At 64.4% G+C, this 55,902-nt stretch carries 54 protein-coding genes and 6 pseudogenes (2 of these 60 running past the window's edge); 28 read left to right on the top strand and 32 right to left on the bottom strand.

Annotation, left to right across the window (positions count from 1 at the left end):
• Window positions 1-48 carry the end of a hypothetical protein gene (locus EKK97_RS04795; protein WP_159549725.1) on the top strand. Its footprint begins 111 nt before the window's first position, so only the last 48 of its 159 coding nucleotides appear in the window; its start codon lies off the left edge, out of view; its stop codon occupies window positions 46-48.
• A 3-nt stretch (window positions 49-51) separates the two neighbouring features.
• Here the strand turns inward: EKK97_RS04795 and EKK97_RS04790 are convergent, their stop codons facing one another.
• The 8 genes and pseudogenes from EKK97_RS04790 to EKK97_RS04755 form a co-directional block, all read right to left on the bottom strand.
• Entirely contained in the window at window positions 52-4,410 is a 4,359-nt protein-coding gene (locus EKK97_RS04790) for a DEAD/DEAH box helicase (RefSeq protein WP_159549722.1), read from the bottom strand.
• Between the two features lie 110 nt (window positions 4,411-4,520).
• Window positions 4,521-5,489, bottom strand: coding sequence for a dihydroorotate dehydrogenase (locus tag EKK97_RS04785; RefSeq protein WP_234286658.1), 969 nt, complete (start codon window positions 5,487-5,489; stop codon window positions 4,521-4,523).
• Window positions 5,489-6,592 (bottom strand): 3-phosphoserine/phosphohydroxythreonine transaminase, encoded by a 1,104-nt coding sequence (serC, locus tag EKK97_RS04780; RefSeq protein ID WP_159549716.1) that lies wholly within the window; start codon window positions 6,590-6,592, stop codon window positions 5,489-5,491. The genes EKK97_RS04785 and serC overlap by 1 nt, the downstream gene beginning before the upstream one ends.
• A 20-nt stretch (window positions 6,593-6,612) precedes the next feature.
• Window positions 6,613-7,113 (bottom strand): urate hydroxylase PuuD, encoded by a 501-nt coding sequence (locus EKK97_RS04775; protein ID WP_159549713.1) that lies wholly within the window; start codon window positions 7,111-7,113, stop codon window positions 6,613-6,615.
• A 101-nt stretch (window positions 7,114-7,214) separates the two neighbouring features.
• Window positions 7,215-8,357, bottom strand: coding sequence for a pyrroloquinoline quinone biosynthesis protein PqqE (gene pqqE, locus EKK97_RS04770; RefSeq protein ID WP_159549710.1), 1,143 nt, complete (start codon window positions 8,355-8,357; stop codon window positions 7,215-7,217).
• Window positions 8,326-8,601, bottom strand: coding sequence for a pyrroloquinoline quinone biosynthesis peptide chaperone PqqD (gene pqqD, locus EKK97_RS04765; RefSeq protein WP_201297014.1), 276 nt, complete (start codon window positions 8,599-8,601; stop codon window positions 8,326-8,328). The genes pqqE and pqqD overlap by 32 nt, the downstream gene beginning before the upstream one ends.
• An 85-nt stretch (window positions 8,602-8,686) precedes the next feature.
• Window positions 8,687-8,761: a pyrroloquinoline quinone precursor peptide PqqA gene (pqqA, locus tag EKK97_RS26050; RefSeq protein ID WP_074519857.1), complete on the bottom strand. Its 75-nt coding sequence runs from the start codon at window positions 8,759-8,761 to the stop codon at window positions 8,687-8,689.
• 243 nt (window positions 8,762-9,004) lie between these two features.
• Window positions 9,005-9,912, bottom strand: a pseudogene (locus tag EKK97_RS04755) (LysR family transcriptional regulator).
• A 103-nt stretch (window positions 9,913-10,015) separates the two neighbouring features.
• Here EKK97_RS04755 and trpB point away from each other — a divergent pair.
• Both trpB and trpA read left to right on the top strand, forming a co-directional pair.
• A pseudogene (gene trpB / locus EKK97_RS04750) lies at window positions 10,016-11,220 on the top strand (tryptophan synthase subunit beta).
• 20 nt (window positions 11,221-11,240) lie between these two features.
• The gene (gene trpA / locus EKK97_RS04745) at window positions 11,241-12,059 is read left to right on the top strand and encodes a tryptophan synthase subunit alpha (RefSeq protein WP_159549707.1); all 819 of its coding nucleotides are present in this window, start codon (window positions 11,241-11,243) and stop codon (window positions 12,057-12,059) included.
• Between the two features lie 15 nt (window positions 12,060-12,074).
• Here trpA and EKK97_RS04740 read toward each other — a convergent pair whose 3' ends face one another.
• Window positions 12,075-12,713, bottom strand: a complete 639-nt coding sequence (locus EKK97_RS04740) for a LysE family translocator (RefSeq protein ID WP_159549704.1) — start codon at window positions 12,711-12,713, stop codon at window positions 12,075-12,077.
• Window positions 12,714-12,787: 74 nt separating this feature from the next.
• Entirely contained in the window at window positions 12,788-13,717 is a 930-nt protein-coding gene (locus EKK97_RS04735; protein WP_159549701.1) for a LysR substrate-binding domain-containing protein, read from the bottom strand.
• Window positions 13,718-13,882: 165 nt separating this feature from the next.
• Between EKK97_RS04735 and EKK97_RS04730 the strand changes: the two genes are divergently transcribed.
• Both EKK97_RS04730 and EKK97_RS04725 read left to right on the top strand, forming a co-directional pair.
• Window positions 13,883-14,578, top strand: a complete 696-nt coding sequence (locus tag EKK97_RS04730) for an FMN-dependent NADH-azoreductase (RefSeq protein ID WP_159549698.1) — start codon at window positions 13,883-13,885, stop codon at window positions 14,576-14,578.
• A 193-nt stretch (window positions 14,579-14,771) separates the two neighbouring features.
• A complete protein-coding gene (locus EKK97_RS04725; RefSeq protein WP_159549695.1) occupies window positions 14,772-15,320 on the top strand; it encodes a P-loop NTPase family protein in 549 nt (182 codons plus the stop codon).
• 130 nt (window positions 15,321-15,450) lie between these two features.
• Here EKK97_RS04725 and EKK97_RS04720 read toward each other — a convergent pair whose 3' ends face one another.
• Complete coding sequence (locus tag EKK97_RS04720) at window positions 15,451-16,191, bottom strand: SDR family NAD(P)-dependent oxidoreductase (RefSeq protein WP_159549692.1); 741 nt, start codon at window positions 16,189-16,191, stop codon at window positions 15,451-15,453.
• Between the two features lie 115 nt (window positions 16,192-16,306).
• Between EKK97_RS04720 and EKK97_RS04715 the strand changes: the two genes are divergently transcribed.
• Window positions 16,307-16,909, top strand: a complete 603-nt coding sequence (locus EKK97_RS04715) for a TetR/AcrR family transcriptional regulator (RefSeq protein WP_159549689.1) — start codon at window positions 16,307-16,309, stop codon at window positions 16,907-16,909.
• 4 nt (window positions 16,910-16,913) lie between these two features.
• Here the strand turns inward: EKK97_RS04715 and EKK97_RS04710 are convergent, their stop codons facing one another.
• On the bottom strand, window positions 16,914-18,485 hold the full coding sequence (locus EKK97_RS04710) for an MFS transporter (RefSeq protein WP_159549686.1): 1,572 nt from the start codon (window positions 18,483-18,485) through the stop codon (window positions 16,914-16,916).
• A 108-nt stretch (window positions 18,486-18,593) separates the two neighbouring features.
• Here EKK97_RS04710 and EKK97_RS04705 point away from each other — a divergent pair, with 108 nt between their 5' ends.
• Window positions 18,594-19,385 (top strand): helix-turn-helix transcriptional regulator, encoded by a 792-nt coding sequence (locus EKK97_RS04705; RefSeq protein ID WP_159549683.1) that lies wholly within the window; start codon window positions 18,594-18,596, stop codon window positions 19,383-19,385.
• Window positions 19,386-19,436: 51 nt separating this feature from the next.
• Here EKK97_RS04705 and EKK97_RS04700 read toward each other — a convergent pair whose 3' ends face one another.
• Window positions 19,437-20,366, bottom strand: coding sequence for a DMT family transporter (locus tag EKK97_RS04700; RefSeq protein WP_159549680.1), 930 nt, complete (start codon window positions 20,364-20,366; stop codon window positions 19,437-19,439).
• Between EKK97_RS04700 and EKK97_RS04695 the strand changes: the two are divergent.
• Window positions 20,365-21,207, top strand: a pseudogene (locus EKK97_RS04695) (hypothetical protein); the annotation flags it as partial. The gene EKK97_RS04700 and the pseudogene EKK97_RS04695 overlap by 2 nt on opposite strands.
• 56 nt (window positions 21,208-21,263) lie before the next feature.
• On the top strand, window positions 21,264-21,461 hold the full coding sequence (locus EKK97_RS26045) for a helix-turn-helix domain-containing protein (protein WP_422673261.1): 198 nt from the start codon (window positions 21,264-21,266) through the stop codon (window positions 21,459-21,461).
• Between the two features lie 96 nt (window positions 21,462-21,557).
• Here the strand turns inward: EKK97_RS26045 and EKK97_RS04690 are convergent, their stop codons facing one another.
• The gene (locus EKK97_RS04690) at window positions 21,558-21,953 is read right to left on the bottom strand and encodes a VOC family protein (RefSeq protein WP_159549677.1); all 396 of its coding nucleotides are present in this window, start codon (window positions 21,951-21,953) and stop codon (window positions 21,558-21,560) included.
• A 29-nt stretch (window positions 21,954-21,982) separates the two neighbouring features.
• A complete protein-coding gene (locus EKK97_RS04685; protein WP_234286608.1) occupies window positions 21,983-23,137 on the bottom strand; it encodes an MFS transporter in 1,155 nt (384 codons plus the stop codon).
• A 67-nt stretch (window positions 23,138-23,204) separates the two neighbouring features.
• On the opposite strand from EKK97_RS04685, the gene EKK97_RS04680 reads away from it, so the two are divergent.
• Window positions 23,205-23,753 carry an Lrp/AsnC family transcriptional regulator gene (locus EKK97_RS04680; protein WP_159549671.1) on the top strand — a complete coding sequence of 183 codons (549 nt, stop codon included), beginning with the start codon at window positions 23,205-23,207 and terminating at the stop codon, window positions 23,751-23,753.
• Window positions 23,754-23,867: 114 nt separating this feature from the next.
• Here the strand turns inward: EKK97_RS04680 and ada are convergent, their stop codons facing one another.
• Window positions 23,868-24,977, bottom strand: a complete 1,110-nt coding sequence (ada, locus tag EKK97_RS04675; protein WP_159549669.1) for a bifunctional DNA-binding transcriptional regulator/O6-methylguanine-DNA methyltransferase Ada — start codon at window positions 24,975-24,977, stop codon at window positions 23,868-23,870.
• Between the two features lie 252 nt (window positions 24,978-25,229).
• On the opposite strand from ada, the gene EKK97_RS04670 reads away from it, so the two are divergent.
• From EKK97_RS04670 to EKK97_RS04660, 3 genes are all read left to right on the top strand, one after another.
• Window positions 25,230-26,000, top strand: coding sequence for an SDR family oxidoreductase (locus tag EKK97_RS04670; RefSeq protein WP_159549667.1), 771 nt, complete (start codon window positions 25,230-25,232; stop codon window positions 25,998-26,000).
• Between the two features lie 174 nt (window positions 26,001-26,174).
• A complete protein-coding gene (locus EKK97_RS04665; protein ID WP_159549665.1) occupies window positions 26,175-26,591 on the top strand; it encodes a VOC family protein in 417 nt (138 codons plus the stop codon).
• A 53-nt stretch (window positions 26,592-26,644) separates the two neighbouring features.
• Entirely contained in the window at window positions 26,645-26,995 is a 351-nt protein-coding gene (locus tag EKK97_RS04660) for an antibiotic biosynthesis monooxygenase family protein (protein WP_159549663.1), read from the top strand.
• A gap of 21 nt (window positions 26,996-27,016) precedes the next feature.
• Here EKK97_RS04660 and EKK97_RS04655 read toward each other — a convergent pair whose 3' ends face one another.
• From EKK97_RS04655 to EKK97_RS04645, 3 genes are all read right to left on the bottom strand, one after another.
• Window positions 27,017-27,889: a DMT family transporter gene (locus tag EKK97_RS04655; protein WP_159549661.1), complete on the bottom strand. Its 873-nt coding sequence runs from the start codon at window positions 27,887-27,889 to the stop codon at window positions 27,017-27,019.
• A 562-nt stretch (window positions 27,890-28,451) separates the two neighbouring features.
• Window positions 28,452-28,910, bottom strand: a complete 459-nt coding sequence (locus tag EKK97_RS04650) for a cupin domain-containing protein (protein ID WP_159549659.1) — start codon at window positions 28,908-28,910, stop codon at window positions 28,452-28,454.
• A gap of 87 nt (window positions 28,911-28,997) precedes the next feature.
• On the bottom strand, window positions 28,998-29,741 hold the full coding sequence (locus EKK97_RS04645; RefSeq protein ID WP_159549657.1) for a glutathione S-transferase family protein: 744 nt from the start codon (window positions 29,739-29,741) through the stop codon (window positions 28,998-29,000).
• Between the two features lie 113 nt (window positions 29,742-29,854).
• Between EKK97_RS04645 and EKK97_RS04640 the strand changes: the two genes are divergently transcribed.
• Both EKK97_RS04640 and EKK97_RS04635 read left to right on the top strand, forming a co-directional pair.
• Window positions 29,855-30,838, top strand: coding sequence for a helix-turn-helix transcriptional regulator (locus tag EKK97_RS04640; RefSeq protein WP_159549655.1), 984 nt, complete (start codon window positions 29,855-29,857; stop codon window positions 30,836-30,838).
• A gap of 49 nt (window positions 30,839-30,887) precedes the next feature.
• Window positions 30,888-31,325: a VOC family protein gene (locus EKK97_RS04635; protein WP_159549652.1), complete on the top strand. Its 438-nt coding sequence runs from the start codon at window positions 30,888-30,890 to the stop codon at window positions 31,323-31,325.
• Window positions 31,326-31,613: 288 nt separating this feature from the next.
• Here EKK97_RS04635 and EKK97_RS04630 read toward each other — a convergent pair whose 3' ends face one another.
• From EKK97_RS04630 to EKK97_RS04615, 4 genes and pseudogenes are all read right to left on the bottom strand, one after another.
• Window positions 31,614-32,948 carry a hypothetical protein gene (locus EKK97_RS04630; RefSeq protein ID WP_159549649.1) on the bottom strand — a complete coding sequence of 445 codons (1,335 nt, stop codon included), beginning with the start codon at window positions 32,946-32,948 and terminating at the stop codon, window positions 31,614-31,616.
• Window positions 32,942-33,391 (bottom strand): toxin-antitoxin system YwqK family antitoxin, encoded by a 450-nt coding sequence (locus EKK97_RS04625; protein WP_159549647.1) that lies wholly within the window; start codon window positions 33,389-33,391, stop codon window positions 32,942-32,944. The genes EKK97_RS04630 and EKK97_RS04625 overlap by 7 nt, the downstream gene beginning before the upstream one ends.
• A gap of 1 nt (window position 33,392) precedes the next feature.
• Window positions 33,393-35,126 (bottom strand): hypothetical protein, encoded by a 1,734-nt coding sequence (locus tag EKK97_RS04620; RefSeq protein ID WP_159549644.1) that lies wholly within the window; start codon window positions 35,124-35,126, stop codon window positions 33,393-33,395.
• Window positions 35,127-35,303: 177 nt separating this feature from the next.
• A pseudogene (locus tag EKK97_RS04615) lies at window positions 35,304-35,579 on the bottom strand (IS30 family transposase); the annotation flags it as partial.
• 93 nt (window positions 35,580-35,672) lie between these two features.
• On the opposite strand from EKK97_RS04615, the gene EKK97_RS04610 reads away from it, so the two are divergent.
• The 3 genes from EKK97_RS04610 (at window position 35,673) to sigJ (ending at window position 37,153) form a co-directional block, all read left to right on the top strand.
• Entirely contained in the window at window positions 35,673-35,849 is a 177-nt protein-coding gene (locus EKK97_RS04610; protein WP_159549641.1) for a hypothetical protein, read from the top strand.
• A 99-nt stretch (window positions 35,850-35,948) separates the two neighbouring features.
• On the top strand, window positions 35,949-36,281 hold the full coding sequence (locus EKK97_RS04605) for a putative quinol monooxygenase (protein ID WP_159549638.1): 333 nt from the start codon (window positions 35,949-35,951) through the stop codon (window positions 36,279-36,281).
• A complete protein-coding gene (sigJ, locus tag EKK97_RS04600; protein ID WP_159549635.1) occupies window positions 36,281-37,153 on the top strand; it encodes an RNA polymerase sigma factor SigJ in 873 nt (290 codons plus the stop codon). Before EKK97_RS04605 ends, sigJ begins: the two co-directional genes overlap by 1 nt.
• Here sigJ and gcvA read toward each other — a convergent pair.
• Window positions 37,148-38,068, bottom strand: coding sequence for a transcriptional regulator GcvA (gene gcvA, locus EKK97_RS04595; protein WP_159549632.1), 921 nt, complete (start codon window positions 38,066-38,068; stop codon window positions 37,148-37,150). The genes sigJ and gcvA overlap by 6 nt on opposite strands.
• 140 nt (window positions 38,069-38,208) lie before the next feature.
• Here gcvA and EKK97_RS04590 point away from each other — a divergent pair, with 140 nt between their 5' ends.
• Entirely contained in the window at window positions 38,209-38,928 is a 720-nt protein-coding gene (locus EKK97_RS04590) for an FMN-dependent NADH-azoreductase (protein WP_159549629.1), read from the top strand.
• A 254-nt stretch (window positions 38,929-39,182) separates the two neighbouring features.
• On the top strand, window positions 39,183-39,497 hold the full coding sequence (locus tag EKK97_RS04585) for a GNAT family N-acetyltransferase (RefSeq protein ID WP_340162928.1): 315 nt from the start codon (window positions 39,183-39,185) through the stop codon (window positions 39,495-39,497).
• Window positions 39,498-39,501: 4 nt separating this feature from the next.
• Here the strand turns inward: EKK97_RS04585 and arsH are convergent, their stop codons facing one another.
• Genes arsH through EKK97_RS04565 form a run of 4 tightly spaced genes read right to left on the bottom strand, consistent with a single transcriptional unit; the run spans window position 39,502 to window position 42,553 of the window.
• On the bottom strand, window positions 39,502-40,248 hold the full coding sequence (arsH, locus tag EKK97_RS04580; protein WP_159549626.1) for an arsenical resistance protein ArsH: 747 nt from the start codon (window positions 40,246-40,248) through the stop codon (window positions 39,502-39,504).
• Window positions 40,245-41,408, bottom strand: a complete 1,164-nt coding sequence (locus EKK97_RS04575) for an MFS transporter (protein ID WP_159549623.1) — start codon at window positions 41,406-41,408, stop codon at window positions 40,245-40,247. The genes arsH and EKK97_RS04575 overlap by 4 nt, the downstream gene beginning before the upstream one ends.
• Before the next feature lie 49 nt (window positions 41,409-41,457).
• Window positions 41,458-41,877, bottom strand: a complete 420-nt coding sequence (locus tag EKK97_RS04570) for a PadR family transcriptional regulator (protein WP_159549620.1) — start codon at window positions 41,875-41,877, stop codon at window positions 41,458-41,460.
• 31 nt (window positions 41,878-41,908) lie between these two features.
• Window positions 41,909-42,553, bottom strand: a complete 645-nt coding sequence (locus tag EKK97_RS04565; protein WP_159549617.1) for a TetR/AcrR family transcriptional regulator C-terminal domain-containing protein — start codon at window positions 42,551-42,553, stop codon at window positions 41,909-41,911.
• 209 nt (window positions 42,554-42,762) lie between these two features.
• Between EKK97_RS04565 and EKK97_RS04560 the strand changes: the two genes are divergently transcribed.
• The 3 genes from EKK97_RS04560 to EKK97_RS04555 all read left to right on the top strand — a co-directional run bounded on the left by EKK97_RS04560 (window position 42,763) and on the right by EKK97_RS04555 (window position 46,843).
• A complete protein-coding gene (locus EKK97_RS04560; protein ID WP_159549614.1) occupies window positions 42,763-43,788 on the top strand; it encodes an efflux RND transporter periplasmic adaptor subunit in 1,026 nt (341 codons plus the stop codon).
• 92 nt (window positions 43,789-43,880) lie between these two features.
• The gene (locus tag EKK97_RS25640) at window positions 43,881-44,246 is read left to right on the top strand and encodes an efflux RND transporter permease subunit (RefSeq protein ID WP_340162963.1); all 366 of its coding nucleotides are present in this window, start codon (window positions 43,881-43,883) and stop codon (window positions 44,244-44,246) included.
• Window positions 44,183-46,843 (top strand): efflux RND transporter permease subunit, encoded by a 2,661-nt coding sequence (locus EKK97_RS04555; RefSeq protein ID WP_340162962.1) that lies wholly within the window; start codon window positions 44,183-44,185, stop codon window positions 46,841-46,843. Before EKK97_RS25640 ends, EKK97_RS04555 begins: the two co-directional genes overlap by 64 nt.
• A gap of 11 nt (window positions 46,844-46,854) precedes the next feature.
• Here EKK97_RS04555 and EKK97_RS04550 read toward each other — a convergent pair whose 3' ends face one another.
• A complete protein-coding gene (locus EKK97_RS04550) occupies window positions 46,855-47,778 on the bottom strand; it encodes a bifunctional helix-turn-helix transcriptional regulator/GNAT family N-acetyltransferase (RefSeq protein WP_159549611.1) in 924 nt (307 codons plus the stop codon).
• 142 nt (window positions 47,779-47,920) lie between these two features.
• Here EKK97_RS04550 and EKK97_RS04545 point away from each other — a divergent pair, with 142 nt between their 5' ends.
• Window positions 47,921-48,652 (top strand): DUF899 domain-containing protein, encoded by a 732-nt coding sequence (locus tag EKK97_RS04545; RefSeq protein WP_159549608.1) that lies wholly within the window; start codon window positions 47,921-47,923, stop codon window positions 48,650-48,652.
• Window positions 48,653-48,704: 52 nt separating this feature from the next.
• On the opposite strand, the gene EKK97_RS04540 is transcribed toward EKK97_RS04545, so the two are convergent.
• Window positions 48,705-49,514 (bottom strand): helix-turn-helix domain-containing protein, encoded by an 810-nt coding sequence (locus tag EKK97_RS04540; protein WP_159549605.1) that lies wholly within the window; start codon window positions 49,512-49,514, stop codon window positions 48,705-48,707.
• A gap of 236 nt (window positions 49,515-49,750) precedes the next feature.
• Between EKK97_RS04540 and EKK97_RS04535 the strand changes: the two genes are divergently transcribed.
• Window positions 49,751-51,049, top strand: a complete 1,299-nt coding sequence (locus EKK97_RS04535) for an NAD(P)/FAD-dependent oxidoreductase (protein WP_159549602.1) — start codon at window positions 49,751-49,753, stop codon at window positions 51,047-51,049.
• A gap of 80 nt (window positions 51,050-51,129) precedes the next feature.
• Entirely contained in the window at window positions 51,130-51,582 is a 453-nt protein-coding gene (locus EKK97_RS04530; protein WP_236551373.1) for a carboxymuconolactone decarboxylase family protein, read from the top strand.
• A 14-nt stretch (window positions 51,583-51,596) separates the two neighbouring features.
• On the opposite strand, the gene EKK97_RS04525 is transcribed toward EKK97_RS04530, so the two are convergent.
• The gene (locus EKK97_RS04525; protein WP_159549596.1) at window positions 51,597-52,613 is read right to left on the bottom strand and encodes a GlxA family transcriptional regulator; all 1,017 of its coding nucleotides are present in this window, start codon (window positions 52,611-52,613) and stop codon (window positions 51,597-51,599) included.
• Window positions 52,614-52,749: 136 nt separating this feature from the next.
• On the opposite strand from EKK97_RS04525, the pseudogene EKK97_RS25635 reads away from it, so the two are divergent.
• Window positions 52,750-53,568, top strand: a pseudogene (locus EKK97_RS25635) (class I SAM-dependent methyltransferase); the annotation flags it as partial.
• Between the two features lie 298 nt (window positions 53,569-53,866).
• Here EKK97_RS25635 and EKK97_RS04515 read toward each other — a convergent pair.
• Complete coding sequence (locus EKK97_RS04515) at window positions 53,867-54,706, bottom strand: PhzF family phenazine biosynthesis protein (RefSeq protein WP_159549593.1); 840 nt, start codon at window positions 54,704-54,706, stop codon at window positions 53,867-53,869.
• Window positions 54,707-54,855: 149 nt separating this feature from the next.
• Between EKK97_RS04515 and EKK97_RS04510 the strand changes: the two are divergent.
• Window positions 54,856-55,902 (top strand): annotated as a pseudogene (locus EKK97_RS04510) (SLC13 family permease) (it continues 554 nt past the right edge of the window).

Genomic DNA, 55,902 nt, shown 5'->3' with positions numbered 1-55,902 from the left:
GAGGAGGATGAACGCGTTCCTCACCGGCAACGCTCGCGGCACGACTGAGCGTCAGCGCATCGATATCGCAGCCCCCGGCACTTCTGGTGTCGGGGGTTTTTCATGCCCCGGCCCGCGTCGCAGCAGCTGCTGCACCTGCCACTTGGCTTCGGCGGGCAGCGGCTCGAGCCCAGTGGGTAACGCCTCGAGAAAATGCACTTCGCCATTCTGCAGCACTGCCTCCGGCACACCGTCGCGATAGAGCAGGCGATTGCCCGACACCGCCGGCAGCCGCTGGCCGGGCGCAAGAATACCCACCAGGTTGAGCGGGTCGGCGGCGGCCACCACCACGCGGGTGCCGTCCGGCTCCCGGCGGCGCATGGCCTTGAGCGCGCCCACCGCCTCTGCCAGGGCGAACTGCTCACCGGCAAACTGCTGCACGAAGCGCCCGCCGCGAATCTCGCCGCGCGCCTCCAGCCGGCGGTAGACATACAGCAGCTCGCGCCAGGGCGGCAGTGCCGGCTCGCGCTCGATCACCCGGCGGAACACCACGCCGTAGCGCTCCAGCAGCACCCAGGCGATATGCACCAGGCTCTCCATGTCGGTCGCGATGCGGCGCTTTTCCGGTACCGCATCGCGCTCCGGCGCGGGCAGCCACGACCAGCGCCCGGCGGCGTCCACGCCCGGCGCATACCGCCTGCGCCGGCGCCCGCCCGCGGCGATGGGCGGACGCTTGCTGGCCGGGGCGATCAGTGCTCGAAGGCCGGTGAAACTGTCAGAGGTGACCAGCCCCCAGGAGGCCAGCTCACCCAGCGCCTCCTCCACCTGGGTGCGCAACATGTGGGCGGGGCCGAGCAGGTCGGCAAAGAACATTGCCCCGCCGCCCTGCAGCGCCTCCAGCACCCGGCGCGCCCCGCCGGAAAGCGGCAGCTCGCCGACATCGGGTGCCGGAGCCGCCTGACGCCAGTCGTGCAATGCTTGGCGATCGATCAGCGCGATCGGCGTGTTGCGCAGCGGACCAGGACGCTGGCGTTCGTCGCCCTCGGCTATTCTGGGTGGCAGCAGGCGCAGCCAGATGAAGCGTCCGCTGGCGAGCAGTTGGTCGAGCATGTGCGGCGAGAAATCGGCCACCCGCGCCGGCAGCACGTCGCTCTCCCAGGCACCCGCCGCCACGGGAAAGCCCTCCAGCCGCTCCACCGCCGCGGCCAGCGCCTCCGGCCCCTGCGGCCGGTCGGTCAGGCCGTGCCAGTCGAGCAGGAAACGCAGGTAGTGCTGGATGCTCACCGGCTCAATCTCGGCGCGACGGCGGTCGATGGCATAGCGGTGCAGGCGCGCCAGCAGGCGCCGCTCGCACCAGGCCACCTGGCTGCCGCCGAGAAAGGCCCCTTGCAGCACGAAGCCCTCGACCTCGAGGCGCGCCAGCGCCGCCATGACGCGCTCCAGCGAGACGCCGAGCGGCGTGGAGAGACTTGCCGCCGTGACCGGCCCCAGCGTCTCGAGCCGCGAACGCAGCAGCTCGGTCAGTGCCTCGTCGGGGGTTTCCGGCGCCTCGCCCGCCGCCTCGATGGACGGCTCGATGCCTGCCCCGGGGTGGAGCGCCAGCAGCTCGCCCAGGCGCTCCGCTGCCGTCCACAGCGGCTCGCCGTCGGGTGGCACGACGACCGCGGCACGCCTGTCCCGGGCGAGCGTGTCGAACCAGGGCCGCCACTCCTCTTCGGCTTCGTGCATGGCGATGAAGCCACTCATCACCAGCGCGTCGTGCAGCTCGTCGGCATCGCGCGGCGCGGGCCAGGCCTCTTCGCGCACCCGGGCGACCACCTCCGGGGCGTAGCGCGCCGAGGCAGCGGCCTCGGCCACGTCGAGCGCGGCGCCGGTGCGCACGCTGAGGGTGCGCCGCTCCTCCTGGGCACCATCGTCGAGGAAGGCGTAGGGCCGCGCGTTGACCACCTCTTCCGACAGCGGCGAGGGCACCGCAAGGTCGCGCCCGCTGACGGCGATCTCGCCAGCTTCGAGGCGCACCAGCAAGCGCTCGAGGCCGTCGATGTCCATGGCCTCGGTCAGGCAGTCGTGCAGGGTCTGGTCCACCAGCGGATGGTCGGGAAGCTCCCGTGCCCCGGCCAGGTTCTCGGCGCAGGCGAGCTGGTCGGGAAAGACCACCGAGAGCAAATCCTCGGAGTCCTGGCGCTGCAGCTGCGGCGGACGCCGTCGGCCGTTGCGGGTGCGCGGCACGGCGAGCCCCACCGAGGCGTTCCAGCGCCAGCGCAGGCCGAACATCGGCGCATCGAGCAGCGCCTGGACCAGCACCTCGCGTACCGTCCTGGCGTTGAGATAGCCCCACACCTCGTCGAGGGGGAAGCTGTGGGTCGGCCCCAGCGACAGCACGATGCTGTCCTCCAGTGCGGCCGCCTGCAGCTCGAAGTTGAACTTGCGGCAGAAGCGCTTGCGCAGCGCCAATCCCCAGGCGCGGTTTAGCTTGGAGCCGAATGGTGAGTGCAGCACCAGGTGCATGTCACCGGCCTCGTCGAAGAAGCGTTCCAGCACCAGGTGGCGCTGGCTGGGAATCACGCCCAGCGCCGCCCGCGCCACGGCCAGGTAGCGCACCAGTTGCTCGGCGGCGGCCGGCGCCAGGCCGTACTCGGCTTCCAGCCACGCTTGGGCCTCGGCCTCGTCGCCTTCGGCCAGCTGCCGGTCGATCCCCTCGCGCAGCCGCGACACCGCCTGCGAGAGTTCTTCCGTACGCGCCGGCGCCTCGCCGAACCAGAACGGGATGCTCGGCGGTGCCCCGCGGGCGTCCTCGACATAGAGCTTGCCGGTGGCGAGCTTCAAGATGCGATAGGCCTGGTTGCCGAGCTGGAAGATGTCGCCCGGCATGCTCTCGAAGGCGAAGTCCTCGTTGACGGTGCCGACGCGAATCTCCTCGGGCTGCAGGATCACGTCATAGTCGAAGTGGTCGGGAATCGCCCCGCCGTTGGTCAGGGCGACGAGCCGCGCGCTGCGCCGCGGGCGCAGCCGGCCGTTGACCCGGTCGCGATGCAGGTAGGCGCCGCGCCGCCCGCGCCGGGTGGTGTAGCCGTCGGCGAGCATCTGCACCACCGCGTCGAAGCGCTCCTCGCTCAGGGTACGGTAGGGCCAGGCGGCACGAATGCGCTCGAGCAGCGACGCCTCGTCGCTCTCGCCCGCCCCGGCGACCTCGGCGACGATCTGCTGGGCCAGCACGTCGAGCGGCCCCTCGGGGATGTGCAGCCGGTCGAGCTCGCCGGCCTGCACCGCACCCATCAGCGCGCTACACTCCACCAGGTCGTCGCGGGTCAGTGGGAACAGCCGTCCCTTGGGGGTACGCCCCACGCCATGACCGGAGCGCCCCACCCGCTGCAGGAAGGCCGACATCGAGCGCGGCGAGCCGAGCTGGCAGACCAGGTCGACGTCGCCGATGTCGATGCCGAGCTCCAGCGAGGCGGTGGCCACCAGCGCGCGCAGCCCGCCCTGCTTGAGGCGCTGCTCGGCATCCAGGCGGTGCTCGCGGGCCAAGCTGCCGTGATGCGAGGTCACCCACTCATCCCCCAGGCGGTCGGCCAGGTGGCGCGCCACCCGCTCGCACACCCGCCGGGTGTTGGCGAAGATCAGCGTGGTGCGGTGCTCCCTCACCAGCGCTGCCAGGCGGTCGTAGACCTCTTCCCACACCTCGTTGGCCATCACCGCAGTGAGCGGCGAGCCGGCCACCTCGATGGCCAGGTCGCGCTCGCGCACGTGGCCGGTGTCGACGATGGTGCACTCACTGCCGCCGGTAAGGAACGCCGCCACCGCCTCCACCGGCTTCTGTGTCGCCGAGAGCCCGATGCGCTGCGGCGCGCGCGCGGCGAGCCCGGCCAGCCGCTCCAGCGACAGCGCCAGGTGCGAGCCGCGCTTGGTGCCGGCCACCGCATGGATCTCGTCGACGATCACCGTGCGCACGCTGGAGAGCATCCGCCGCCCCGAGTCGGACGTCAGCAGCACGTAGAGCGACTCCGGCGTGGTGACCACGATATGCGGCGGACGCTTGCGCATGCGCTCGCGCTCCGACGAGGTGGTGTCGCCGGTGCGCACCCAGGCGCGTATCTCCGGTGCCTCCCGGCCGTCTGCCTCAAGCCCCTCGGCGATGCCGCGAATCGGCGCCTGCAGGTTGCGCTGGATGTCGTTGGACAGCGCGCGCAGCGGCGAGACATAGAGCACCACCGTCTCGTCGGGCAGCTCGCTGTCGAGCCCGCGGCGCACCAGGCCATCGATGGCGGCGAGGAAGGCCGCCAGGGTCTTGCCCGAGCCGGTGGGGGCAGCGATCAGCACATGGCCGCCTGCGCCGATGGCCGGCCAGGCGCGCGCCTGAACCTCGGTGGGAACACCGAGGTCGCGTGCGAACCAGTCGCTGACGGCGGGATGAAAGGCATCGAACGGCATGGGCGCTCCGCAAAGCAGGGGCTACGTCAGGTTCGATGGTGGAGACCATCGCCAAGTTCGATCATGACTCCCTTCTTACGCTAGCAGAACGACGCGTTCTCCGGCGCCTCTCAGCCAGCGCCCCGCAGGGTACGCTGCATCTCCCGCCGAATGGCATGCGCGACACCGGGCCCCCGATAGACCAGGGCATCGTGCAGCTGCACCAGCGTGGCCCCGGCACACCGCCGAGCGGCGACATGACGCGCCGAGCCGATCCCGCCCACGGCGACGATGGGCAGATTGCCCCCGAGCAGAGCGTTGAGCCTGCCGATCTGCTCGCAGGCCTGGTGCTGCCACAGCGGCGTCTGCCACATGGCATAGCGCTGGGGCGTGGCCGGCGGGCCGGCGTCGATCGCCGCCACCACGGCATCGAAGCGCAGTGCCGCCAGGCGGGCCATCGCCTCGGGCAGCTCGCTGCTCCCCGGGGCCAGCCGGAGCTTCACTGCCAGGGGCACGTAGCGGCCAGACACCACGGCCAGGGCGCGCTGCTCCTGCTTCAGCGCGCTCAGCAGCTCGTCCAACCCCGCCCTGAAATCGGGGCGCAGCAGCACGGCCGCCTGTGGGCTGCACAGATTGACGGAAACGTAATCGGCCCGGCGCCACACGGCACGCAGGCACTCGAGATAATCCCGCAGCGCCTGCGATGCACCGCTGGCCGGGCTCATGCCGATATTGACCCCGAGAACCGTGTCGCCGAGGTCCGGCTCGCCGCGTGCCTGGATGGGCTTGTCCCAGGCCCCGTCCCGAGCGGCCCGGTCCCAAACAGTCAGGTCCTGGGGTGTCAGCGTACCGATTTCGATACAGCCGAACCCCAAGGCCCCCGCCTGCCGCCCCAGCCGCCCCCACCTGTCGAATCCGGCCGCGATGCCGAGCGGATTGGGGAATTCCAGCCCCATGACACGCAGCGGGGCCAGGCAGGCGGGAGCATCTACCCGAGCGTTCTCCCCCGCCCATGCGGCCTGCCGCCAGGCGCTCCACCTGGCCCGGGCGAAGGCGAGCCGGCGAGCCAGCGCTGGCCGACCTCGCATCAGCGCCGTCATCACGCCGCGAAATCCCGCATGAACTCGATCAGCGCATCGACGCCCTGCTCGGGCATGGCGTTGTAGAGGCTCGCCCTCACCCCACCGCGAGCGGGATGCCCCTGCAGATGCAGCAGGCCTCGCCGCTGCGCCTGTGCCAGAAACTCGGCCGTCAGCGAGGCGTCCGCCAGATCGAAGCAGACATTCATCGGGGAGCGGTCCTCTTGCCGCGCGCGGCACACGTACCGTTGGCTGGCGTCGATGGCCTCGTAAAGCCTCTCGCTCTTGCGCCGGTTACGGGCGGCAATGGCGCTCAGGCCGCCCTGGCGCTTCAGCCAGCGAAATACCAGCCCGGCGAGATAGATGGCGTAGGTCAGCGGTGTGTTGAACCGCCCTTCGCTCTCGGCCTGCACGCGATAGTTGAACACCGAGGGCGTTTCCGGCCGCGCCGAATGCAGCAGATCGTCGCGCACGATGACGACCGTCAGCCCGGCCGGTCCGATGTTCTTCTGCGCCCCGGCATAGATCACGCCGTAGCGCTCGATGGCGAGGGGGCGCGACAGGAAGTCGGAGGTCATGTCGGCCACCAGGGGCACGCCGCCGGTGTCCGGCAGCCAGGAGTACGCCAGACCATCGACCGTTTCGTTACTGGTGATATGGCAGTAGCCCGCATCGGGATCCAACTGCCACTCAGCCTGGCGCGGAATGCAGCGGTAGCCGTACGCCGCACCGCTGGCGGCGACACGGATCCGGGCATAGCGGCCGCCCTCCGCCATGGCCTTGCGCGACCAGTATCCGCTATCGAGGTAGTCCGCCCGCCCTCCGCGAGGCAGCAGATTCATCGGCAGCAGCGCGAACTGGGCCGAGGCGCCGCCCTGCAGGAACAGCACCTGATAGTGGTCCGGTATGTCGAGCAGCTCCCGCAGATCCTGTACTGCCTGCCGCTGAATGGCCTGAAACGCCTCGCCGGTGAAGGGCATCTCCATCACCGACATGCCGCTGCGGCCGCGCTCGAGCAGCTCCTCACGCGCCTGGCACAGCACTTCGCCGGGCATGGTGCCGGAACCCGCGGCGAAGTTGTAAACAGGCCCGGTGGCGAAGTCGGAGACAGACGCGGCTAGCATGCGTTCTCCTCGCGCGGCGTTCAGAAGAAGAGATGCAGACCGTGCCCGCCGGCCGCCATGAAGAACAGCAGCGGAATCGACAGGATCGTATTGGTGCGAGACGACAGAAAGGTGATGCGCGAACAGCGCACCCGCTCTTCCATGGGCGCCGGCACGAACCCCAGCACCTTCTTCTGATGAGGCCACAGCACCAGCCACAAATTGAGCAGCATCAGCGTACCGATCCAGGCGCCCATGCCGATGACGGCATAAGGCCCTTCGAGGCGCAGCGCATCGACCAGCCAGCCCCGCTGCCACAGCATGCCCATGCCGGTCGTCCAAACCACGATGGAGGCATAGCGGAAGGTACCGTGCTCGCGCTGCAGCCTGGCCTCCAGCGCCGCACTGCGCTCCGTCTCGCTGGCCTCGCCGTTGAGCGGCATGAAGGTGGGATGTTTGACGACGTTGGCGTAATTGTGCCCAATCCAGACCAGCGCAAAGAGAATGTGCGCCCAGCGAAACGCGAAGTCGAGCAGTGCCATGGGCGCCCTCTCCTACACCAGTGACCGGACGAGAAGGTAGAGCACCGCGGTCAGCAACAGTCCGGCGGCCAGGGTACCGCCGAGCGTGTCGTGTGGCAGTCTCATGTCGCTTCCCTCCCCAGTTCATGACCGCCCTGACGCGCGATCAAGCTGGCGGCATGGCGCTCGGCCGTCGCCGCCTGGCGGATGGCCTGTTGAATCACATGGTGGTGCGGAGACTTGCTGCAGGCGGGGTCGGTATTGGCGGCATCGCCGGTCAGCAGCAGGGCCTGGCAGCGGCAGCCTCCGAAGTCCCGGTCTCGCTCGTCGCAGCTGCGGCACGGTTCCTTCATCCACTTGTTGCCCCGGAACTTGCGGAAAGCCGGAGACTCCCGCCACAGCCATTCGAGTTCATGCCGACGAACATTGGGGAACTCCAGGCCTTTGATAGTACGCGCCTGGGAACAGGGCAGCGCAGTGCCATCCGGCGCAATGGTCAGGTGTATCGATCCCCAGCCGTTCATGCACGCCTTGGGGCGACCTTCGTAATAGTCGGGAATGACGAAGAAGATGGTCATGCCGTCGCCCAGGCGTTGGCGGGCCGACTTCACGGCCTCTTCAGCCCGTTCCAGCTCCTCCCGAGTCGGCAGCAACGCGTCCCGGTTAAGCAGGGCCCAGTTGTAGTACTGCACGTTGGCCAGCTCCAGATACTCGACGCCAAGCTCGCTGGCCAACTCGATGATCTCAGGCACTTGCCCGATATTGTCTCGGGTAATCGGGACGTTGAGCACCATCGGAAAACCCTGGGCCTTGATCTCCCTGGCCATGGCCAACTTCCTGTCGAAGCACTCCACTCCCGCCAACCGGTTGGCCGTGGCGGGGTCGCTGGATTGGAAGCCCAGTTGAATATGCTTCAGCCCCGCCTCCTTCAGCGCGCCAAGCCGCTTCGCGGTGAGCCCGATTCCCGAGGTGATCAGATTGGTGTAATAGCCCAGCGCATTGGCTTCCGCGACCAGTTCCTCGAGATCCTTGCGCAGGGTGGGTTCGCCACCGGAAAAGCCTATCTGCATGGCCCCCAGTTGGCGCGCATCGTGGATGACGCGTTTCCACTCCTCGGTGCTCAGCTCGTCTTCTCGAAAGCGATCGAAATCCACCGGATTGCTGCAGAAGACGCACTTCAATGGGCACTGATAAGTCAGTTCCAGCAGTACCCAGATGGGCTTGCCATCGCCATCAAGACGCAACGTGGATCCAGCCTTTGGCATGGGACACCTCCAGGAATTGGATGACGCTCTTGGCGATGACGTCACGCTCGGCATCGTAGCGCTTGCCGAGTTCATCGATGATCTCGTTCACGCTGGCACTGCCGTCACAGAGCGACAGAATATCGCCCCCCGTTCGGTTCAGCTTTACGATCCCTTCGGGATAAAGCAGCACATGTGCGTTTTGCGACGCTTCCCAGCGGAACAGGAAGGTAGGATGTATCCGATAGCTGTCGCCAAGCGCCACTCCTGGACTCGTCATCATAGCGAACACCTTGTCGTTGTTATCGTGTAAAACCGGGAATGGCGTGCGGCCATCCCGGTTCCTTCAATCAACGGACATAGACATACGCCGTGACTTCGAATCCCAAGCGAAGATCACAGAACTCCGGATCGATCCATTGCATGATTACCTCCCATTTGATCTTGTGGTGTGGAGAGCGTAACGCATGGCGTTACACCACTGATGCTAGAGAGGCATGTGAAATACATGTATGAAACTTTGGAAGGAAAGCGCCTATCCATAGGTATCAGATTTTCGCTCTTCCTATGGACAAGCAGCCAGCTATCGTTTAGCGATTGACCGGCGTCAATTTTGGTCTTTCAGGTGCGAAAGCCGCTCCAATCTATCCCACGATATCCCGCAGCGGTTACCGCGAAGAGAGCATGTCGTTCAGCTCACGCTCGAGCCATTCGATGAGCCGAACGCGGTACCCTCGATTGTCCGTGGGGGAAAGCCACAGACACAGCCGGGCGGGCGTCTCGACGAAGCCCCACGGTGCGATCAGCCGCCCCTGACGCAGCTCGTCCTCGACCAACAGCCGGGGCGCTATCGCCACCCCCAATCCGGCCACTGCCGCCTCGATCAGATAATAGAGATGATCGAAGCCCTGGCCCTCGGCCAGCGCCCGGTCGAGACGCGCCGAATCGAGCCCATGTGCACGCGCCCAGTGCGGCCAGGCCTGAGGCCTGGAGGCGGTATGCAACAGCTTGGCGTCAAACAGTGTCGCCGGTCGCTCGGATTGAACCGAGCGGCCAGCTGCGGGTTCACCACCGCGCCGATGTGTTCCGCTGCCAACTCGATCACCTCCAGGTCGGCCGGCCATGGCGATTCCGCAAACGTCAGCGTTGCGCTGACCTCGTCCCTTCCCGGGGTCGCTTCGCTCTCGCTGGCGACGACATGCAGCTTGAGTTCCGGCAACGCACGATGAAGGTGGTCGAGCCGTGGAATGAGCCAGCGTGCCAACAGGCTGCCCGGACAGGCCAGGATGAACGGCGCCGCCTCGACGTCACGCTTCAACTGCGCGCAGCTGTCTCGCAGGCGCAGGAATGCCTCGCCAACGCCGTGCTGCAGCCGCTCCCCGTGACTCGTGAGCTGCAGGCCGCGGCCCGCCTTGGTGAACAGCGCCACGCCGAAATGCTCTTCCAGGCTTCGCAGCTGACGGCTGACCGCGCCGTGAGTCACGCTGAGTTCATTCGCCGCGGCCGTGACGCTACCCAACCGCGCGGTGGCCTCGAAAGCGCGCAGTGCGCTGAGAGAAGGCATGGAATTGAGCATCAACCTGTGACCCTGGCTCACATATAGCCGCCATCTTATCGATTTTTTGCCCCGCCTGTCTGCGCTAGCTTCATCGAAAGCTCCCTGACCTTCGAGGTACTCCATGACCGACCTTTCGATGCAGCCCGATGCCCATGGCATGTTCGGCCGCTTCGGCGGACGCTTCGTCCCGAGACGTTGATGCCGCTGATTAGCGAGCTTCAGAGCGAATACGATGCGGCCCGGCAGGACAGCGAATTCCAGCGCCTGCTCGCCTACTTCCAGCGCGATTACGTTGGCCGGCCCAGTCCGCTCTACTTTGCCGAGCGTCTTACCGAGCACTTTGGCGGCGCCAGGATCTATCTCAAGCGCGAGGAGCTCAACCACACTGGAGCTCACAAGATCAACAATTGCATCGGCCAGATCCTGCTCGCCAAGCGCATGGGCAAGACCCGCATCATCGCCGAAACGGGCGCCGGCATGCATGGCGTCGCCACCGCCACCGTCGCGGCACGCTTCGGCATGCCCTGTGTCGTCTACATGGGCTCGGCCGATATCGAACGCCAGCAGCCCAACGTGTTTCGCATGAAATTGCTCGGCGCCGAAGTCATCCCGGTGACGACGGGTGCCGGCACGCTCAAGGATGCGATGAACGAGGCGCTGCGCGACTGGGTGACCAACGTCGAGGACACCTTCTACATCATCGGGACCGTGGCCGGACCGCACCCCTACCCCGCCATGGTGCGTGACTTCCAGGCGGTGATCGGACGCGAGACCCGCACGCAGATTCTCGAGAAGGAAGGACGTCTACCCGACTCTCTCGTCGCCTGCATCGGCGGCGGCTCGAATGCCATGGGGTTGTTCCATCCCTTCCTCGCGGATGAAACGGTCCAGATGATCGGCGTCGAGGCCGGCGGCAAGGGCGTCGACACCGGCCTGCACGCGGCGAGCCTCACCGGCGGCGAGCCCGGCGTACTGCACGGCAACCGCACCTACCTGCTGCAGGACGAGGATGGCCAGATCATCGATGCCCACTCGATATCGGCCGGGCTCGATTACCCCGGTATCGGTCCCGAACATGCCTGGCTGCATGAGCATGGGCGCGTCGAGTACGTCTCGATCACCGACGACGAGGCGCTGGCGGCGTTCCAGTGCTGTTGCCGTCAGGAAGGGATCATTCCCGCGCTCGAGTCGGCCCACGCCCTGGCCGAGGTCGCCAAGCGCGCGCCGACGCTACCCCGCGACCACCTCATGGTGGTCAACCTGAGCGGACGCGGCGACAAGGACATGATGAGCGTCGCCCAACACCTGGGTGAGAACTTCCAATGAACGCCGCCAAGGAGAGCCCCATGAACACCGCCACTCGCCTCGATGAATGCTTTGCCGCGCTCAAGGCGGAAAAAAGGCCGGCCCTGGTAACCTACGTCACTGCCGGCGACCCTGACTTCGAGACCTCGCTGGAAATCCTTCAGGGGCTGCCCGCGGCAGGCGCCGACGTGATCGAGATCGGCATGCCGTTCAGCGATCCCATGGCCGACGGCCCTGCGATTCAGAAGGCAGCGCTACGCGCCCTCGGGAGCGGACAAACCATGACCCGGACGCTCGAGTTGGTGCACGCCTTCCGCCAACAGGATTCACAAACGCCACTGGTGCTGATGGGCTATTACAACCCCATACACCGCTACGGCGTGGCGAGATTTCTGGCCGATGCGGCCCGTGCCGGTGTCGATGGCTTGATCGTGGTCGACCTACCGCCCGAGCATGACGACGAGCTGTGCCTGCCCGCCAGGGAGCACGGTATTGCCTTCATCCGCCTCGCCACCCCAACCACCGACGCCAAGCGGCTGCCCCGGGTGCTGAACAATGCCTCGGGCTTCCTCTATTGCGTCTCGGTAAATGGCATTACGGGTGGTAGCGCTCCGCCGCCACAGGATGTCGAGCGCATGGTGGGTCGGCTGCGCGAGCATAGCCACCTGCCGATAGCGGTCGGTTTCGGCATTCGCACTGCCGCACAGGCGCAAGCGATTGGCCGATTCAGCGATGCCGTGGTGGTCGGCTCGGCGCTGGTAGAGGCCATCGAAAGCGCTGAGACTCGACATGGTGCCGTCGAGGCGGTTCATGGACTGGTTCGCGAGCTGGCCGCAGGCGTCCGAGCTGCCAACACGTAATGCAGGCGTGGGAACCTAGACGCCCTGTCGCGGCTCCGCAGCGAGCTTGGCCGCCATGCCGGCCAACACGCCGCCCATGACGTAACGCTGCACGGCCAGCCAGGTGGGACGCTGCTGAAACCAGGTGGCGATACCCGCCGCCGAGAGGGCGATCGCCAGATTGACCGTGAAGCTCACGCCGATCTGGGTAAAGCCGAGCACCAGACTCTGCAGGAACACCGGGCCATGCTCGGGCGAGACGAACTGCGGGAAGATCGCCAGGTAGAAGACGGCGATCTTGGGGTTGAGCAGGTTGGTCAAAAAGCCCATCAGGAACAGCTTGCGAGGCCGGTCCGCTGGAAGCGCGCGCGCCTCGAAGGGCGAGCGCGCGCCGGGCCTCACGGCCTGCCAGGCCAGGAAGAGCAGGTATAACGCGCCGGCCCACTTGAGTATCTCGTAGGCCAAGGGAATGGCCAGGAACAGCGCGGTCAAGCCGACGGCCGCCGCCAGCATGTGCACCAGGAAGCCTGCCAGCACGCCAAAGAGAGAGATCACGCCCGCGGCTCGCCCTTGGCAGATCGAGCGCGAGATCAGGTAAATCATATTCGGCCCGGGGGTCAGCACTACGACCAGGGCGGCCAGGGCGAAAAGCAGCAGATCGGACAACGGCAGCATGGCTTTCTCCTCGTCATCTCTTGTCATCGGCGCATGTCAGGATGCGCCGCACCTCGGCAACCGACAAGAAAAAATCAATGATGGGCAGGCCCCCTCTTTGCAGCATCGCTCTGCTCGCTGGCCACCCCTGCAAAAGTACGTCGCAGCCACGCCGCAACCTGCTCCAGCTCGGCATGTCCGGCAAAACGCCGATGCCGGACCAGTTGATAGCGCAGGCCCGGTAACCTCGGCCCAAAGGGCACCTGTAGTACGCCTCTCTCGAGTTCCGCCTTCACCAGCGTGAGGCTCAGCAACGCCACTCCCTGGCCGGCAATGGCGGCCTGGATGGCATGGCTCTCGTCGGAGAAAGTCAGGCTCGCACCGAGATCGGCCTGGGCCACGTCCGCCGCCTGGCACCAGTGCTGCCACGATGGTAATCCCAGTGTCGGGCTGTACCAGTCGAAGACGATATGCCGCACCGCCTTCAGATCCCCATACCCCACCAACGCCAGCCCTGGGCTGGCCACCAGGGCAAAGGTATCCTCGGCCAGCACCTCGGCCTCGTGCTCCGGGTAGGGCCCCATGCCATAGCGAATCGCCAACGATGCGCTGCGTGAAAGATCCAGCGGCGCCTCGCTGGCGTGAATGCGCAGATCGGTATCGGGACACCGGACATGGAAATCGGCCAGGCGCGGCAACAGCCACTGGCTGGCAAAGGCCGGCGTGCAGGAGAGCGTGACGCTGCCGCTATCGCCCTGCTCCCGCAGCGCCTCCAGTGCTTCGCCGAAGGCGTCGAAGCCACGCTGCAGCACGGGAAGAAGCTGCATGGCGGCCGGCGTCGGCACCACCTGCCGTACGCGGCGCTCGAACAGTGCCACGCCCAGCAGTGCCTCCAGCTCGCGTACCTGGTGGCTGACGGCCGCCGGCGTGACGGCCAGCTCCTCGGCGGCCCGCTTGAAGCTGCGCTGGCGCGCCGCCGCTTCGAAGGCGCGCAGTTGGGATAGCGGCAGCGTGCGTCGGTTCACCGGCATCTCCTTATTGCCAAGGCCCAGTCTATGGACAAGTCCAACCTATGGAAAAGCTCAGCTATTCCATCACGCAAGAAATGGTCATTTGTCAGCCTTGCATCATGAACCGATCCTGTCTCCCACGCATCATCCAAGTTGAATTTTTCTTGTCAGGAGACGTTCATGATCACGCTACTCCACCTCGACGCCAGTGCCCGCCCCGGCCGTTCCGGTATCGATCCTCATGGCTCCCATTCCCGGCGCCTCAGCGCGCACTTCGTCGAGCAATGGAAAAAAGCCCGTCCCGGCGACCGCATCCTCTATCGCGACGTGGGCCAATATCCGCCACGCCCCGTGACCGGCGAGTGGATCCACGCCGCCTTCACCAAACCGGAAGCGCGCGAGCCCTGGATGCACGACGCCCTGGCCGAGAGCGATACCCTGGTCGATGAGCTGCTGGAGGCGGACCTGATCGTTGCCGGCGTGCCGATGTACAACTTCGGCGTCCCGGCCGGCTTCAAGGCCTATATCGACAATATCGTACGGGTCGGACGCACCTTCGGCTTCGACCGCTCGCGCCAGGGGCTACCCTACTGGCCGATGCTGACCGAGATGCACAAGCGCTTGGTGGTGCTGAGTTCCCGCGGCGACTACGGCTACGAACCGGGCGAGCGCATGGCCCACGCCAACCACGTCGAGCCGCACATTCGCACCGTATTCGGCTACCTGGGCATCGACGACGTGCACGGTCTCGCGGCGGAATACGACGAGTTCGGCGGCGAGCGCCTGCAGGCCTCGCTGGCCCAGGCCGAGCGGCGCATCGAGACGCTGGTGGAGGAGCTGGCGGCGAGTCTTGAGCCAAGCCTCACAGCTTTCTGACATTTGGGAGGTTCACGAATCGACACCACTCATGGATTCAGGCTGGCGAGACATCTCGTCAGCCTACCTCCTTCACCTACGCGATCAACACCCTTGTCCTATGGGGCGGGATGGCTATAATGCGCCGCCCACGCCGGTGCCCACCGCCATGTGAGGCAACGGATCGACTCTCAGTGCCAGGGACGGATAACGCATGACGGTACGACTGCATCTCTTTGGGGCCTCGGGGTCGGGCACGACGACCCTGGGCATGGCGCTGGCCAGGCGCCTGGATATCCCCTTTCTGGATACCGACACCTACTATTGGCAACCAACCGATCCCCCGTTTACCACCAAGCGTGATCCCGCCGAGCGAGTCGCCCTGATCGAGCGCGAGATAGCAGACCACGATTCCTGGGTGCTGGCCGGTTCCTTCTGTAACTGGGGCGATCCCTTGCTGCACCACTTCACCCTGGCGATTTTCCTCTCTCTCCCCCATGCGCAACGCATGCAGCGGCTGCTCGACCGTGAGCGAGCGCGCTATGGGGATCGCATCCGTCCCGGCGGAGACATGCATGACACTCACCGGGAGTTCATGGAGTGGGCCAGTCGCTACGATACCGGCAAGGCACCGCTACGCAGCTTCGACCTCCACGAACGTTGGCTACGCCGACTCGCCTGCCCGGTCATGCGGCTCGACTCCCGGCAACCGGTAGAGGCCCTCTGCGAGGCGGTGCAGGCGCGCCTGGCCCAACAAGGGTGACGGGAAGCCGCTCGGCGACGGACAAGGCTGTCGCCGAGCGCCTCGCTCACCAGCAATACCAACAAGGCCGGCCGCGGCAGAATCGCCGGGTCGAGCTGGTAGTGCAGTGCAAGGCACCAAGCTCGTTTCGTTAAATGTTGGCACCTCCATCAATGGTGAACTCCGCCCCGGTGATCGAACGACCCTCCGGGCCAGCCAACCAGGCCACCAGGCCGGCTACGTCGTCGGCCTCGTTATATCGAGGGATGGCCATCAAGCTACGCTGGGGGTCGGAGAGCTCGCCGTCGGCAGGGTTCATGTCAGTGTCGGTGGAGCCTGGGTGCACGATGTTGACGTTGATGCCGCGGGGCCCTAGGTCCCGCGCCATCCCCTTGGTCAGCCCCACCAGGCCCGCCTTGCTCATGGCATACAGGCTGATACCTGGCCAGGGCACCCGAACGGCAAGGTTACTGCCGATGGTGATGATGCGCCCACCCTCCGGCAAGTACCCCACTGCAGCCATGGACGCCACCACCGGCGCCCGCAAGTTGATCGCTATGGTGCGATCCAGTTCCTCCAGTGTGGCTTCTTCGATCGTCCCGGATGGGAAGATACCTGCGTTGTTGACCAGGATATCGAGCCCGCCCAACTCGGCTATCGTACGCTCGACGGCGGCCTCGAGCGCCGCGTCGTCACGATTGTCGGCGCGAATGGCCATGGCGCGACCACCCGCCGACACGATCTCGTCCACCACCGACTGCGCCTGGGCCTCGCCGTTGACGCAGGTCACTGAAACTCTCGCTCCTTCCGCTGCCAGACGCCGGGCAATGGCGGCGCCGATACCCCGGCTGCCACCGGTAACCATCGCTACCTTTCCGCTGAGTTGCTGCATGTCTCGCCTCCGTTCAATCAATTTATGTAGTGATCGATACATAACCAAGGTGGCTGGACATGAGAGCGCCTGTCAAGATATTTTGTAGTTATCGATACAAAAAAAGGAGCTAGGCATGTCCCAGCGTGGCAGACCACGCGGCTTCGACAGAGAAGAGGCCCTACGCCGTGCCATGGAAGTGTTCTGGGCCCAAGGCTACGACAACGCCTCGATTGCCGATCTGACCCGGGCCATGGGTATCAACGCTCCCAGCCTCTACGCCACCTTCGGCAGCAAGGAGGCACTGTTCCATGAAGCGGTAAAGCTCTATGTACGCACGGAAGGCAGCGGTATCTGGGAGCAAGTGGAGACGGCGCCGACGGCACATGCCGCCATCGCGCATGTGCTGCATGCCACGGCCGAGGCATTCACCCGCGGCGATACACCTCGCGGCTGCATGATCGTGCTTGCCGCCCCGCAGATGCAGGGCGCCAACACACAGGTCTGCGATGCCTTGAAGGCCCACCGTCAGGCGAATGGCTGCCTGTTGGAGCGGCGCCTGAAGCGTGCCGTCGAGGAAGGCGAGCTACCCGCCTCGACGGACTGTCGCGCCCTGGCCAGCTACTTCGTCACCGTGCAGCACGGCATGTCGATTCAGGCCCGTGACGGCGCTTCAAGAGAAACGCTGCTGGCCATTGCCGACTGCGCCATGGCGAGCTGGAGCGCACTGACTAGCTGACCGGCTAGCAGGGCTCGCCCTTCTCTCCTGAGGCCTCCCGGGCCTCTCCTCCTATCGCCCCGACATGTCGCAGGCTGACGATGGAGATCACGGCCAGCGCCAGGATAGCGATGCCGCCCACTGTTGCGGTCACGTTCAGCCCTGCGGTAAAGGCCTGCTGGGCTTCCAGCAGTACGCCGGCAGGCAGGCTATCGCCGGCCGAAACGGTGGCCCACAGGCTTTCTTCCGCGATGCCCGCCGCATCGGCGACTTCGCCATCGGCCATCGTCGCGCTGACCTGGGCGCGATAGACGAAGGTGGCCAGGCTACCGAGCAGGGCCACGCCTAGCGCCACTCCCAGTTCCTGCACCATCTCCGACATGGCCGAGGCCGAACCGGCCTTTTCCGCCGGTGCCGCGCCCACCACCAGATCGGTTCCCAGGGCGGCAATGGTGCCCAGGCCGAGATAGACCAGCGAGAACCCCGCAATCGCCATGCCCACCCCATTGGCATCCACCTCGACGGCGGCCAGCAGCCAGTAGCCCAGCGTGGAGAGTGCCAGGGCCGCACCCACCACGTAGCCGGGACGAATGCGGCGAGCCACCAGCGGCGCCACGATGCCCGCCAGCACCATCATCAGCGCCGGCGGCCCCATCCACAGCCCCGCCGCCAGCGGCGTGAGCCCTGCCACCAATTGCAGGTACTGAGTCACCAGCAGCATCACGCCGGACACGCCGACCAGCCCCACCAGCAATACGATCAGAGCGGCGCTGAAGGTGCGGCTGCCGAACAGCCGCATGTCGAGCAGCGGGTCGTCCAGATGCTGCTGGCGGCGCACGAACACGAGCGCCATCAGCACACCCAGCGCCAACGCCAGCACCGGAACGAATTCGAGCCCCACTTTGGCGAGTTCCTTGACGCCATAGACCGCCGGCAGTACGGCCGCCAGCGAGAGCAATACGCTGGTGAGATCCAGCCGCCCACTGCGCTTCACACGATACTCCGGCAGCAGGATTGGCGCCGCGATCAGCAATACGGCCACCACGGGCACCGCCACCAGGAAGGCCGAGCCCCACCAGAAGCGTTCCAGTAAGACACCACCCACTACCGGCCCCAGCGCCATGCCCAGAGCGAACATGGTGGCCCACACACCGATGGCCAGGGCGCGCTGACGCACGTCGCCGAACATGTTGCTGATCAGCGCCAGGGTCGATGGCATCAGTGTCGCGCCGGCCACACCAAGCACCGCGCGGGCAGCGATCAATACGGCGGCACTGGTGGCATAGGCCGCGATCACCGAGGTGATGCCAAAGGCCACGGCGCCGATCATCAGCAGCCGGCGGCGGCCGATGCGGTCGCCCAAGGTGCCCATGGTGATCAGAAAACCGGCGATCATGAAGCCGTAGGCATCCATGATCCACAGCGCCTGGGTACTGCTTGGCTGCAGGTCCGCCGCCAAGGCGGGCAAGGCCAGATAAAGAATGGTGACATCGAGACCGAGCAGCACGGTGGGCAACGCCAACACCGCCAGGCCCGCCCACTCCTTGAAACCCGCACGCTGCCGGGCGATACGTGAACCTTCATTGAGTGAAACCATGCCATGCCTCCTTTCCATAGGGTTGGCATGGTAGTCTTGGCGCATCTTGATAGTGTTACAATATAGCCAGTTATCCTATTACTGCAGGTAATTCCCTGGAGCACTGCCATGGCCGGGCGCAGCCTCGACAGAACCCGCAGCGAACTCACCGACTTCCTGATCCATCATCGCAGCAAGCTGACGCCAGCCGACGTCGGCCTGCCGTCCACCGGCCGCCGGCGCACCCCCGGGCTGCGGCGCGAAGAGGTGGCCACCCTCGCCGGGGTAGGACTGACCTGGTACACCTGGTTCGAGCAGGGGCGCGATATCAACGTCTCGGAGAGCTTCGTGCTGCGAGTCTCCAAGGCCCTCAAGCTCGACGACGCCGAATGCTGCCACCTGTTCCTGCTTGCCCATCGCCGCCCACCGCCGGTTGAGGCCTACCAGTGGCAGGAAATTCCGCCCCTGGTGCAGAGGCTGATGGACGACATGCCAAGGCCCGCCTACGTGATGAACCTGCGCTGGGACGTCATCGCCTGGAACGCCGCCGCCGATGTCCTGCTCGGCTTCAGTGACAGGGAGCCCGGCGAACGCAACATGATGCGCCTGCTGTTCGCCGACCCGGCGCTGCGCAGGCGCCTCCCCGACTGGCGCCAGGACGCCTCCCGCCTGCTGGCCCAGTTCCGCTGCGACTCGGCCGCCGCCCCCGAAGACCCCGCCATACAGGAACTGACAGAAGCACTCACCAAGCTGTCGCCGGATTTTCGCCGCTGGTGGGAGCAGCCCAATCATGAAGCCTATCGCTACGGCATCGGCACGCTTCTCGACGCCGACTCGAATCAGAGGGAGTATCAACACACCACACTGCTGGTGGACGAGCACCGGCACCTCAGGATGGTGGTTTATTTCCCCTCCGACTGACCGGGCACCGGGAAGTACTTCCTACCCCACCTTCCAGAGCCGAGCCGGCTCTTACACGTCGCTGGAGTGGCTCATCGCTGCCGCCACTTTCGTCTCTTTCGCCACCGGCTTGAAGCGCGGCTTGTAGAACATTACGCCATTGCCGATCAGGATCGTTATCAAACCTACCAAGGCATGCGGCGTCCACTGATAGCCTTCCACCAGAGTGGAGATACCCAGGGCCACCAGGGGAAACAGCAGGGTCGCGTAGGCCGCCGGACCGGGGCCGATCCGGCCCACCAAGGCGAAATAGACACCGAAGCCGATCACCGAGCCAAAGATGGCCAGATAGAGCAAGGCGCCCACATAGGTAGGCGAGGTGTCCATCACGAAGGGCGTACCGCTGACCACGACCAGCGCCAGCATGATCAGGGCGCCGTAGCCCATGGCGTAGGCGTTGGTGGAGAGCAGGTCCAGGCCTCGCCGCTGATGGCGCAAACTGAGCATATTGCCAAGGGAGAAACCATAGGTTCCCACCAGCGCGCAGCCCAAGCCGAACAGCACGCTGGCATCCAGCCCACCACGGTAGATATCCGGCCAGAATAGGCTGACCATCCCAGCCAGGCCCAAAGCGGTCGCCAGCAGCAGTCGCGGCGTGATGGTTTGGCGGAAGAAGAGCACGCCATTGACGGCGTTGAACAGTACCGCCATGGAGAACACCACCGCAATCAGACCACTGGTGATATAGGCGGAGGCGGTATAGAAGAAATAAAAGTTGAGGCAGAACACACACAGGCCCTGCAAAGCACAGAACAGATGATCGCGCACACCTAGCCGATGCAGCCGGCCACTGACCGATAGCCACAGCAGCAAGACGCCGGCAGCCAGGGCGAAGCGATAGAAGACCGAAAGCATCACTGCCACCTCGCCGACTTGCAGGGCAATGGCGATCCAGGTGGTGCCCCAGATCAGCACGGTGGTCGCATAAAGCAACAGGTTCATGATCGCACTCCTCGGTATTCGAGCGACCAAGTGTGCGTCTTTCAGCGGTCTCCGGCATTCAGCTTCTTGCGCCGGGCATTCGATTCTTGCGCTTTTTCGCGATCCTGCCGGTCTTCGCTTGGCCCGCTCCAGGCGGCCAGCTACTATCGAACCAAGCATCGAGCCAAGCGGTCAGCGGCCGAGGGAGAAAGGGGCCATGCAGTACCATGTCTTCGAGCGTCTGGGACAACACCATGCCCAATTGAAGCGCGCCGCCCAACTCGACGGCGGAATCGGCCTTTCCCAGTGGTACAACTGCAATGATCACATCGCACTCGACAAGCCGGCCCATCACACCCTGAGCCTCTACGTGGCCGATGGCTACGAGTCCTACCGCAAGACCTCCGCCGGTTGGCGCAACGGCGGCGCCCCCGATCGTTTCTGCCTGATGCCCGGCCAGCACGAATCCACTTGGGATATCCGTGGCCCGCTCGAGTTCGTCCACCTCTACTTCACCGACCAGCACCTGGCGGGGCTGGCGGAGCGGGTCTGGGACAAGGACGCCTCCGGCCTGCTGCTGGATGAAAAGACCTTCGCCGATGACCCGCTGATTGCGAGCCTGTATCGTCAGTGGCTGCTTGCTCTCGACTGGCAGGAACGGGCCGACCGCCTGGCTCTGGACAGCACCGTCACCCTGCTACTCGTGCACCTGCTCAGGTCCTACAGCCAGCGCCAACGAGCACTGCCGCGCCCCCGCGGCGGGCTCGCGCCCTACCGCCTGCGGCAGGTACTCGACTATATCGAGGCCCATCTGGACCGGCCGCTGCCCCTCGCCGAGCTGGCCGCCCAAGTCCAGCTCAGCGAGTACCACTTCGCCCGCATGTTCAAGCAGAGCCAGGGGCTATCCCCCACCAGTACGTGCTCCAACGCAGACTGGCACGGGCCGAGACACTGCTGCACGAGACGACGGTACCGCTGGCCGAGATTGCCCTGGCTTGCGGCTTCAGCTCCTCGAGCCACCTGGCCAGTCGCTTTCGCCAGGCCAAGGGAGTCGCTCCCTCACAATTGAGGGAGTCGACACCTGCCCTGCTACCGGAGCCCCCGGCAGACATGTAGCAGCCCGGAAATCGGCAACCTTCCTGTTCGGCTCAGCGGCGTGGCGGCGCTACACCCACGATGCAGGGATCGAACAACGACGCGGATGCCACTGGGTCATTCCGCCTCTCTGGGATAGATGACGAACGCCAACTTGTTGCCATCGCAGTCACGAACATAAGCCGCATAAAAGCCTTCGCCATATTGAGGCCGGTAGCCCGGAGCGCCTTCGTCACTGCCTCCGTTGCTGATGGCAATTTCATACAGCCTGTCGACCTGCCCCGGTTCGGCGAACTGGAAAGCCGTCATGGTGCCATTCCCTACCCCGGCTTCCTGACCATCGAAGGGATAGCCGACAATGAACCTGGGGAAGTCGAGGTCGGTCTCTTTGCCGTAGGAAACGCAGGAATCGTCTTTCCAACAGACATCCCAACCCATTTCAGCGAAAAGTGGATCGTAGAACTTCAGCGCTCTCTCCAGGTTCCTGGTTCCGACCATGGTGTAGGCAATCATTTTCAAGCTCCTTTCCGTCAATGACTTCGCTACTCCAATGCCGCCTGTTTCCTACGCCACTGCCCCAGGGCCCAGCCCAGGGCCGGCAGCACCAGCATTGCCGAGGCCCAGGCGCAGGCGGCAAAGCCGAAGTGAGTGAAGATCGGCCGATAGAGCAGCGCGCCGGCAAACACGCACAAATACGTGATGGCGCTATACAGCCCCATGATGGCACCCCGCTGCGCCGGGTCGATCTCGGCAAGCTGGCGCATTAGCAGGTTCAAGCCGAGATGATTGGCCACGCCCCAGGCAAGACAGAGCCCCAGCAGTACCGGCGGAAGTGCGGCAGCCGCCATCAAGCCCAGGTAGACGAGCATCAGGCCGGCAAAGGTCACACAAGCGGCAGCAGTGGCGCCGTAGCGGTCGACCAGCCGACCCAACGGCGCGGCGGCGCCAAAGCCCAGTCCATAGACGGCGATGGCCAGCCCCGCGAAGGATGCGGGGAGTTGCAGCACCTCACCCAGGTACGGGCCAAGATAGGTGTACAAGCCGTAGAACGCCGTCATGTAGGCCGCGACGTTCAGCAATACCGAGTGAATGCCTGGGATACGCAAGGCCTTGAGAGTGGAACTCGGCGCCTCACCGACCGTTCTCACACCCCAATCGTGGCAGCGAGAAACCCCCAGCGCCAACCCGACGGCAGCCAGTGCCAATAGAGAGAAGACGGCACGCCAGTGCAGCAGGTCGGCCAATAGCGCCGCCAGGCCAACCCCGACCACCAGACTCAGCGTCCATCCCGTCAGCACGAAGCTCAAGGTCTGACTCTCGCGCCCCTTTTCAGCCACCTGAGCGGTGAGGGTATAGATTGCCGGCAACGCCACGCCCGCCGCCAGGCCGGCCAGCGCCTGGGCAGCAACCAGCGTCCACAGTGCCGGCGAGAGCGCAGCGACGCCCAGGGAAGCCGACAGCCCGAGCAGCGCTCGCACCAAGGCACGCTCGGCACCGATGCGATCGCTCAGCGAAGCCAGCAGCAGCGCACTGCATGCCGTGGCCAGGCCATAGAGGGCCGCGGCCGTTACCACGTCGGCGGCGCTGCGCCCCGGAAAGGATGTCGCCACCGTGGCGGCAATGGGGCTCAGCGCCAGCGAGTTGGCACCGATCACGGCAATGGCAGCAGTCAGCAGAAGAACGCGACGAGGAATCACGGCTCGCTCCATATGAGGTTCGACATTAACATTGAAGAAAGGAACGCCATTCGGAGCAATCACGGAAATGCCGAATTCTGAAAAAACAGAAGTCATTCGGGGCAAGGCTCAAGAGGCACGCCCGCTGGATGCCTTCGACCGAAAGATATTAGGCGAGCTGGCCCAAGACGCCGGACTCAGCTATGCCGAACTCGGCAGCCGCGTCGGGCTTTCGGCACCGGCCGTGCACGAGCGGGTCAAGCGGCTGCGCGCCACGGGGCGCATCCGCGGCACCGTGGCGATGCTCGACGGCCCCGAAATGGGTAAGCCGTTCCTCGCCTTCGTGCATGTCGACTCCACGGGGTGGGGCAAGACCAAGGAACTGCTGGCGATCTCGGAGCTGCCTGAAGTCGAGGAGATCCATTCGGTCGCTGGCGACGCCTGCATGCTGCTCAAGGTACGTTGCGCCAGCAGTCGCTCGCTGGAGGGGTTGCTTGCCCGGCTCTATGCCCTGCCGTGCGTGAAAGCCACGCGCAGCTATGTAGTGCTTTCGACCTTTCTCGAGCGCACTCCGCAGGCGGGCATCACCGAAGCACTGGAAGAAACGATGAACCCTCTCGATACCGCTACAGAATAAAGCGCTTGGAAATGCGATCGACGGTGTCCGTCCAGGACGGGGTGAGTGTCGCGCCCATGGGCGGCGGCACCTGCCGCCGCTGCCTAATGCACCGACAGGGCCGCCTCGGTTCTTTCATTCGGGTTCCCTCTCCAGCATTGGGACATCAGCCCGCTTCGCCTCTCGCTCGAGCAGCGTGCGTTTTCTCTCCACGCCCCAGCGATACCCGGAAAGCGCCCCATCGCTGCGTACGACCCGATGGCAGGGAATGGCAAGCGCAACAGGGTTGGAGGCGCAGGCCCTGGCCACGGCACGCACCGACTTGGGAGAACCGATACGTTCCGCCAACTCTGCATAGCTGATCGTGGTGCCCACGGGAATCTCGGTCAGCGCCTGCCAGACCCGTTGCTGAAAGGCAGTGCCACGAATGTCCAGCGGCAGCGAAAGCCCGAGACCAGGCGCTTCGACGAAACCCACCACTTGGGCCACCCAGGCATCGAAATCCTTCCCTCCGGGAATGAGAGTGGCATTGGCGAAACGATCCTGGAACTCCTGAAGCAGCTGCTCCGGATCGCTGCCCAGGGAAATGGCGCATATGCCCTTCTCGCTGCTCGCCACCAGTATGGTGCCCAATGAACACTCCCCAAGGGCGAAGCGGATCTCCATGTCTTTCCCTCCTGAACGGTAACGCTTGGGCGTCATGCCGAGCATGCGATCGGTACCGGCATAGAAGCGTCCGCTGGAGTTGAAGCCCGCCTCGTACATCGCCTCGGTGACCGTTTCGCAACTGGCGAGTTCTTCGCGCACGCGCTCCGCCCGTCGGGCGATGGCGTAGGCCCTGGGCGTGAGTCCAGTAACCGACTTGAACACACGGTGAAAGTGGAAGCGGCTCAACCCCGCGGCCTGTGCCAGTTCGTCGAGAGAAGGCAGATCCTCGGCGGCTTCGATGAGCCGACACGCGCGGGCGACGCTCTCGGCATGGTGCTGAGCCAACGAGACATCCTGAGGGCGGCAGCGCTGGCAAGGCCGGTAGCCGGCTCGCTCCGCCGCCGTCGCATCGGCATGGAATTCGGCGTTTTCGCGGCGTGGCCGGCGCGACGGGCAGGTTGGGCGACAATAGATGCCGGTGGTACGCACCGCGTAGACGAAAGCGCCATCCGCCGCCGTGTCGCGGGCCAGCACCGCCGTCCATTTCGCCTCATCGGAATCGAAGGGAGCAAGTGAGTCGCTGGTTGTCTCGATCATGACGGACCTCCACGGTGGGCTCAGCGTTTTCCTTGAGTTCAGGATGAGCCCGGTAGCCGCCTGGCACACTCCGTCTCTTGCTTTCAAAAACAGGCCCGACGCTTCGCAGCATTTCGCAACATTCGCAGCATAGCATCGTTAGCGCACCAGGATTTTTGGCGGCAATAAGCGGAGTGAGGGCTTACCCAGGCATCGGCAAGGTAAGCATGGGATTGCGGCCGATCCCCTATCAAAGCCATGGAGAATACCGCTATGAAACGACTTGCCGGAAAGATCGCCATCGTCACCGGGGCCAGCTCGGGCATTGGCCATGCTGCAGCGCGTCTTTTTGCCAGTGAAGGCGCCCAAGTGGTGGTAAGCGCTCGCCGTCAGAACGAACTCGACGCCCTGGTCGAAGCCATCGTACGCGATGGAGGCAGTGCCGTTGCCGTTGCTGGAGACGTATGCGACAAGCATTTGGCCCAGCGCCTGGTCACTACCGCTCTTGAACGATTCGGAGGACTCGATATCGCCTTCAACAATGCCGGCATCGTCGGACCGATGGGACCGTTGCAGGATATGTCGCCGCATGACTGGCACGACATTATTCATACCAACCTGACTGCTGCCTTTGTGAGCGCCAAATATCAGGTTCCGGCCCTGCTGCAGCGTGGTGGTGGCAGCCTGCTGTTCACCTCGAGCTTCGTCGGTCATACCGTCGGCATGCCCGGCATGGCGGCTTACGGCGCCAGCAAGGCTGGCATCCTGGGTATGATGAAATGCCTGGCTGCGGAACTGGGACCCCACGGCATCCGCGTCAATGCGCTATTGCCCGGCGGCACCGATACGCCGGCCAGCATCACCAACGCCCCCGACGCCGGGCCGGAAGTCCTGGCCTTCGTCGAGAACCTGCACGCCCTCAAGCGTATGGCCACACCGGAAGAAATCGCTAGAGCGGCGCTCTATCTGGCTAGCGACGACGCCAGCTTCGTCACCGGCACGGCCATGCTGGCCGACGGTGGCGTTTCCATCAACCGCACCTGATTGCCATGAAGCGGTACCGCCAGCCTTGGCGGTACCGCTTCCGACGCAGCAGTTCCTCAAACACACTGCTACCCTATTCAGGCACAACCACCGCCCCGGTAAGCACTTACTCACTGGGTAGAGCTTAACCCTTCATGCCTGCCAGACTGGCCCGGCACGTTGGGAGGAGAGAGCATGGATTTTCTCGTCAACCTGGACGTAGACGACCTGGAGCGTGGTATCGACTTCTACGTTCACGCCTTTGGCCTTGAGGTCGGCCGCCGGTTCGGCGATGACGGCGTCGAGCTGGTCGGCGGCCCGGCCCCCATCTACCTGTTGGCCAAGGCCACCGGATCGCCGGCTTACGCCGCGGGGGAACCCGTGCCCGGCGCGCAGCGCCATTACACACGCCACTGGACGCCGGTGCATCTGGACGTGGTGGTGGAGGATATCGAGGCTGCAGTGGAGCGCGCCATCGCCGCCGGCGCTACCCAGGAGCAGCCCATCGTCACCGATCGCTGGGGCAAGCTGGCGTTGATGGCCGACCCCTTCGGTCACGGTTTCTGTTTCGTGCAGTTTCTGAATCGCGGCTACGATGAGATCGCGACCTGAAGCCTGCACGATGTAGTATCGGGCGTGCATGACAACGCCAACACGGAACAGCCATGATCGCCGTCATCTTCGAAGTCATCCCCAAGTCCGACCGCCGCGACCACTACCTCGATATCGCCGCCAGCCTGCGTCCGCTGCTCGATGAGATCGACGGATTCATTTCCATCGAACGCTTCGAGAGCCTCACCCAGCCGGGCAAGATCCTCTCACTCTCCTTCTGGCGCGATGAGCAGGCCGTCGCCCAGTGGCGCCAGCTCGAGCGCCACCGCGCAGCCCAGACACAGGGCCGCGAAGTGGTGTTCGACGACTATCGCCTGCGCGTGGCCACGGTGATGCGCGACTACGGCATGCACGAACGCGACCAGGCGCCCGCCGACAGTCGCGAGCGCCACGATACTCCGTGAGCGCCCGCGGTCTGGTCTACCCTATTGCCGAGACGCCGTTACCGGCTGACGGAATACCAGTGCCAATCCAAGCAGGATGAGTGCCATGCCCGCCAGGCTGAGCATGGGCAGCGCATTGCCCAGGAACAGGTAATCCATCAGGGCCGTGACCGCCGGCACCAGATAGAACAGGCTGGTGACGTTGACCAGATTGCCGGCCTGGATCAATCGATAGAGCAGCAACTGCGCTACCACCGAGATGACCAGTGCTAGCCACAGCAGTGGTATCAGGAATTCCCAGGTGGGCTCGAACGCCACCGGCTGGACCGCAGCAAAGGGCAGGCACAGCACCAGGCTGGCCAGGTACTGTAGCGGCAACACCTCGGCGGGCGCTTGTCGGATGCGCTTCTGCATGATGGCACCCACCGTCATGCAGCCCAGCGCCCCCAGAGCGAAGCCCACGCCCGCCAGGGAAAAGCGCACCAGCACCACACTCTGATAGACCACCAGTACCAACCCCATCAGCGCCACGCAGAGCCCCGCCATTCTTGCCGGGGCGAAGCGACGCTCCAGCAGCATCAGGGTGAGGATCGGCTGTATCCCCAGCACGGTGGCCAGCACACCGGGCGTAATGCCCTGCGCCATGGCCAGGAAATAACAGATCGAGTAGGCCCCGACCATCAACACGCCCGTGGCAACGACATAGGCACGCGACCCCGGCTGAGGCAGCCAGCGCCGTCGATATATGCCGATGAGCACGAGACACAGCAACGCCAGAGAAAAGCGCAGTAGCAGAAAGGCAAAGGCCGGGGCATGTTCCAGCCCCCACTTGGTGAAGATGGCGCCACTGCCCCACAGCAGCACGAAGAGCGCCGTGGACGCATGGGCGGCCCAGGCAACGGAAGGAATTATCATGATGAAATTCACCTATCTACGCTTTGCCTGAAAACTGTCTGCGCTCGGTCATACGGCGTTAAAACTCGGCTCAAAGTACTCATTTACACCGCGTAAACTCCGTCTTTTCACCGATTTTTGCCTTGTCTGACCATCGCTCGACGACTTTTCGGACAAAGCTTAGAGACGCACAGGCCTCAGCCGGCATCGGGCAAGCGATGCCGAACGACAAACCAAAAGCTGAGGCAGCTTGGCGGGCTGGAAATCAGCCCAGAGCGCGCGTGGGCGGCGGAGAAACGCCGGCCACGCCGAGCCCCGCTGGCGGCGAAACGCCAAACGGCGGAGCGACAGGTGAAACGGGGGAGGAGACGCCGCACGCACCACCGCCATGACCGGGACGGCCACTGGTGTGGAGAACGAAGTGCGTATCGGCAAGGTCATGTCAAAGCAGTCTCGTTGCGGTTGCCAGACCTGAAGAACATAGCACGAATCGCGTGAAGATCAATCTTGGCCCAGACGAGCCGAGCCCCGCCCCGGCAAGCCCTTACTTACCAGGACGCTTCGAATACAGCAGGTCAACGAGCTACCGAGGCACATGCTCGATGGCATCGTGATCGACCAGGTTCCATTCGCCGCTGTTGCGATACAGCCGCTTGCCCAGACGCGGGTAGTCGGAAACGTCCTGCGCCAGCCGCTGGCCTACCACCAGGCATACCAGCGGTTCGTCGCCATCGTTGTACATCTCATGGGCCACGCCGTTGGTGGGACAACCGATGAAGTCGCCGGGGCCGATCGGCTGCTTGCGCTCGCCGATGGTGGCCACACCGCGCCCCGAGAGAACGTAGATGGCTTCCTCCTCGTAGCGATGGCAGTGGAACTCGGTGGAAAAGTGGCCGGGTGGCACGCTGATCTGGTGAATCCCGAGCTGGGTCATCCCCACGGCGTCCCCCAGCGACTTGTTGATGCGCACGGCCTGGGCATTGAGGAAGTGCACCTTCCTTATGCCCTCAAGAGCTTCGATATCCTGCGCCGATAGGTACATGTCGTTCTCCTTCGAGTCGAGCGCCGCCGAGGCTTCGCCTGATCTTAGCGTGCCCGGCGGCGCTTGGCTTTCTCAGCTTGTGCTTGCCTAGGCAACCAGTCGCGACTCCAATTCACGCAGGCTCACGTGCCCCTTGAAGTGGCCCTGCCCCACCGGCTGCTCGCCGCGCTCGATGGCGCGGGCGAACTGCACTGCCGGGTCGTCGTCCAGCCGGCGCAGGTAGCCCGCCAAATTCTGATACGCACCTTCCAGCTCAAACAGACCGTAGTTGCGGTTGTGGTACGCCACCCAGCGGCCGACACCGGCGAGGTAGGCATCGGCAACGCTGCGCTCGCCCAGCAGCCATTGCCGATCGGCGAGCAGGCCATCGAGATAGGCGCACTGCTCGGCGATGTCGGTGCGGGCGACCGTCAGCAGCAGTTCCTGATGACTGGCGTCGACGCCTTTGTCGGCCAGCGGACCAATGCCAGCGGCACCGTCATACAGCACCCACAGCGGATTGAAGGCGGCGAAGAAATCCGAGACCAGATAGGACAGCATCTGGTGCAGCCGATCGGCTTCCGCGCTGCCGTGGCGAACGCCAAGCGGGTGCTCGGGGTTGCGCGATGCCGCATGCAGCAGAATGGCCAGGCTTTCGCTCAGCGTTTCATCGTCTTCGGTGAGCAGCGCCGGGGTTTTGAAGCGCGGATTGACCTTGGCAAAGCGTGCATCCCACGGCTGCTCCATCATTTCCATGCGGCACAGCCGATAGGGCTTGCCCAGCCACTCGAGCGCCACGATAGAGCCGAACGAACAACCTTGCGGTACGCCATAGAAAAGAACGGGTTCCATTGTCTTGCTCCTTGCTGAGTGAACAAAGCCAGCGCCCTCTGCGCCTGGCCTTGTCAGCAAGGTAATGGCTAAATAGGGCGAATCATGTCCTATTTAAAACAGGAACCTTCAGCGTGGCCAATCCCACCGTTCGCGTGCTGACACTGCTCGAACTGCTGCAGGCCCACCGCCACATGAGCGGCCGGGAGCTGGCCGAACGGCTGGGGGTCGACCGCCGTACGCTGCGGCGCTACATCCAGGCGCTGGAAGAGCTCGGTATTCCCGTCACCACCGAGCGGGGACGGCATGGTGGCTACCGCCTGATGCCGGGCTTCAAGCTGCCACCGCTGATGCTGACCAGCGAAGAGGCGCTGGCCGTCTCGTTGGGGCTGCTCGCCGCCCAAGGGCTGGGAATCGCCGAAACGGCCCCGGCGCTGGATACCGCGCGGGCCAAGCTAGAACGGGTCATGCCCGCCAGGCTGAAACAGCAAGCACAGGCACTGAGCGAGAGCGCCCGGCTGGAATTGCCTGCAGCCAGAGCGCCGGGCGACGAGCGCCTCCTGCTATTGTTCGCCACCGCCACCCAGGCACGTCAGCGGGTCCGGCTCGACTACCGGGACGACCGCAACCAAGCCACCCGGCGCGTGCTCAACCCCTACGGCTTGGTCTTCCGCGGCGGGCGCTGGTACGTCAGCGGCTGGTGTCATCTGCGTCGCGACCTGCGCAGCTTCCGTCTCGATCGCATCATTGAGGCCACACCGCTCGAGGCCAGCTTCGACAGGCCGGCCGACTTCGACCCGGCCGAGCATCTGGCCCGCAGCATTGCCAGCCTGCCTCGCGCCATTGCCGTCAGCGTGCGCTTGCATACCGACCTTACCCATGCCGTTGAAGAGCTGGGGCGCAATATCGGCGTGTTCACCCCCGACGGAAGCGGGGTGATGCTGCATGCCCGTACCGACAGCCTGAGCTGGTTCGCTCGCCAGCTCGCCCATCAGCCCTACGGCTTCGAAATCCTCGCCCCACCGGAGCTTTGCGACGCTCTTGCCCAGCAGGCCGCTCGCCTCCAGCGTCTGGCAGAAAGAAAACTGATCGGTGCGTGTCGAAATCATCTACGTTGAATCGACGAAGGGGGTATCACCAACCAATAACTCTTCTGGGAGACCCACCATGCAGCTTTCCACCTACCTGATCTTCAACGACAACTGTCGCGAAGCCTTCGAGTTCTACCAGCGCTGCTTCGACGCCAAGCTCGAGGCTATGGCTACCTACGCCGAAATGCCCGCCAGCGAAGGCATGGAGATACCCGAAGAAGCCAGCAATCTTGTCATGCATGCACGACTGCGTATTGGCGACCAGTTGCTGATGGCGTCGGACAACTCCCCCTGCAGCCCTGCGCCCTACGAAGGCATCAAGGGTGCGAGCATTGCGATCGGCGTCGACTCGATAGAAGAGGCCGAACGCCTATTCAATGCGCTGGCCGACAACGGCACCGTGCAGATGCCGCTAGAGGAAACCTTCTGGGCGCATCGCTTCGGCATGCTGGTGGATCGGTTCGGCGTTGCCTGGATGATCAACTACGAAAAGGAAGAGCAGGCCGCCGCCTAGCGCAGTACCATTTCCTCTCTCAGCCGCCCGGTGATCAAGGCCAATCATGCTACCGGCCTTTACCGTCGGGCAGCTTCCTTCCCGGTGCACCAGATGCGCGGTTACTCGGCGGCCCTTGATCTCCTCGCCAGCGCGCGCCTTTGACGGCAATAAACGGAGTGTGCCTCTCGATCCGAGCGGGAAAGTGGCCGAAACACGCCACACTCGCGAGGAGAAGCCCCTGAACCTGAGAAAAGTCATGCCACGGCTGAAGCTCGCGCCCTCTCCGATTCCGCCTCACCGTGCCAGTCAAGAAACGCTACCGGCCAGCTCGTCGCCAATGCGCTGGCGCACTGGTCTTGGGCTACGTCGCAGCAGCATGAATATGACAATGACCAGCCATGCCAATGGTGCGATGAAAGCCAGCAAAGCGGCCGTGGATTGCAGCCCTACGGCAGTGTGGTAGAGCAACCGCACACCTCCGTCAGACCGTGATTCGACAGCGATGAGCACGGCCCTCTGCAAGCGACTCAGGGTGCCGATGTTCGGTATGTCTATGGCGAGCTCATCCGCGATATCTCTCAAAGCAGGCCATTGGCCTGCACTGTTGCTCCGTGACCATGACCGGTACTCTGGCCGGGGGTAATCCGGTGTCATGTCCCGCAACGCGAGACTGCGTGCCTGAGCATCGGCGTAGACCGCAACTATCCCGGCCACGCGTCTTCCCAGCTGGACGCGGACGTCCGCGTCCAGCGTGCGCAGCAGCTCTTTCAGATCGATGTAATCGAGCGTTCTAAGCGACAGCGGCAAAGACGCAGTGGCCGTTGGCTCGTCTTCCGTGAGCGTTTCCCAGCTCTGCACGCCCAGTAACGAGGTGATCATTTGCTTGCTGGCGAGGCAGTCGTCGCTTTGCGGGCAGAGACGCTGGAGGTCGGTAATTGTCAGCTCATCCAAGCTGCTATGAAACAACCCCGACGACAGTCGCCCAGGGGACTTTTCTTCCCACAGCTTCTCCAATGCATACAGCCTGGGTAGATCCATGTAGGCAGAGTAATCAAGGGAAGCCATGGCTTGGCCCCAGTAATAATCCCGGCAGGAGGCCCTGTAGGATAACGCTGGCCTCGATGGCTCGGAGTTCGCAAACAGGCCGCAAGAGAGTTCGTTTCCGGTCGGCTTGAAGATGAGCCGGGTTCCGGCCGGTGGCACGTACTCACCAAGGTCTTCGGAGGTATGCAGTACCAGTGGTGGATAGCCCAGCACGGTGCCCTTGAGGTCAAAATAAATCGCAGGCCACAGGCGTTGCCCATCCCATAGCATCAGCGTGGCGCAAACACTCGCCAGTACCAGCGAGGCCCTCAGACGAGAGCGTTTACCTTGGAGCGTCAATAATCCCAGGCTCGCCCCATAGACCAGCGGTAACCCTAGGAGCAACCCGGGCAGGCCCGCGCTTAGCTCTGGAGCCCATATGAACAGCAGATAGTGGCTGCTGGCAAGAATAGCCAGTACGCCGCAGGCCAGAGCTGCTGCCATGGAGATTGCACCCCACGAGCAGTAACGTCCCAGCAACCAGCAAACATAGCCCGCAGCCAACAGGGCGAGCGATACCCACAGCACCGAATCGGGTGCAGCCAACAGCGCTAACATTGTCCTACCCACAGGCCACAACTGCTCAGTGCGCTGCCATGTGCATGCACGTGATGCCGGATCAGGCGGCCATCGGGTCCCAGCTCATAAGAGACACCGTGGCGCTGGCCGTTGTTGTCAAAACGCACTACGCCCAGTAGCTGTCCGGAGGGCGATGTGACCAGCCAGGTTCCCTGCTCTTGGCCCTTGTGAAACCAGCCCTGCCAGCGTGAGTCGGTGTCGTCCCTGAGTACCCAATAACCCTCTCTGGAGCCATCGAGGTACTGGCCGCATTCGATCAGATCGCCCGCTTCATTGCGCTCCTTGTGAACTTCTTCCTCGCTCAGTGCGCAGCCATCCGTATCCAATAGCGGAGGCCCCAGTTCTTCCAGCAGTGAGGGGGCGATGCCCGCCATTGTCCAGGTTGGGACTACAAACAGCAGTGCCAGTGCAATACGCCGCATGTCAGTAGGCCTCCAAGGACATGAAACGGTAGGTCCAGCGTTGCGAGTGCGCCGTGGAGTCATCTATCTGCAACTGTTCTATACGCGCCACTTCGCCATGAAACTTGAGCTGGCCCTCGGGGAACACGAAGGACTCTAGGGCAGGGTCTGTCAGGTCTGCGGCTCGCGCCATGGGCATCAGTGCCTCGCCATTGGCATCGAGAAAGCGAAATCGACCAAAGAACTCGCGCGCGGGTTGGGCCAGATCCACGCTGGGCTCGGGCATTGCCTCCAGCGGCACCAACCATGGCAATTCACTCTGCTGGTAGGTCAAGGGCTGCCAGGTTACCCCGGCAGGACAACGCAACTCGCTCGTCACCTCAAGGTCGTGAAAGAAGCGCTGCTCGCCATCCGTGCTTTGCAGCTCCCAGCGCACGCGACCGAGATACTCCTCAGGCAGCTGGGCATAGCGCGAGTACGGCTCGGCGGACAGGCGGCGTTGCTGATAGTCCTCAAAATCTTCATAGCGGGCGGATGAGTAGACAAACAGGCGCTCTACCGGACGCCATTGCAGCGGCAGATCTGCCCCTACAACCTGGAGTTCGCAGGCGTAGCTCATGGCGATGGGGAGAAAGAGTTCATGGTACTCGCGACCCTGGGCGTGCATGGGCAAGTCCAGGGTCAGGTCTGTGTCCGTGTGCCGCAAGGGCAGGTGCCAGGTCGGCGGTATCGAGGACCTAGTGCGCTGATCCCGCTCAGTTGAAAAACGCACATCGGCAATGCGTTCCTCTTCCGTATGCAGCAGCGTTATCGGCAGTTCTGCAGGCGCTGCAGCGTTGAAGCGCAGCTGATAGTTTTCAGTGATCGGGCCGGGGCTGGGTAGAGTACGAGGCTTGATGCTCCAGCCTTGATGCGCCGGAGGCTCGGCAACCGCAAACTGCCAGCGTTGCTGGCCCGAGTTGACTATCTCGACCCACCATTCCCCGGGCAGTGCGCCGGGTTTGGCGGTCATTGAACTGCTGCCGGCTTGCAGTTTGCTCGGCGCGGCGGTGAGCTCCAGCTGGTGCGGCTCCGTTGCTGTCGTCTGCCGCTGTGCGACGTCAGCCAGAACCGACGCCGGCTGCTCGTAGGGACAGCCCTGGAAGCGCCGATCCCATCGCACCTTCAGCCGATACCCTGCAACCGAGGGCCTCCAGTAGTTGGTGCTCTGCTGTGACAGGTCAAGGTCGGCCTTGATGCCTATGCTGCTGGGATCTGCGGATAACTTCAACTCTACTTCGGGAGCGCACAGCAGGCTGCCATCCTGCGCCAGCAGGCGAATGTTTTCCAAGCCGACAGGAGCATCCACGGTCAGTCCGGGCACGTGGTTGGCTGGCAAGAACAGATTGAACCAATGGCGCCCCTCACTGCGCGTGTATGGGTAGCCTTCAAAGCCGGCGGCAGGCTCCAGCGTACCGCCAAGCTCGGTGGGCAGAATCACCTGAGCGTCCTGCGCTGTGGGCAGTTGAAAGGGCTCAAAGTCCTGGTCAGCTAAGGTGTTTTGGCGCCCGCTGCCGACGGCCAGACCGAAACCACACAAGACGACCAGCCAGACCAGTGCGACTACCGAGGCGCCAATGAAGCGCGGTGTGCGAATCTCGGCACACAGCCTTGTTACGGTTTGCCTGAACGCGTTCGCCACGCGGGTGCGAATGTTCGCTAAACGGGTGCGAGTGGTTGTGCGAGGCTCTTTTGCGGTGTTGCGCGCACCCTGCATGCTGGAACTTTCCTTGGCTGACTTGCCGCGCTGGCAGGATACAAGGTCGGCTTTGTTGCCACAAGTCAACGCGGCACCTTGGAGCCTCTAAGCCGCTGCTGGATGGGGCAGTAGCAGACTCTGAGTGCAACACATTCATTGGATTGTTGGTGGGCTTTCATGGTGCTTATCCATCAGTTAGCTCAACACTTCTATCGGGCAATATAAAGTCGAAGCGTTTTCTAGGCCGTATACTCAGCTCGAAGGCAATCTCGCCTAGTTCTTCTTGGCTGTGCACGAAGAGATCCGTCCCTTTCGGTAAATATTGACGAATAAGGCCATTAATATTCTCGTTGCCTCCAAGTTTCCAGGGGCTATGTGGATAGCAAAATAAATAGCGACGCCGGTTTCCTTGACATGCTGAGCCATTTCACGCCCCTGATCGTAGGTCATGCTTTTTCGGGCACCCCCTGGGTGGGTCGAACGCATTCAAGGGCAATAAACGGAGTGTTCCCTCTCGACCGGAGCCGCAAAGTCGCCGTGAGATGTCACTTTGGGAGAAGGAACATGGTCCTGCACAAGCTCATCACATGGCTGAAGCGAGGCGGTCGAAGTATTCCCAGCCGTCGGGATTATTTCGCATTGAAAGAGTGCGACCCGCGAATGCTGCGCGACATCGGGCTATACCGCGAACATGGCCGCTTGCTGCCTCTTCATCCGGAGCCAGATGAAACGATGCATTGACCTGCGCTTGGGAACCGCATGTCACACGGTGCCCTCCTGAATCGTCATGTCAGTGACGGCCACTCGGCCTTCATCTCTCGACCGATTCAGGAGCGACACATGAGCCAGAGCACGCTTTTCATCAAGCACAAGGCACTCCCCGGCAAGCGCGAAGAGGTACGGCGCGTGTGGGAGACTCACCTGATGCCGAGCATCCAGGAGCGCCAGGTCCACGACGCCTACTTCTATTGCTACGATGATGGCGATCCCAACACGATCCGTGTCTTCCAGCGCTACGCCAATGGTGCGGATGCACAGGCCTTCATGCAGGGGCCGGCATACGAAGCCTATGTCGCCGCGGTAACGCCCCTGCTGGCTCATCCGCCCGAGATTCATGCTGCCACCGTGGCCTGGGCCAAGGACAAGGCGGCTCCGGTTTCCGAGACAGCCTGATGCCTTCCGCCGATTTGCTTCACTTCGAAGAGGCCCGCCCCATGCTGCTGGGGCTGGCCTATCGCATTCTCGGCTCGCGCGCCGACGCCGAGGATGCGGTGCAGGACACCTTTCTCAAGTGGCAGGCAGCGGATCGTGAGGCTATCGATACGCCCCACGCCTGGCTGACCACGGCCTGCACGCGACGCTGCCTCGATCTGCTGGGCAGCGCCCACCGGGCTCGGGTCGAGTACGTCGGTGCCTGGCTGCCCGAGCCCATCCCGACCGCCGTCGTCTCCGATGCGGAACGCAGCATGCAGCTGGCCGACTCACTCTCCACCGCCTTCCTGCTGCTGCTGGAACGCCTCTCGCCCAAGGAGCGGGCCGCCTACCTGCTGCATGAGATCTTCGACACGTCCTACGCCGAGATCGCCGCCATGCTCGAGATAAAGGAGCCGGCCTGCCGCAAGCTGGTATCCCGGGCACGAAGCAACCTCCAAACCGCCGAGGAACGGCACACCCCACCGCTGGAACGCCAACAGGCGCTGCTGGAGGCCTTCCGGCTCGCCATCACCGAAGGCGCCACGGCACGGCTCGCGAACCTGCTCTCGGCCGAGGTTCGCCTGAGTGCCGACGGCGGCGGCAAGGTGCCCACCCTGCTCGAGCCGCTGCACGGCAAGTCGACTGTACTCGACTTCCTGGCTAGCCGGTTGAGCCACTACTGGGCCAACTATGAATGGCGTGAAGCCGACATCAACGGTGGCTGCGGCTTCGTGATGTGCAGAGAGGGAAATGTCGTCGCGACGGTGACCTTCGGCTACGACCGCTCAGGCCAGGCTATGGATATCTTCATCGTGCGCAATCCCGACAAGCTGGCACGGCTGACGTCATGACTGGCGCTCGACTATCGCACGACAGCCGCTCTCTCTGGCTTGGGGATCCAGCAACCCGATGATCCACTCGCGCACGGCCGCGATGGCCGGCTCCTCGAGCCGCTCAGGCGGGTAGACGAGCTGGAAGGGAGCGGCCTTAACCTCGGGGCCGAATGGCTGTACCAGGCGCCCTTGGCGCAACTCCTCCTCGATCAGGTGCCGGCTCATCAGGGCTATGCCCTGGCCATCTAGCGCGGCGGTGATGCCATGGGTCTCGTCGGAGAACATCAGCCCGGCGCTGACGTCGAGCCCCGACACCTGGACCTGGCGCTGCCAGGCCGCCCAGTCCAATGGTGCGGGCGAAGAGAAGTGCAGCAGCGTATGGCGCACCAGTTCGGCCGGTTCACGCAGCTTCAGCACGGGGCTGCAGACGGGTACGAAGACGTTGTCGAACAGCTTCTCCGCGACCAGCCCGGGCCAGGGGCCCTCGCCATAGCGAATCGCCATGTCGGCGACGACACCATCCAGGGCAACCGCTTGGTGGGAAACCTGAATGCTCAGGTCGATCTGCGGGTGGGCATCGCGCAGCAGGCAGACCCAGGGCAACAGCCAGCGTGAGGCAACGGCCGGTGTGGTGGAAAGCGTTACCGCCTGCCGCGCCGGCGGACGGCGCAGCTTGGTCACCGTCTCGGCGATGGCGTCGAAGGAGTCGCTCAGCACAGTGAGCAGCGACTGGCCCTGAGTCGTCAGCACCAGCTGCCGCGGCCGCCGCACGAACAGGGCCACGCCCAGGCTCTCCTCGAGCTGGCGTATCTGATGGCTGATCGCCGTCGGCGTGACCGAGAGCTCCTCGGCGGCCCGCTTGGCGCTGAGGTGGCGCGCCGCCGCCTCGAAGGCGCGCAGGGCGGAGAGCGAAGGGAGTCGTCGCGGCATCATGGATGAATTTTATTTTCCGAAATCGAAAAAGAATCGTCGTTTGTCGCCCTACCTGGCTTCAGGCTTATATGAAACGAGCCACAAGCAAGGCTGAGAACAATTCATTCAATAGATCCTACACCCAGTGACGGAGAAAACCCATGACGCGTTTACTTCACCTCGATGCCAGCCCACGCCCCGGCCAAGCCGGCAACCAAGACCACGGCTCGCACACCCGCCGGTTGACCCATCACTTCGTTTCCCGCTGGCGCACTCTGGAGCCGGATGCCGAGATCGTCTATCGGGATATCGGCGCCAACCCACCACAGCTCACCAGCGTAGAGTGGATCGAAGCAGCCTTCACATCTCACGAGCAGCAGACCGATCCGATGCGGGCGGTCCTTGCCGAGAGCGATACGCTGGTCGACGAGGTCGTACGGGCCGATATCCTGGTGCTCGGCGTGCCGATGTACAACTTCGGTCCCCCGGCTGCCTTCAAGGCCTGGATCGACAATATCGTCCGCGTGGGCCGAACCGTCGACTTCGACCCGCAGTACACCGCCCACCCTCACCTGCCTCTGGAGGGCTACGTACCGCTGCTGGCCGACCGCCCCCGTCACGCTGTGCTGATCTCCTCCCGCGGCGGTTACGACTTCGGCCCGGGACGCCCCCTGGCCGCCCTCAATCACCTTGAACCGAGCGTGCGTACCGCACTGCAGTTCATTGGTATCAGCGGCTTCCATGACATTGCCATTGAGCACCAGGAAGAAGGCGGCGAGGCGCTGGCGGCCTCGACCCAAAGCGCCCTGGAGCGCATCGATCGGCTGGTCAAGCAATTGCACAGTGAAGTTACGGCCAAGCGCCAACTACAGCCGGCCTGAGGGCAGACAATGGCCGAAATCCGGGGCGCTTGGCGCCCCGGCCTCATCCCTGTAGCCTCTGTCAGTCGGCGCGTCGTCACACGGACACGGCCGCTACCCGATAAATCGCAGGAACGTCGATATGCTGATCAAATCCGTACCCAGCGTCTGAGGCACCTCTCGACCTCCTGCTGGAGGCCGATCCCTCGCTAGTCGCCATCAAGCGCTACCTCGAACGCTCGATCTGCCACGTTGCGACAGTCGAGGGGGAGATCGTGGGCACCTATGTCACCCAACCCCTTGGCGACGGTGTTTATGAGCTGATGAACATTGCCGTCGCTCCGGCACATCAGCGCAAGGGCATCGGCGCACGGCTACTGGATCACGCCATTGCAACGGCTTGCGAAGCGGGTGCACGGCGCCTCGAACTTGGCACCGGCACCTTCGGTTATCAGCTCACCTTCTACCAGCGTGCGGGATTTCGGGTCGTCGCCGTGGAGCGAGACTACTTCCTGGCCCACTACGACGAACCGATCTACGAGAACGGCATCCAGCACAAGGACAGGCTGCGGCTGGCTCTCGAGTTTTGAGCTATCAAGAAGCCTGACTGACCGCTGCTTTGTCGGTCACCGGATCGGCTTTGGCACCGGCCGCTTCGCGGCGCTCCGAGTAACGGTCCACCAGCGTTTCGGCATGAGGCCTTAGCAGCAGGGTGAAGCGCACCAGTTCTTCCATCACGTCGGCGATGCGGTCGTAGAGCGGCGAGGGTCGCATGCGCCCGGCCTCGTCGAACTCCTGGTACGCCTTGGGCACGCTGGACTGGTTGGGAATGGTAAACATGCGCATCCAGCGCCCCAGCAGGCGCAGCGTGTTCACCGCATTGAACGACTGCGAGCCGCCGCTGACCTGCATCACCGCCAGGGTGCGCCCCTGGGTGGGCCGCACCGCTCCCATGCTCAGCGGCAGATGATCGATCTGGGTTTTCATCACGCCGGTGATCTGGCCGTGGCGCTCGGGGCTGCACCACACCTGCCCTTCGGACCACAGCGCCAGCTCGCGCAGCTCCCGCACCGCCGGGTGATCGTCGCCCGGCACCTGGTCCGGCAACGGCAGATCGGAAGGGTCGAAGATCCGCGTCTCGGCGCCGAAATAGCGCAGCAGACGCGCAGCCTCTTCCACCGCCAGGCGCGAATAGGAGCGTTCGCGCAGCGAGCCGTAGAGCAGCAGGATGCGTGGCGGATGGCCCAGCGGATCGGGCAAGCCCTGGCCGGGCTGCCGGAGAGCGAAGCGCTCGTCGAGGGCCGGTAGAACATCGGGGTCGTTGAGCGTGCGAAGCCTCATGTCGCCTCCTTCAGTGCGTGGGTTTGCAGGACGAGCAGCGCCACCAGGGCGGCAAGCCCCAGGGCCGAGGAGAACAGCAGCGCCTGGGTGCCGAAGCGCTCGATCAACAGGGCGAAGGCCAGCGGCGCCAGGGCCTGGCCGAAGCGAGCCGGCACCATCAGCACGCCCTGGCGCAGGCCATAGCCATGGGGGCCGAAAATGGCCAGCGGCAGCGTGCCCTTGGCGATGGTGAGAATGCCGTTGCCGGCGCCGTGCAGCAGCACGAACAGCGTGGCCAGCGGTGCCCCCAATGTCATCACGCCGAGCGCGCCAATGGGATGCGCCAACACCGCCAGCTTGGCCGAGAGCAATGGATGAAAGCGCTGCAGCAGCGAGAATTCGAGCAGTCGCGCCGCCACCTGGGCCGGCCCCACCAGCGCTGCGGCGGCGATGGCAGCAGCAGGCGAGAGGCCGGCGATCTGCAGCAGCCACGGCAAGTGTGCCGCCATGGCGGTACTGACGAACCAAGTCACGGCGAAGACGAAGGCCAGCAGCGCCATGGGCAGCCAGGTCGAATTCGCCTCGGCGACTGCCGTCTCGGCGTGAGGCGCGGGCGGCTGGATACCGAACGGAATCAGCAACCGGTTGAGCGGCAGACCCAGCAGCAGATGCACCGCCGCCCAGGTGAAGCAGGCGTTCTGCCAGCCGAATTCGGCGTTGAGCCAGCCGGTGATCGGCCAGCACACGGTGCTGGCAAAGCCCGCCAGTAGCGTAATACCGGTAATGGGGCCACGCGCTTCTCGGCCATAGAGCCCGGCCAGGGTCGAGAAAGCCGATTCGTACAGCCCCATGCCCATGCCGACGCCGATCACCAGCCATCCCGCCCACAGCAGCTTGGCTCCATCCGCCAGACCCAGCAGCACCAGACCCAAGGCAAACACCAGGCTCGAGGCCGCCAGCACGTCGCGTCCGCCAAATCGGTCGATGCGCCGCCCCACCGACGGCCCTAGCACGGCCGATACCACCAACGCCGAGGAGAAGGCCGCGAATACCGTACCCGTGGCAAGGCCGAGGTCTCGCGCCATGGGCACGGCGAGGATGGCCGGAAGATAGTAGGTCGAGCCCCAGGCTAGCGTCTGGGAGACGCCCAGGGCGACGACCACACCGGTACGCGAGCTCATCGGCTACCTCGATCATCGAGGTATAGGGGCCTGAAAAAACGCTTCACGCTCATCCTTCCCGCTCCTCCCCTTTCACTGCCCCAGCGGCCATGCGACGGCTCTCGACGATGCAGTCCGTGGCCTCCAGCCAGGCATCCACCGCCACCTGAAAGGCGTCCCGCCCCTTCTCCGTCAGCGCGTAGACCTTACGCGAGCGCCCCTGAACCACCTCCGCAGTGGAGCTCAGGTAGCCGCCCGCTTCGAACTCGTTGAGCACCGGATAGACCGTACCCTCCGAAGGGCTGCAACAACCGTTGGTGCTCTTCTCCACCGCCTGCACCACCTCGTAGCCGTGCATCGGCTTGCGGTGCAGCACGCTAAGCACGAAGAACTTCGACAGCGACATCTTGATCGTGCCGCGCCAGTAGGAAGGGTCGCTGTAGTCTGGGATCCGGCGACCAGCGGCCGCTTCGGATTTCGCTTTGGTCATGGTGGAAACCTATACCTCGATGATCGAGGCGTCAAGACAGATCGATTTCCTCTCGCCCCGTGCCGGCGGCCTGCTCACGCACTCCTGCCAGCATCATGGCGAGCCCGAATTCGAAGCGACCGTCGAAATCGAAGAAGCGTCGCGCCATCAGTTCCATATCGAGATGGCGGAAGTCAGGACTTGCCAGCACCTCGCCGAGGGAAGCGGTAATGGTCGCCGTGGCCTCGCCGGGTTCGTCGGGCAGCCCCTGCTGCTCCAACGTTTCGCCGAGAATGAAAGAGAGCAGCGTAGTCATCGCCCAGAGCGCTCGGTCGCGGTCGAGCCCGGCTTTCACCAGCAGCTCCATCAGCGTTTCGGCGCCGCGCAAGGTGCTGTGCTTGGCGGAGTAGCTGCCACCCACGATACGCGCACCGTCACGATACCTCAGCAAGGTACGCCGTAGGCGCCGGACGAACTCGGCCAGATTGACATAGGCATCCTCGTCATCGAGCCCGCCCAGCGGAACGGCAGCCACGATGGCATCGGCCATTTCATCGAGCAATTGCCGCTTGTCGGCCACGTGACGGTAGATCACCGGCGCCTGCACGTCCATGGCATCGGCCAAGGCTCGCATCGTCAGTCCATCCAGGCCATCCCGGTTCACCAGTAACAGCGCCGCCTCGGCGATCTGCCGCACGCTCAGCTTCTCCTTCTTCCGCCGCCTACGCTTCGGCGCGCTGTCGTTTTCCGTCACGCAAACTCTCGCTTCGTGTCACTTGTCGCTTGACATATTAACAGCGTTAACAATACATTCAAGCCAGATCTATTAACGGCGTTAACAAAATGCTCCCGATGGCGTTTCAACTCCTACTCACACTGCCCAGATGGCCACGTATTCTGCTTTTCTTGTCGGTCGCGCTGGGTCTTACCGCCTGCACCGAGGGCGCCAGCACCGACAGCGAGGAGGTGATACGCCCGGTGCGGGTGGAAAACGCCATGTCGCTCCCTGCGCCGAGCCACCGTTTCGTTGCCCGTGTTGAAGCCGTCAGCACTGTCGATCTGGCCTTCCAGGTGGGCGGCCAACTCCTCGAGCAAGGCCCACGCGAAGGCGCCTTCGTACCACACGGCGAAACCTTGGCGATGCTTGATACCACCGACTTCGAACTGGCGCTGCGCCAGGTGGAGACGCGGCATGAGCAGGCCCGGCGGGAGTACGAGCGCCTGCGCCGGCTGCATACCCAGAACGCCGCCTCGACGGCGAGTTTCGAGCAGGCAGAGGCCGAATTTCATACCCAGACCGTGGCGCTCGAGCAGGCTCGCCGACAGCTCGCCTACGCCCGCCTCGAAGCTCCCTTCGACGCTCTGGTGACCCGCAGGCTGGCCGAACCTTTCGCCACCGTGGCCGCGAACACGCCGATATTGCGCGTGCAGGACATGAGCGAGCTTCGCCTGCGCTTTCATGTGCCCGAGCGGCTCAGCGCCCTCCTCGAGCACCCCGAGGCGTACCGAATGGAGGCCATCTTCGAGGCCGCTCCCGAACGGCGCTTCCCGGTCCGCTATCGGGAGCACCGCCCCCAGGCCGACCCGGTAGGGCAAAGCTATCCGGTCAGCGTAGCCCTGCCTCGTCCAGACTCGCTCGAGCTGTTGCCCGGCATGACCGCGAATCTCGTCGTCACTCGGCTCGACTCCGAGCCATCCGGCGTCACGGTACCGCTTGCGGCGCTGGACCCCGGCAACGACGGCGAGATGCGCGTCTGGCGGTTCGATCCCGAGTCGCAAACGGTAACGCCGCGCCCCGTTACCCTCGGCGCTGCATTGCCTGACCGTGTGACGGTGCTCGACGGCCTGGCGGCAGGCGAGCCGATCGTCACTTCCGGCACCCACCTGCTGCGCGACGGCATGCGGGTCAGGCCCCAAGCGCGCCTCGACTAGGACACGTTCATGGACATCGCCCGCACCGCCATCGACCGCCCCGTCCAGACCTGGCTGATCATTCTGGCCTGCTTGTTGGGGGCCTGTGGGCAATGCTGACCCTGGGCCGGCTGGAAGATCCCTCGTTCACCCTCAAGACCGCCATCATCACCACACCCTACCCCGGGGCGAATGCCGAGCAGGTCGAACAGGAGGTCACCGAGAGGCTGGAATCGGCCATCCAGCAGCTACCGGCCGTCGACTACGTTCGCTCGCGCTCACGCCCTGGCATCTCCGAGGTCGAGGTCGAGATCAAGCGCGCCTATCCCAGCCGCAACATGCCGCAGCTCTGGGACGAACTGCGCCGCAAGATCGGCGATGCCCAGGCCAGCCTGCCCCGGGCGCCGGCCCTTCCCTGGTCAACGACGACTTCGGCGACGTCTACGGTATCTACTACGCAATCACCACGCCGGAACTAAGCGATGCGGAAATCCGCGACCTGTCGAGGTTCCTGCGTCGGGAGCTGCTGACGGTGAGCGGCGTCGCCAAGGTCACTACCGCCGGCGAGCGCAGCGAGGCCTTGTACGTCGATCTCGACAGCGAGCGCCTGGCCAGCCTCGGCGTACCGCTGGAGCAGGTGATCGAAACCCTGCGCGCTGCCAGCGCCATCGCCGAGAGCGGTGCCATTACCCAGGATGAGCGCCGCCTGCGCATCGCCTTCTCCCAACAGTTGGCTAGCCCCGCTCACCTGGAGGAGCTGCGCATCGGTCGCCCCGGCACCACCGAGCAGATCCGCCTGGGCGATATCGCCACGATCCGGCGCAGCGCAACCGAGCTGCCCGACCACCTGATCCGCTTCAATGGAGAGCCCGCCTTCACGCTTGCCGTGGCCGGGGTGGCCGACGTCAACATCGTCGAGGTTGGCCAGGCGGTGGACGCCCGCTTGCACGAGCTACAGGAACGAATACCGCTGGGCGTCGAGCTCCATCCGATCTACGAGCAGCACCGGGTGGTCGACGATGCCATCGGCAGCTTTCTCGTCAACTTGGCGCTGGCCGTGATGATCGTCATCGGCGTGCTGTGTCTGTTCATGGGCTGGCGGGCCGGCCTGGTGGTGGGTGCTACCCTGCTGCTGACGGTACTCGGTACGCTGCTGTTCATGCGCATGCTCGGCCTCGAGATGGAGCGCATCTCGCTGGGCGCGCTGATCATCGCCATGGGCATGCTGGTCGACAACGCCATCGTGGTGACCGAAGGCATGCTGGTCGGCATGCAGCGGGGAGCCAATGCCCGCGACGCCGCCAGCGACGCCGCCAAACGCACCCAGATACCGCTGCTCGGCGCCACGGTCATCGGCATCATGGCGTTTGCCGGCATCGGCCTCTCGCCCGACACCACCGGCGACCTGCTCTTCTCCCTGTTTGCGGTGATCGCCGTTTCGCTGCTGCTGAGTTGGGTACTGGCCATCACCGTCACGCCCCTGCTGGGGCACTATCTGCTGAGAACGGTGCACGAAGCCAAGACGCCCTACACGGGCAGGCTCTATCGAGGCTATCGCCGGCTGCTCGAGGGCGTGCTGCGCTGGCGCCTGCTTACACTGCTGAGCCTCATCCTGTTCACCGCCGGCTGCATCTTCGCCTTCGGTTTCGTCAAGCAGGCCTTCTTCCCCGCCTCGAATACGCCCATCTTCTTCCTGCACTACCAGCTGCCCCAAGGCACCGACATTCGCGCGACGGACCGTCACATGCAGGGTCTCGATGATTTTCTGCGCGCGCAGCCGGAAGTGCTGTCGGTAACGCAGTTCGTGGGGCGCGGCGCCAGTCGCTTCGTGCTCACCTATACACCGGAACGGCCCAGCTCCAGCTACGGTCTGTTCATGATCCGCACGGCCGAGCGCGACCAGATAGAACCGCTGGCAGCACGGCTGCGGCAGCGGCTCGACGTGCATCACCCCGATGCGCAGGCCAGGATCGAGCGCCTCATGTTCGGGCCCAACGTCGTCAGTATCGAAGCACGCTTCTCAGGCCCCGATCCGGTCATGCTGCGCTACCTGGGCGACCAGGCCAAGGCAATCATGGAGCGCGAGCCCTTGGTGACGGACATCGTCGACGACTGGCGCCAGCGCGAACTGGTGCTCGAGCCGGTATTCGACGAGGAGCGCGCTCGCATGGCGGGAGTTCAGCGCGACACGGCCATGCGCGCACTACAGTTCGCCACCACCGGTATTCAGGCAGCCCTCTATCGCGAAAACGATCGCCTGCTTCCCATCGTGCTGCGCCCACCCGAGCACGAGCGCCTGGACGTGACGCGCCTGCATCAGAGGCAGTTGGAAAGCGCCAATGGCAACGTACCTATCCCGCTGCGGCAGATCATCGAGCGTTTCGACACCACCAGTGAGGAGAGTGTCATCCGCCGCCGCGACCGCATGCGCACCCTGACAGTTCAGGCCAGTACGGTGAGTGGCGTTACCGCCAGCGAGGGCCTTTCACGCATTCGCGCGCCCATCGAAGCGATTCCCCTGCCCCTCGGTTATCGCCTGGAGTGGGGCGGCGAGTACGAGGCCTCCGGCCGCTCGCGGGCCTCGCTGCGTGCCCAGTTGCCGTTGGGTTTTCTCGCCATGCTGGTGATCAGCGTGCTGCTGTTCGGCAAGTGGCGCCAGCCGCTGATCCTGTGGCTGGTGGTACCCATGTCGATCTGCGGCGTGGTGATCGGGCTGCTGGCCAGCGGCATGCCGTTCACCTTCACGGCGCTGCTCGGGCTGCTCAGCCTCTCCGGCATGCTGATGAAGAACGGTATCGTGCTGCTCGACGAGATCGACGCCCAGATCCGCGAGGGCAAGCCCGGCGGCCCGGCCGTGGTGGAAGCCAGCATCAGCCGCCTGCGGCCGGTGGTACTGGCTGCCGGCACCACCATCCTCGGCATGCTACCCCTGCTCGGCGACGCCTTCTTCGCCAGCATGGCGGCAACGATCATGGGCGGGCTCGCCTTCGCCACGCTGCTCACCCTGGTCGCGGTGCCGGTGCTCTACGCCCTGCTGTTCGGCATTCGGCCATCGCCAGGGCATGCTTCGCGATGAGAGTGTGGACACTACAGCTCACGACTCCAAACCTGGCCTACCAGATCCTTGCCGAAGCTGTGATGGGGCTCTTCCTCCACCAGTTCGAATCCTGCTTTTTCATAGAGCCGGCGCGCATCGGTCAGTACGCTGTTGGTCCACAGCATCATCTTCCGGTAGCCGACCTGGCGGGCGAACCTGAGACACTCATCCACCAAGCGGCTGCCGATGCCATGCCCACGGGCAGAGGGGTCGACGTAGAGCAGCCGCAGCTTTGCGGTCGCGTCGTCTTCCCGGACGACGAACACCGACCCAACGACGACCCCATCCTTTTCGGCGATCCAGCACCGCTCCCAGCGCGGATCGAAATTGCGCAGGTACTTGGCTACGATCTCCGCGATCAACGCTTCGTACTCCTCGTTCCAGCCGTACTCCTGCGCGTAGAGCACCGCCTGCCGGTGTACGATCCAGCCCATGTCGCCAGGCTGTGGGTCGCGCAGCAGATAACTCGAGCCGGCTTCTCCGAGCAGCCGCCTGATCCGGTTCATTGCTTCGATCAACTGATGCTGCTCCGGCTCCGTGAGCTGCTTCAGCATGCCGACGACCTCGCGTTGCGAAGCCTCGTCCAGCGGCCGGAATGTCGCCAGTCCCTGATCCGTGAGCTGTAGCTGCGCCGCCCGTCTGTCGGAGGGCGAGGGGGTCTTGGTAATGAGCCCCTGCTTTTCGAAGCCCTTCAGCACCCGGCTCACATAGCCGGCGTTGAGACCAAGCTCGCGGCAGATATCGGCGCTGGTAAGCATCGGCCGGTGCGCCAGCTCGTACAGGATGCGGACTTCCGTCAGCGAGAACTGGCTCTCCAGAAGGTGCTCGTGCAAGACCCCAATCTGCCGCGTGTAGAAACGATTGAAGCTGCGTACGGTCCCGGCCCGCTCGTTTAGGTCTTGCTCTGCGCTCATGGGAGACTCTCTCTTTGATTGCCTAAAGCAAATAATTAGTTGCTTTTAGCAATCATGTCAACAAGTGCAACACTGCCCACCTGTCGAATCCAGCCCCCGCAGGACGACTACCTCGTGCAACGTCAGCACAGGAGGAATCCTCATGTCAGTGCATGATGAAATGTCCCACCCCGTCGTATCCCGCGAAAAATGGCTAACCGCCCGCAAGGAACTGTTGGCAAGGGAAAAGGAGCTCACCCGCCTGCGCGACGACCTAAGCGCCAAACGTCGCGCCTTGCCGTGGGTGAAGATCGAGAAGGAATATGTCTTCGATACGCTCGGTGGCCACATGACGCTCGCCGATCTGTTCGACGGGCGCAGCCAGTTAATCGTCCATCACTTCATGTTCGGCCCCGGTTGGGAAGCGGGCTGCATCGGCTGTTCCTTCGCTGCCGATCATATCGAAGGCACGCTGGTGCATCTCAAGCATCACGATGTGAGCCTGGTACGGGTCTCTCGTGCTCCACTCGCCGAGATCGAGGCCTACCGCCAGCGCATGGGCTGGCGTGCAAAGTGGGTATCTTCATATGGCAGCGACTTCAATTACGACTTCCATGTCTCGTTCCGGCCTGAAGAGATCGCCAAGGGCGAGGTCACTTACAACTACGCCACAAGCAACGTCTCGATCGAGGATCTGAGCGGCCTCAGCGTGTTCTACCGCGATACCAGCGGAGATATCTTCCACACCTATTCGACCTACGGGCGCGGCGACGAACTCGTCGACAGCACCTATATGCTGCTCGACATGACGCCAAAGGGCCGTAACGAAACGGGTCCCCACCACAACCTGATGGACTGGGTGAAACGCCACGACGAGTACGAATCAGCGAGATAGAGTGTGAGCCTCATCAGCGCTGCGCCCTGCTCGGCTGAGGCGCTACGCCGGCCTACGGTTGGCCCTCTCGACCGTAACGCCGCCGCACATGGTCGAGATAGCCGCCCGGCGTCAGGCCGGTCACGGCCTTGAAGTCGTGGATGAAGTGGGCCTGGTCGAAGTAGCCGGCGACGAAGGCGGTATCTGTCAGCAAAGCGGTTGCCCCACCCTGCTTGATCAGCTGGCGACTGTGGGCGACACGCAGCAGACGGGCGTAGCGCTTGGGCGAGAGACCCACATGGTGCTGGAACAACCGCTCCAGGCGGCGCTGGCCGAACGGCAGCTCCTCCACCAGCGCGGCGATACTGGCCTGGCCTTGGTGGCGTTGTAGCCAGGCAAGCGATGTCCTCAGGGCCGGCACCTCCGGTGCGCCGTGCCGCTGCAATCTCTCAGCAAGATAATTCTCCAGCAGCACAATACGCCCCGCCAGAGCAGGTGTCTCAAGCAGCCGCTCGTGCAGCGCCTCGAGTTCGAGCCGGCGCAGGGCCTCGCCGGGCGTGAGCGCTTCACCCGCCAGGCTCGATAGCGCCTCGCCAATGAACGGATACGCCATGCCCGGCTGAAAGTGCACCCCGAGCAGATCGAGCGTGCCGTCTACCGCCAGTCGTGCCGTGCGGCGTTTGGGGCCATCGGCCCAGCAGGTGCCCCACAGTCGCTCGCCGTCGCGTTCCAGCGCGCCGCCGAAGTTGAACAGCAGCCCCATGCCGCCATCCGGATGCAACAGCTCCACCCCCGTCGGTTCGCCAGCACTCTGCCCCCTCGCCTGCCAGTAGCACTGCACGTAGGGGCGCAGCTTCCCACTGGGCGCGACTTGCTGAAGCACAAGGCCGCTCGACGCCTGCGGTGCAGACCGAAGATTCCCAATACCGGTTTTGCCAGCCAGGCGTGGCCGGGGAGCTTCACTCATATTCGAAGCCTTTCAGCGACCAAGGAAGAACCATCCGGACGGGCCAGTCGCGACGGACCACATCTCGGAAAAAATACGACGATTCTCAAATTCCAGCGGTACAGTAGGGACACCCTTTTCTCAATTGCACATTCATCTTAACGGAGCCATACATGGACGGAACACGAATCGTGGTGGTCGGCGGTGGTGCCGGCGGGCTGGAGCTGGTCACTCGCCTCGGCCGGCGCCTGGGGCGACGCGGCAAGGCCGAGATCACGCTGATCGACCGCAACCCGACCCATATCTGGAAGCCACTGCTGCATGAGGTCGCCACCGGCGCGCTCGACTCCAGCATCGACGAGATCTCCTATCAGAGCCATGCCCAGCTTAATGGATACCGCTTCCAGCGCGGCACGCTCGAGGGCCTCGACCGCGACGCCCGCCAGTTGCGCCTGGCCCCGGTGCTCGACGACCACGGTGTGGAAGTGCTGCCGGCCCGCAGCCTGGACTACGACCTGCTGGTGCTGGCGCTGGGCAGTGTGAGCAACGATTTCGGCACCCCCGGCGTTGCCGAGCACTGCCATTTCCTCGATAGCCCGGCCCAGGCCGAGGCCTTCCGGCGCGATATGCTCAATACCTTCCTGCGCTACAGCGACCCCGAGCGGCGAGAGCATCCGCACCTCACGGTGGGCATCGTCGGTGCCGGCGCCACCGGGGTGGAGCTGGCGGCGGAGCTCTACGACGCCTCGCGCATGCTGCACAGCTACGGCTTCACCGAGATGGACAGCCGCCACCTGGAAGTTCACCTGATCGAAGCGGCACCGGACGTGCTGCCAGCCCTGCCCGAGCGCATTCGCAGCGCCGTGCGCAGCGAGCTGGAACGCCTCGGCGTACGGGTGCATACCAACACCCGGGTGGTGTGCGTGGAGGAGAACGCCATCGTCACCGCCGACGAGGAGCGCATCGACACGGACCTCAACGTCTGGGCTGCCGGAATAAAGGCACCCAACGTGCTGCGCGACCTGGGCCTGACTCTGGACCGCAACCAGCGTATTCAGGTGGAGCCAACCCTGCAAAGCATCGACGACCCCAACATCTTCGTGCTCGGCGACTGCGCCAGCTGCCCGCAGCCGGACGGCAGCGTGGTACCGCCACGAGCGCAGGCCGCCCATCAGCAGGCGCAGCGGCTCTACAAGAACCTACTCGCCCGGATCGACAACGGTACGCTCAAGCCGTTCCGCTACCGCGACCGCGGCTCGCTCATCTCGCTGGCTCACTTCGAGGCGATCGGCAGCCTGATGCGCGGCGCCTCGGCGCGCAGCCTGTTCATCGAGGGGCGCCTGGCCAAGTTCTTCTACGCCTCGCTCTATCGCATGCACCAGCGCGCCATTCACGGCACCGCCAAGACCGCGCTCATTCTGCTCTCGGACGGGCTCAACCGCTTCATCCGCCCCCGCATGAAGCTGCACTGAGGTCGAAAATCTACAATCGAGGCGATAACCACCGCGCTAGGGTGGGGGCTTCCAACCCTTACGGAGCCCCACCCATGCGCATGAACTACTATTCCGCCAGTCCCGACGGCCTCAAGGCCATGCTCGAGCTGCAGAACCACGTTCACAAGGCAGCGGAAGCGGGTGAACTTGGCGATGGCCTGCTGGCACTGGTCTACACCCGCGTCTCGCAGATCAACGGCTGTGCCTACTGCATCGACATGCATACCAAGGACGCACGCAAGGCCGGTGAAACCGAGCAGCGGCTCTACGCCCTGAGCGCCTGGCGCGAAACGCCCTTCTACTCCCCGCGCGAACGCGCCGCCCTGGCCTGGGCCGAGGCCAATACCCTGATCGCCGGGAACGGCATCGACGACGCCCTGTTCGAGGCCACCCGCGAGCACTTCTCCGCGAAGGGCCTGGCCGACCTCACCCTGGCGATCTGCACCATCAACGCCTGGAACCGCCTGTCGATCAGCTTTGCCGCGCAGGCCGGCAGCTACCAGCCCAAGTAAGCGGCTCGCTTCCGTCACCCCGACAGCGCCTTTCTCAGTCCGCCAAAGCGACGCCGGTACTGGGCCGGCGTCAGTCCCACCTTGCGTCGGAACAGCCGGCCGAAGAAGGCGCCGTCTTCATAGCCCACGGCCTCGGCAATGGCATCCACGGGAGTGGCCTCGGTCTCCAGCATCTGCTTGGCCTCTTCCAGGCGCAGGGTGTGCACGTATTCCGTGGGCGTCAGGCCGGTGGCCTTCCTGAAGCGGCGGTGAAAGCTGCGCTCGCTCAGCCCCGAAACCTCGATCAGCGAGGCCACAGGAGAAGGCTCATCGTAGTGCTCGGCCACCCACGTCTGGCAGCGAGCGATGACGGCATCCTCGCACTGGCGGGTGCGCGCAAGCATGGCAAAGGGAAGCTGACCGGCGGCATGCCAATCGATCAAGAACAGCTTGGCGATATTCATCGCCTCGTCGATACCGGCCAGGCGGGCGACGAGGTAGAGCGCCAGATCGTTCCAGGAAGTACCGCCCCCCGCCATGACCAGGCGACTCCCGATGCCGCCGATCACCAGCGCGCGGTGCGGATGCACCCGCACGCCCGGATAGCGCCCCAGCACATCGCAGTAGGCCCAATGCGTGGTGGCATCCTCGCCCCGCAACAGCCCAGACTCAGCCAGCAACAGGGCACCCGAGCAGGCGGTCGCCAGGATGGCGCCAGCAGCATGACAGCGCTTGATCCATGCAATCTCCTCGCTATAGCGGCCCTCGAGCACCGCATCGGGCGGCAGCATGATCTCGGGTATACACACCACGTCGGGCACCCAGTCCAGGCCGGCATCAGGAACGATGCGCACCCCGTTGGCGACGGTCATTTCATGCGTACCGCTACGTGCCACCACCCTGGGTACGAATAGCGACTCGCCGGGCTTGCCCTCGATCAGGGCAGGCCAGTCGCGCCCCGCCGAGGAGAAGACGTCGTAAACGCCGTAGAGGGTGGAAGCCGCCACTTCGGGAATCGCCAGCAGCGCAATGGTGGGTTTGTGCATCGACATGGCGGGAACCGCCGGTTTCTGTCCGTAGGGACTTCAGTGTAACCCAGCCGGGAGCGCCACAATGCAGTCTCCGAAGCACCCATCGACGCACCCATAACAACTCATAGCAACCCATAACAACCAAGGAGACACCCCCATGACAGCCCACGCTAACGCTTCCGTTGCCTTCGACACTGACCGCGCGGCCGACTTCGAGAACCGCTTCGTGCATGCGCTCAACGAAGGTGCCATGTTGCAACTGATCTCGCTGGCCCACCGCAGCGGCCTGCTTGCCCAATTGGCCGATGGCGAGCCGGTGACCAGCAGTGAACTTGCCGTCAAGACAGGACTCGACGAGCGCTACGTACGCGAGTGGCTGGGCGGCGCGACGGTCGCTGCACTGGTCGAGCATGATCCGCGAACCATGACCTACCGGCTGCCGCCCGAGCACGCCGCGCTGTTGACCGACGGCGGCGAGGCCAATCTCGCCGTATTCGCCCAGTACCTGCCCTTGATGGGTCAGGTGGAGGACGATGTGCTGGAATGCTTCCGCCACGGCGGTGGCGTACCGTACACACGCTACACCCGTTTCCACGAGGTCATGGCCGAGGATAGCGGCCAGACCGTGCTGCCCGTGCTGTTCGATGCCATCCTGCCCCTGGCGCCGGAACTCCCGGAGCGGCTGGTTCAGGGCATCGACGTGCTCGATCTGGGCTGCGGTCGCGGCCTGGCATTGATGAAGCTTGCCGAGCGCTTTCCTGCCAGCCGCTTTACCGGCTACGACCTCTCCAAGGAGGCCATCGGCTGGGCGACGCAGCGTGCCGCGCGCCTGGGATTGGGCAACCTGCACTTCGAGCAGCGTGACCTGAGCGACTTCGACCGCACGGCACCGGCCCAGCACTACGATCTGGTCACCACCTTCGATGCCATCCACGACCAGGCCCACCCGCTGAACCTGCTCAAGGGCATCCGCCGCACACTGCGTGAAGACGGCGTCTACCTGGCCCAGGACATCCACGCCTCGAGCCATCACCACGGCGACCGCGAACACCCGATGGGTACGCTGCTCTATACCGTATCGATCATGCATTGCATGAGTGTCTCCCTCGCCCAGGGCGGCGAGGGTTGGGAACGATGTGGGGCCGCGAGAAGGCGCGGGAATACTTCGGCAAGGCCGGCTTCGGCAGCATCGAGGTCCATCAGCTGCCGCACGACATCCAGAACGACTACTGGGTGCTCAGGCCTTGAGCCGACCGCCGACGGTCAGGCTCGACTCAGCCCTCCAGGCTCACCGCCTGCCCGGTCACCACGATGCCGCCTGACAGCGGAATGTCGACCTGCAGGCGGCTGGGCCGCCCCATCGTCTCGCCTTGCAGGATCGTCAGTTGGGCGGGCGCCTGGAGCAGGCCCGCATCGCGCAGGTAGCCGCCCAGCGCCGCGGCCGCCGCGCCGGTGGCGGGGTCTTCCACCACGCCGCCTACCGGGAACGGATCGCGCGCATGGAAGCGCTCTGCACTCTCGCGCCACACCAGCTGCAGCGTGGTCAGGCCCTCGCGCAGCATCAGCGCCTTGAGCCGCTCGAAATCGTACTCGAGCCGCGCGAGGCGCTGCTCTGTCTTGCACGCCAGCACCAGGTGCCAGGCCCCGGCGTAGGCCCGCGCAGGCGGAATCTCGAGATCGAGTTCGTCTGCCTGCCAGCCGAGCAGTTCACGCACATCCTCGACCAGCTCCGGCTCGGCGGGGCGGAACTCCGGCGTCACCGACACCAGCGAGGCCTGCCACTCCCCTTCCACCTGGTTGACGGTGACCATCACCTCGCCCACCGCCGTATCCAGCATGTAAGTACCCGCCCCGCTCAGCCGTCCCATCTGCACGCCGCTGGCCACCGTGGCATGGCCGCAAAAACTCACTTCCGCTTCGGGGCTGTAATAACGCACAATGCGCCGCTCGCCCTCGGCCGGGGCGATGAAGGCGGTTTCGGAATAGCCCACCTCGGCGGCGATACGTTGCATCTCCGCCGGCTCGGGCAACGCCTCGCCAAGCCACACCCCGGCGGGGTTGCCGCCGCTCGGATCGTCGGTAAACGCCGCAAGGCGATAGAGAGTGCCGCTCATGGGAAGCTCCTGGTGTCATGGGGTTCTCTCCATCTTGGGGCAAATCGGGGCGAACACAATGGCGAGCCGCGACCTGCCCAGGCCGTATCCCGTACTCTTGGCTACGCTCCATGAAGGGAGCTGTATTAGTGAAATAAAGGAGACTTAGCATGGCTGATCAGCCTCAACCAACCGATGGAAACGAGGGCACGCCCGGGAAGAAGGAATCAGGTGGACGATCAGCCAGACTGGTATGGGGCCTGCGCGCCTTCGGGTTGCTCCTGGCGCTGATTGTCTGGCTCGCCATGGGCCAGGCCGAAGGACTTTCTGCGGATGCGCGCTGGGTCGCGACGATCGCCACCCTGATGGCGGTCTGGTGGATGACGGAAGCGATCCCGCTCTCGGCCACCGCTCTGCTGCCGATCGTGCTGATCCCAATGCTGACGGAGCGGACCGTCGCCCAGGCCACGGCGCCTTACGCCAGCTCCATCGTCTTTCTGTTCCTCGGCGGCTTCCTGATTGCCATTGCCATGGAGAAGTGGAACCTGCACCGCCGCATCGCCCTTTTGACGCTGGCCCGGGTCGGGGTCTCGCCGCACCGGATCGTGCTCGGCATGATGCTCGCCACGGGATTTCTGTCGATGTGGGTTTCGAATACCGCAACGACGCTGATGATGCTGCCGATCGGGCTTTCCGTGCTGGCCCTGGTCGCGGAGCGCAGCGGTGAATCCACCGAGACGGCCGCCGCCGGCCACGACCACCACCGGGCCGGCCACGTCGACTTCATCCAGGACGAGAACATCAAGCGCTTCGGTCTCTGCCTGCTGCTGGCAATCGCCTGGTCGGCCAGCATGGGCGGCCTCGGCACCCTGCTCGGCAGCCCGCCGAACGCTATCGTTGCCGGCTATGCGGCCGACGAGCTGGGCCGCAGCATCGGCTTTCTCGACTGGATGATGCTCGGCGTACCGCTGGCCTTCACCTTCATCCTGGTGGGCTGGGTGCTGATGACCCGGGTGCTCTACCGTTTCAACGTCGCGGAAATTCCCGGCGGAAAAGAGATGATCGAGGGCGAGATCCGCAAGCTCGGCCCACTCAGCCAGGGCGAGAAGATGGTAATGCTCGTCTTCGGCTCGGCGGCATTCCTGTGGGTCGTGCCCGGCGTTCTTGGCAATATCCCCGGGGTGGGCCAATGGCTGGGGCCGCTGGGCAATCTCGAT

The organism is Billgrantia tianxiuensis (genome assembly GCF_009834345.1).
GTDB classification, from domain to species: domain Bacteria; phylum Pseudomonadota; class Gammaproteobacteria; order Pseudomonadales; family Halomonadaceae; genus Halomonas; species Halomonas tianxiuensis.
The sequence above is the reverse complement of the archived record's forward strand: the minus strand, read 5'-3'. Positions and strand labels throughout refer to the sequence as shown.

Coding starts and splice junctions, on each gene's coding strand:
- EKK97_RS04790 (WP_159549722.1), bottom strand. CDS start 4,410: ATGCCGTTCGATGCCTTTCATCCCGCCGTCAGCGACTGGTTCGCACGC.
- EKK97_RS04785 (WP_234286658.1), bottom strand. CDS start 5,489: ATGACGGCGCTGATGCGAGGTCGGCCAGCGCTGGCTCGCCGGCTCGCC.
- serC (WP_159549716.1), bottom strand. CDS start 6,592: ATGCTAGCCGCGTCTGTCTCCGACTTCGCCACCGGGCCTGTTTACAAC.
- EKK97_RS04775 (WP_159549713.1), bottom strand. CDS start 7,113: ATGGCACTGCTCGACTTCGCGTTTCGCTGGGCGCACATTCTCTTTGCG.
- pqqE (WP_159549710.1), bottom strand. CDS start 8,357: ATGCCAAAGGCTGGATCCACGTTGCGTCTTGATGGCGATGGCAAGCCC.
- trpA (WP_159549707.1), top strand. CDS start 11,241: ATGAACACCGCCACTCGCCTCGATGAATGCTTTGCCGCGCTCAAGGCG.
- EKK97_RS04740 (WP_159549704.1), bottom strand. CDS start 12,713: ATGCTGCCGTTGTCCGATCTGCTGCTTTTCGCCCTGGCCGCCCTGGTC.
- EKK97_RS04730 (WP_159549698.1), top strand. CDS start 13,883: ATGATCACGCTACTCCACCTCGACGCCAGTGCCCGCCCCGGCCGTTCC.
- EKK97_RS04725 (WP_159549695.1), top strand. CDS start 14,772: ATGACGGTACGACTGCATCTCTTTGGGGCCTCGGGGTCGGGCACGACG.
- EKK97_RS04720 (WP_159549692.1), bottom strand. CDS start 16,191: ATGCAGCAACTCAGCGGAAAGGTAGCGATGGTTACCGGTGGCAGCCGG.
- EKK97_RS04715 (WP_159549689.1), top strand. CDS start 16,307: ATGTCCCAGCGTGGCAGACCACGCGGCTTCGACAGAGAAGAGGCCCTA.
- EKK97_RS04710 (WP_159549686.1), bottom strand. CDS start 18,485: ATGGTTTCACTCAATGAAGGTTCACGTATCGCCCGGCAGCGTGCGGGT.
- EKK97_RS04705 (WP_159549683.1), top strand. CDS start 18,594: ATGGCCGGGCGCAGCCTCGACAGAACCCGCAGCGAACTCACCGACTTC.
- EKK97_RS04700 (WP_159549680.1), bottom strand. CDS start 20,366: ATGAACCTGTTGCTTTATGCGACCACCGTGCTGATCTGGGGCACCACC.
- EKK97_RS04690 (WP_159549677.1), bottom strand. CDS start 21,953: ATGATTGCCTACACCATGGTCGGAACCAGGAACCTGGAGAGAGCGCTG.
- EKK97_RS04680 (WP_159549671.1), top strand. CDS start 23,205: ATGCCGAATTCTGAAAAAACAGAAGTCATTCGGGGCAAGGCTCAAGAG.
- ada (WP_159549669.1), bottom strand. CDS start 24,977: ATGATCGAGACAACCAGCGACTCACTTGCTCCCTTCGATTCCGATGAG.
- EKK97_RS04670 (WP_159549667.1), top strand. CDS start 25,230: ATGAAACGACTTGCCGGAAAGATCGCCATCGTCACCGGGGCCAGCTCG.
- EKK97_RS04665 (WP_159549665.1), top strand. CDS start 26,175: ATGGATTTTCTCGTCAACCTGGACGTAGACGACCTGGAGCGTGGTATC.
- EKK97_RS04660 (WP_159549663.1), top strand. CDS start 26,645: ATGATCGCCGTCATCTTCGAAGTCATCCCCAAGTCCGACCGCCGCGAC.
- EKK97_RS04655 (WP_159549661.1), bottom strand. CDS start 27,889: ATGATAATTCCTTCCGTTGCCTGGGCCGCCCATGCGTCCACGGCGCTC.
- EKK97_RS04650 (WP_159549659.1), bottom strand. CDS start 28,910: ATGTACCTATCGGCGCAGGATATCGAAGCTCTTGAGGGCATAAGGAAG.
- EKK97_RS04645 (WP_159549657.1), bottom strand. CDS start 29,741: ATGGAACCCGTTCTTTTCTATGGCGTACCGCAAGGTTGTTCGTTCGGC.
- EKK97_RS04635 (WP_159549652.1), top strand. CDS start 30,888: ATGCAGCTTTCCACCTACCTGATCTTCAACGACAACTGTCGCGAAGCC.
- EKK97_RS04630 (WP_159549649.1), bottom strand. CDS start 32,948: ATGTTAGCGCTGTTGGCTGCACCCGATTCGGTGCTGTGGGTATCGCTC.
- EKK97_RS04625 (WP_159549647.1), bottom strand. CDS start 33,391: ATGCGGCGTATTGCACTGGCACTGCTGTTTGTAGTCCCAACCTGGACA.
- EKK97_RS04620 (WP_159549644.1), bottom strand. CDS start 35,126: ATGCAGGGTGCGCGCAACACCGCAAAAGAGCCTCGCACAACCACTCGC.
- EKK97_RS04610 (WP_159549641.1), top strand. CDS start 35,673: ATGGTCCTGCACAAGCTCATCACATGGCTGAAGCGAGGCGGTCGAAGT.
- EKK97_RS04605 (WP_159549638.1), top strand. CDS start 35,949: ATGAGCCAGAGCACGCTTTTCATCAAGCACAAGGCACTCCCCGGCAAG.
- sigJ (WP_159549635.1), top strand. CDS start 36,281: ATGCCTTCCGCCGATTTGCTTCACTTCGAAGAGGCCCGCCCCATGCTG.
- gcvA (WP_159549632.1), bottom strand. CDS start 38,068: ATGATGCCGCGACGACTCCCTTCGCTCTCCGCCCTGCGCGCCTTCGAG.
- EKK97_RS04590 (WP_159549629.1), top strand. CDS start 38,209: ATGACGCGTTTACTTCACCTCGATGCCAGCCCACGCCCCGGCCAAGCC.
- arsH (WP_159549626.1), bottom strand. CDS start 40,248: ATGAGGCTTCGCACGCTCAACGACCCCGATGTTCTACCGGCCCTCGAC.
- EKK97_RS04575 (WP_159549623.1), bottom strand. CDS start 41,408: ATGAGCTCGCGTACCGGTGTGGTCGTCGCCCTGGGCGTCTCCCAGACG.
- EKK97_RS04570 (WP_159549620.1), bottom strand. CDS start 41,877: ATGACCAAAGCGAAATCCGAAGCGGCCGCTGGTCGCCGGATCCCAGAC.
- EKK97_RS25640 (WP_340162963.1), top strand. CDS start 43,881: ATGCTGACCCTGGGCCGGCTGGAAGATCCCTCGTTCACCCTCAAGACC.
- EKK97_RS04550 (WP_159549611.1), bottom strand. CDS start 47,778: ATGAGCGCAGAGCAAGACCTAAACGAGCGGGCCGGGACCGTACGCAGC.
- EKK97_RS04545 (WP_159549608.1), top strand. CDS start 47,921: ATGTCAGTGCATGATGAAATGTCCCACCCCGTCGTATCCCGCGAAAAA.
- EKK97_RS04535 (WP_159549602.1), top strand. CDS start 49,751: ATGGACGGAACACGAATCGTGGTGGTCGGCGGTGGTGCCGGCGGGCTG.
- EKK97_RS04530 (WP_236551373.1), top strand. CDS start 51,130: ATGAACTACTATTCCGCCAGTCCCGACGGCCTCAAGGCCATGCTCGAG.
- EKK97_RS04525 (WP_159549596.1), bottom strand. CDS start 52,613: ATGTCGATGCACAAACCCACCATTGCGCTGCTGGCGATTCCCGAAGTG.
- EKK97_RS04515 (WP_159549593.1), bottom strand. CDS start 54,706: ATGAGCGGCACTCTCTATCGCCTTGCGGCGTTTACCGACGATCCGAGC.